General features: G+C 50.0%; 45 protein-coding genes, 1 pseudogene and 1 riboswitch (2 of these 47 only partly in view). Of the genes and pseudogenes, 13 read left to right on the top strand and 33 right to left on the bottom strand.

Annotated elements, in window-relative coordinates; all coding sequences use genetic code 11:
* The 5 genes from MKX50_RS04380 to MKX50_RS04360 all read right to left on the bottom strand — a co-directional run.
* A protein-coding gene (locus MKX50_RS04380) for an LPXTG cell wall anchor domain-containing protein (protein WP_339158508.1) crosses the window boundary here: on the bottom strand, window positions 1–924 show its 5' portion. The gene continues 378 nt to the left of window position 1, outside the view; the window shows 924 of its 1,302 coding nt (coding positions 1–924); the start codon lies at window positions 922–924; its stop codon lies beyond the left edge, outside the window.
* A gap of 268 nt (window positions 925–1,192) precedes the next feature.
* Window positions 1,193–1,639: a GtrA family protein gene (locus tag MKX50_RS04375; protein WP_213595073.1), complete on the bottom strand. Its 447-nt coding sequence runs from the start codon at window positions 1,637–1,639 to the stop codon at window positions 1,193–1,195.
* Complete coding sequence (locus MKX50_RS04370) at window positions 1,629–2,639, bottom strand: glycosyltransferase family 2 protein (protein WP_213595072.1); 1,011 nt, start codon at window positions 2,637–2,639, stop codon at window positions 1,629–1,631. Before MKX50_RS04370 ends, MKX50_RS04375 begins: the two co-directional genes overlap by 11 nt.
* A gap of 75 nt (window positions 2,640–2,714) precedes the next feature.
* Window positions 2,715–6,596 carry a phospholipid carrier-dependent glycosyltransferase gene (locus MKX50_RS04365; RefSeq protein WP_339158507.1) on the bottom strand — a complete coding sequence of 1,294 codons (3,882 nt, stop codon included), beginning with the start codon at window positions 6,594–6,596 and terminating at the stop codon, window positions 2,715–2,717.
* 182 nt (window positions 6,597–6,778) lie between these two features.
* Window positions 6,779–8,152 (bottom strand): NCS2 family permease, encoded by a 1,374-nt coding sequence (locus MKX50_RS04360; RefSeq protein WP_155611940.1) that lies wholly within the window; start codon window positions 8,150–8,152, stop codon window positions 6,779–6,781.
* A 206-nt stretch (window positions 8,153–8,358) separates the two neighbouring features.
* A riboswitch (purine riboswitch) is annotated at window positions 8,359–8,458 on the bottom strand.
* A gap of 333 nt (window positions 8,459–8,791) precedes the next feature.
* Here MKX50_RS04360 and MKX50_RS04355 point away from each other — a divergent pair.
* The 3 genes from MKX50_RS04355 to MKX50_RS04345 all read left to right on the top strand — a co-directional run bounded on the left by MKX50_RS04355 (window position 8,792) and on the right by MKX50_RS04345 (window position 11,258).
* Entirely contained in the window at window positions 8,792–9,388 is a 597-nt protein-coding gene (locus tag MKX50_RS04355; protein ID WP_213595069.1) for a TetR family transcriptional regulator, read from the top strand.
* Window positions 9,389–9,400: 12 nt separating this feature from the next.
* On the top strand, window positions 9,401–9,940 hold the full coding sequence (locus MKX50_RS04350) for a GNAT family protein (RefSeq protein ID WP_213595067.1): 540 nt from the start codon (window positions 9,401–9,403) through the stop codon (window positions 9,938–9,940).
* An 82-nt stretch (window positions 9,941–10,022) separates the two neighbouring features.
* Window positions 10,023–11,258, top strand: coding sequence for a hypothetical protein (locus MKX50_RS04345; RefSeq protein WP_339158506.1), 1,236 nt, complete (start codon window positions 10,023–10,025; stop codon window positions 11,256–11,258).
* Window positions 11,259–11,262: 4 nt separating this feature from the next.
* On the opposite strand, the gene MKX50_RS04340 is transcribed toward MKX50_RS04345, so the two are convergent.
* The 3 genes from MKX50_RS04340 to MKX50_RS04330 all read right to left on the bottom strand — a co-directional run bounded on the left by MKX50_RS04340 (window position 11,263) and on the right by MKX50_RS04330 (window position 12,778).
* Entirely contained in the window at window positions 11,263–11,526 is a 264-nt protein-coding gene (locus MKX50_RS04340) for a winged helix-turn-helix transcriptional regulator (protein ID WP_244996882.1), read from the bottom strand.
* A 2-nt stretch (window positions 11,527–11,528) separates the two neighbouring features.
* A complete protein-coding gene (gene ant(9), locus MKX50_RS04335; protein WP_213595063.1) occupies window positions 11,529–12,314 on the bottom strand; it encodes an aminoglycoside nucleotidyltransferase ANT(9) in 786 nt (261 codons plus the stop codon).
* 128 nt (window positions 12,315–12,442) lie between these two features.
* Window positions 12,443–12,778, bottom strand: coding sequence for a helix-turn-helix domain-containing protein (locus MKX50_RS04330; RefSeq protein WP_055106499.1), 336 nt, complete (start codon window positions 12,776–12,778; stop codon window positions 12,443–12,445).
* A 105-nt stretch (window positions 12,779–12,883) separates the two neighbouring features.
* On the opposite strand from MKX50_RS04330, the gene MKX50_RS04325 reads away from it, so the two are divergent.
* Window positions 12,884–13,798 carry an arginase family protein gene (locus MKX50_RS04325; protein WP_339158505.1) on the top strand — a complete coding sequence of 305 codons (915 nt, stop codon included), beginning with the start codon at window positions 12,884–12,886 and terminating at the stop codon, window positions 13,796–13,798.
* A gap of 243 nt (window positions 13,799–14,041) precedes the next feature.
* Here the strand turns inward: MKX50_RS04325 and guaA are convergent, their stop codons facing one another.
* The 6 genes from guaA to bcp form a co-directional block, all read right to left on the bottom strand.
* Window positions 14,042–15,580 (bottom strand): glutamine-hydrolyzing GMP synthase, encoded by a 1,539-nt coding sequence (gene guaA / locus MKX50_RS04320; protein ID WP_213595059.1) that lies wholly within the window; start codon window positions 15,578–15,580, stop codon window positions 14,042–14,044.
* Window positions 15,581–15,657: 77 nt separating this feature from the next.
* Window positions 15,658–17,991, bottom strand: coding sequence for a transglutaminase-like domain-containing protein (locus tag MKX50_RS04315; protein ID WP_339158504.1), 2,334 nt, complete (start codon window positions 17,989–17,991; stop codon window positions 15,658–15,660).
* On the bottom strand, window positions 17,978–19,264 hold the full coding sequence (locus tag MKX50_RS04310; RefSeq protein WP_339158503.1) for a DUF58 domain-containing protein: 1,287 nt from the start codon (window positions 19,262–19,264) through the stop codon (window positions 17,978–17,980). Before MKX50_RS04310 ends, MKX50_RS04315 begins: the two co-directional genes overlap by 14 nt.
* Window positions 19,261–20,229, bottom strand: a complete 969-nt coding sequence (locus tag MKX50_RS04305) for a MoxR family ATPase (protein WP_339158502.1) — start codon at window positions 20,227–20,229, stop codon at window positions 19,261–19,263. Before MKX50_RS04305 ends, MKX50_RS04310 begins: the two co-directional genes overlap by 4 nt.
* 94 nt (window positions 20,230–20,323) lie before the next feature.
* Complete coding sequence (locus tag MKX50_RS04300; protein WP_339158501.1) at window positions 20,324–21,658, bottom strand: polysaccharide deacetylase family protein; 1,335 nt, start codon at window positions 21,656–21,658, stop codon at window positions 20,324–20,326.
* Window positions 21,659–21,774: 116 nt separating this feature from the next.
* Complete coding sequence (bcp, locus tag MKX50_RS04295) at window positions 21,775–22,260, bottom strand: thioredoxin-dependent thiol peroxidase (protein ID WP_339158500.1); 486 nt, start codon at window positions 22,258–22,260, stop codon at window positions 21,775–21,777.
* Window positions 22,261–22,394: 134 nt separating this feature from the next.
* Between bcp and MKX50_RS04290 the strand changes: the two genes are divergently transcribed.
* A complete protein-coding gene (locus tag MKX50_RS04290; protein WP_213595047.1) occupies window positions 22,395–23,510 on the top strand; it encodes an LCP family protein in 1,116 nt (371 codons plus the stop codon).
* A 44-nt stretch (window positions 23,511–23,554) separates the two neighbouring features.
* Window positions 23,555–24,868, top strand: coding sequence for a glutamate-1-semialdehyde 2,1-aminomutase (locus tag MKX50_RS04285; RefSeq protein WP_213595045.1), 1,314 nt, complete (start codon window positions 23,555–23,557; stop codon window positions 24,866–24,868).
* An 82-nt stretch (window positions 24,869–24,950) separates the two neighbouring features.
* On the opposite strand, the gene MKX50_RS04280 is transcribed toward MKX50_RS04285, so the two are convergent.
* The 8 genes from MKX50_RS04280 to MKX50_RS04245 all read right to left on the bottom strand — a co-directional run bounded on the left by MKX50_RS04280 (window position 24,951) and on the right by MKX50_RS04245 (window position 32,190).
* Complete coding sequence (locus MKX50_RS04280) at window positions 24,951–26,237, bottom strand: stalk domain-containing protein (protein WP_339158499.1); 1,287 nt, start codon at window positions 26,235–26,237, stop codon at window positions 24,951–24,953.
* Window positions 26,238–26,366: 129 nt separating this feature from the next.
* Window positions 26,367–26,618 (bottom strand): hypothetical protein, encoded by a 252-nt coding sequence (locus MKX50_RS04275; RefSeq protein ID WP_155611929.1) that lies wholly within the window; start codon window positions 26,616–26,618, stop codon window positions 26,367–26,369.
* A 60-nt stretch (window positions 26,619–26,678) separates the two neighbouring features.
* Entirely contained in the window at window positions 26,679–27,533 is an 855-nt protein-coding gene (locus tag MKX50_RS04270; RefSeq protein WP_213595043.1) for an inositol monophosphatase family protein, read from the bottom strand.
* Window positions 27,534–27,737: 204 nt separating this feature from the next.
* A complete protein-coding gene (gene fabI / locus MKX50_RS04265) occupies window positions 27,738–28,508 on the bottom strand; it encodes an enoyl-ACP reductase FabI (RefSeq protein WP_213595041.1) in 771 nt (256 codons plus the stop codon).
* A 117-nt stretch (window positions 28,509–28,625) separates the two neighbouring features.
* Window positions 28,626–29,627, bottom strand: coding sequence for a UV DNA damage repair endonuclease UvsE (gene uvsE / locus MKX50_RS04260; RefSeq protein WP_339158498.1), 1,002 nt, complete (start codon window positions 29,625–29,627; stop codon window positions 28,626–28,628).
* Window positions 29,624–29,947 (bottom strand): hypothetical protein, encoded by a 324-nt coding sequence (locus tag MKX50_RS04255; RefSeq protein WP_055106514.1) that lies wholly within the window; start codon window positions 29,945–29,947, stop codon window positions 29,624–29,626. Before MKX50_RS04255 ends, uvsE begins: the two co-directional genes overlap by 4 nt.
* Before the next feature lie 60 nt (window positions 29,948–30,007).
* Window positions 30,008–31,105, bottom strand: a complete 1,098-nt coding sequence (locus MKX50_RS04250; protein WP_213595037.1) for a D-alanine--D-alanine ligase — start codon at window positions 31,103–31,105, stop codon at window positions 30,008–30,010.
* A 74-nt stretch (window positions 31,106–31,179) separates the two neighbouring features.
* Window positions 31,180–32,190 carry an amidase domain-containing protein gene (locus MKX50_RS04245; protein ID WP_213595035.1) on the bottom strand — a complete coding sequence of 337 codons (1,011 nt, stop codon included), beginning with the start codon at window positions 32,188–32,190 and terminating at the stop codon, window positions 31,180–31,182.
* 210 nt (window positions 32,191–32,400) lie between these two features.
* Between MKX50_RS04245 and acnA the strand changes: the two genes are divergently transcribed.
* The 3 genes from acnA (at window position 32,401) to MKX50_RS04230 (ending at window position 37,875) form a co-directional block, all read left to right on the top strand.
* The gene (acnA, locus tag MKX50_RS04240; RefSeq protein WP_213595033.1) at window positions 32,401–35,118 is read left to right on the top strand and encodes an aconitate hydratase AcnA; all 2,718 of its coding nucleotides are present in this window, start codon (window positions 32,401–32,403) and stop codon (window positions 35,116–35,118) included.
* A gap of 1,255 nt (window positions 35,119–36,373) precedes the next feature.
* Window positions 36,374–36,778 (top strand): GntR family transcriptional regulator, encoded by a 405-nt coding sequence (locus MKX50_RS04235; protein ID WP_339158497.1) that lies wholly within the window; start codon window positions 36,374–36,376, stop codon window positions 36,776–36,778.
* Window positions 36,778–37,875 (top strand): DUF5808 domain-containing protein, encoded by a 1,098-nt coding sequence (locus tag MKX50_RS04230; protein WP_213595030.1) that lies wholly within the window; start codon window positions 36,778–36,780, stop codon window positions 37,873–37,875. The genes MKX50_RS04235 and MKX50_RS04230 overlap by 1 nt, the downstream gene beginning before the upstream one ends.
* 252 nt (window positions 37,876–38,127) lie before the next feature.
* Here MKX50_RS04230 and MKX50_RS04225 read toward each other — a convergent pair whose 3' ends face one another.
* The gene (locus MKX50_RS04225; RefSeq protein ID WP_213595028.1) at window positions 38,128–38,874 is read right to left on the bottom strand and encodes an IclR family transcriptional regulator; all 747 of its coding nucleotides are present in this window, start codon (window positions 38,872–38,874) and stop codon (window positions 38,128–38,130) included.
* A 249-nt stretch (window positions 38,875–39,123) separates the two neighbouring features.
* Here MKX50_RS04225 and MKX50_RS04220 point away from each other — a divergent pair, with 249 nt between their 5' ends.
* Both MKX50_RS04220 and MKX50_RS04215 read left to right on the top strand, forming a co-directional pair.
* The gene (locus MKX50_RS04220; RefSeq protein WP_213595026.1) at window positions 39,124–40,128 is read left to right on the top strand and encodes an alpha/beta fold hydrolase; all 1,005 of its coding nucleotides are present in this window, start codon (window positions 39,124–39,126) and stop codon (window positions 40,126–40,128) included.
* Between the two features lie 96 nt (window positions 40,129–40,224).
* Window positions 40,225–41,478, top strand: a complete 1,254-nt coding sequence (locus tag MKX50_RS04215; protein WP_213595024.1) for a Fe-Mn family superoxide dismutase — start codon at window positions 40,225–40,227, stop codon at window positions 41,476–41,478.
* Window positions 41,479–41,552: 74 nt separating this feature from the next.
* Here the strand turns inward: MKX50_RS04215 and MKX50_RS04210 are convergent, their stop codons facing one another.
* The 4 genes from MKX50_RS04210 to MKX50_RS04195 all read right to left on the bottom strand — a co-directional run bounded on the left by MKX50_RS04210 (window position 41,553) and on the right by MKX50_RS04195 (window position 47,741).
* The gene (locus MKX50_RS04210) at window positions 41,553–44,042 is read right to left on the bottom strand and encodes an FtsX-like permease family protein (RefSeq protein ID WP_213595022.1); all 2,490 of its coding nucleotides are present in this window, start codon (window positions 44,040–44,042) and stop codon (window positions 41,553–41,555) included.
* A complete protein-coding gene (locus MKX50_RS04205) occupies window positions 44,039–44,800 on the bottom strand; it encodes an ABC transporter ATP-binding protein (protein WP_339158496.1) in 762 nt (253 codons plus the stop codon). Before MKX50_RS04205 ends, MKX50_RS04210 begins: the two co-directional genes overlap by 4 nt.
* A gap of 243 nt (window positions 44,801–45,043) precedes the next feature.
* Complete coding sequence (locus MKX50_RS04200) at window positions 45,044–46,111, bottom strand: bifunctional 3-deoxy-7-phosphoheptulonate synthase/chorismate mutase (protein WP_155611918.1); 1,068 nt, start codon at window positions 46,109–46,111, stop codon at window positions 45,044–45,046.
* A gap of 406 nt (window positions 46,112–46,517) precedes the next feature.
* A complete protein-coding gene (locus MKX50_RS04195; protein ID WP_339158495.1) occupies window positions 46,518–47,741 on the bottom strand; it encodes a DUF418 domain-containing protein in 1,224 nt (407 codons plus the stop codon).
* A 163-nt stretch (window positions 47,742–47,904) separates the two neighbouring features.
* Between MKX50_RS04195 and MKX50_RS04190 the strand changes: the two genes are divergently transcribed.
* Entirely contained in the window at window positions 47,905–48,600 is a 696-nt protein-coding gene (locus MKX50_RS04190; RefSeq protein WP_213595014.1) for a response regulator transcription factor, read from the top strand.
* The gene (locus MKX50_RS04185) at window positions 48,597–50,063 is read left to right on the top strand and encodes a HAMP domain-containing sensor histidine kinase (protein WP_213595012.1); all 1,467 of its coding nucleotides are present in this window, start codon (window positions 48,597–48,599) and stop codon (window positions 50,061–50,063) included. Before MKX50_RS04190 ends, MKX50_RS04185 begins: the two co-directional genes overlap by 4 nt.
* Window positions 50,064–50,185: 122 nt before the next feature.
* Here MKX50_RS04185 and folE read toward each other — a convergent pair whose 3' ends face one another.
* The 6 genes and pseudogenes from folE to lepB form a co-directional block, all read right to left on the bottom strand.
* On the bottom strand, window positions 50,186–50,779 hold the full coding sequence (gene folE, locus MKX50_RS04180; RefSeq protein WP_213595010.1) for a GTP cyclohydrolase I FolE: 594 nt from the start codon (window positions 50,777–50,779) through the stop codon (window positions 50,186–50,188).
* Between the two features lie 70 nt (window positions 50,780–50,849).
* A complete protein-coding gene (locus tag MKX50_RS04175) occupies window positions 50,850–51,083 on the bottom strand; it encodes a YneF family protein (RefSeq protein WP_213595008.1) in 234 nt (77 codons plus the stop codon).
* A gap of 116 nt (window positions 51,084–51,199) precedes the next feature.
* Window positions 51,200–52,234 carry an HD domain-containing phosphohydrolase gene (locus MKX50_RS04170; RefSeq protein WP_339158494.1) on the bottom strand — a complete coding sequence of 345 codons (1,035 nt, stop codon included), beginning with the start codon at window positions 52,232–52,234 and terminating at the stop codon, window positions 51,200–51,202.
* 23 nt (window positions 52,235–52,257) lie between these two features.
* Window positions 52,258–54,023, bottom strand: a pseudogene (gene queG / locus MKX50_RS04165) (tRNA epoxyqueuosine(34) reductase QueG).
* Between the two features lie 64 nt (window positions 54,024–54,087).
* Window positions 54,088–54,528, bottom strand: a complete 441-nt coding sequence (rnhA, locus tag MKX50_RS04160) for a ribonuclease HI (RefSeq protein WP_213595002.1) — start codon at window positions 54,526–54,528, stop codon at window positions 54,088–54,090.
* 25 nt (window positions 54,529–54,553) lie between these two features.
* On the bottom strand, window positions 54,554–54,586 hold the final stretch of the coding sequence (gene lepB, locus MKX50_RS04155) for a signal peptidase I (protein ID WP_213595000.1). It continues 630 nt past the right edge of the window; the window shows 33 of its 663 coding nt (coding positions 631–663); its start codon lies off the right edge, out of view; it ends in the stop codon at window positions 54,554–54,556.

The following is a 54,586-nucleotide window of genomic DNA, read 5'->3' as shown; positions in this document are numbered from 1 at the left end:
GTCGGTTCCGGCGTTGGTTCTGGTGTCGATGTTGGCGTCGGCGTCGGTTCCGGCGTTGGTTCTGGTGTCGATGTTGGCGTCGGCGTCGGTTCCGGCGTTGGTTCTGGTGTCGATGTTGGCGTCGGCGTCGGTTCCGGCGTTGGTTCTGGTGTCGATGTTGGTGTCGGCGTCGGTTCCGGCGTTGGTTCTGGTGTCGATGTTGGTGTCGGCGTCGGTTCCGGCGTTGGCTCTGGTGTCGGCGTTGGTGTCGGTGTCGGTGTCGGCGTTGGCGTTGGCGTTGGCGTCGGGGTCGGCGTTGGCGTCGGTGTTGGTGTTGGCGTTGGCGTCGGTGTTGGCGTTGGCGTTGGCGTCGGTGTTGGCGTCGGTGTCGGTGTTGGTGTTGGTGTTGGTGTTGGTGTTGGTGTTGGTGTTGGTGTTGGTGTTGGTGTTGGTGTTGGTGTTGGTGTTGGTGTTGGTGTTGGTGTTGGTGTTGGTGTTGGTGTTGGTGTTGGTGTTGGTGTTGGCGTCGGTGTCGGCGTTGGCGTCGGCGTCTTCGTTGGTGTTGGGGTCGGCGTTGGCTTCGGCGTCTTCGTTGGTGTCGGGGTCGGCGTTGGCTTCGGCGTCTTCGTTGGTGTCGGGGTCGGCGTTGGCTTCGGCGTCTTCGTTGGTGTCGGGGTCGGCGTTGGCTTCGGTGTCGGCGTTGGTGTCGGCGTCGGCGTTGGCTTCGGGGTCGGCGTCGGTGTCGGCGTCGGCTTCGGCGTCTTCGTTGGTGTCGGGGTCGGCGTTGGCTTCGGCGTCTTCGTTGGTGTCGGGGTCGGCGTTGGCTTCGGCGTCTTCGTTGGTGTCGGGGTCGGCGTTGGCTTCGGTGTCTTCGTTGGTGTCGGGGTCGGCGTTGGCTTCGGTGTCGGTGTTGGCTTCGGCGTTGGCGTCGGTGTTGGACACCATCCGTACGTTTCGGACTCGGATCCAATCAAATTTTCCTGCAGTCCGTCTACCGTTGCAAAAGCCGTGTTCGCCGCGCCCATCGTCAAACCTGCAGCAAGCGTAGCAGCAATTACTGTTCTGGCTTTGCTCCTCATTAGTCCCACTCCAATACGATAGTTAATTCACTTTTCCTCAATCCATCTTTATTGAACTTCTGCTGCACTTATGCCTGTCTTCTTCATCCAATCCAAAATTATATTCTAAAAAAACAGTCTCCGTTAGCGATATTTCATCCTTCCATTCTGTCGTGCCCATAAGTTTGTTTAGTAAATACCCATTTCCGGCTTCCCAAAAAATTCAAGCCTACAGTGACAGCCGTGACCAGCACTTTAGATGTAAGCGGGTGAAATCCGGCCAGTGAGGTTAATACAAAAAGCAGCATTAATGATAAAGCAAGAACCGCTGCGTTCAATGCCGCAAACCGAGCAAACTGTCCAATAACAAACATGCTCCGTCCACTCCAGCCGCTTTCCTGACCGGAGAACGTAATTTTTTTATTCAATATATAACTGTTCAGCGTTCCCACAGCGTATGATATGACCTGCGCCCCAAGACTGCCCATCCCGAAAAACAGCAGCATAGTAAAAATCGAAAAATCGATCGCCGTATTGATCAGCCCGACAGCATTGAACTTCAGAAACTGTATAGCGACACGTCCTCCTCCGTTATCCCGCATACTCCCCCACCTGCGCATTCACTCCCTCCGGCACATACGATGGCCGGGCAGGCGGATTTGCATCCTCTCGCTGAAAGCCTGTAGTCTCCCGCACGATATAAAGCGGCCTATCCTTAGACTCATCGTAAATCCGCCCGATGTACTCCCCCATCACCCCCAGCAGCATGAGCACAATACCGTTGAAGAACAGATTGATCGCTACGATCGAAGCCCACCCAGGGACCGTCCCCAGCTCAAACCATTTCTGAAACAATACGACGAACAGGTAGATGAAGCTGGAAAGCGACAGAATAACTCCAATATATGAAGCCATCTTTAACGGTTTATGCGAAAAAGAGGTGATGCCATCCAGAGCAAACGAAATCATTTTCCGCAAAGGATATTTCGTGACACCTGCAAAACGCTCATCGCGCACATACTCTACACTCGTTTGCCGAAAGCCCGCCCAGCCTACCAATCCGCGAACAAAGCGGTTTTTCTCCTTTAAGCTTTTCAGCACATCGCACACTTTCCGGTCGATTAGGCGAAAATCCCCGGTATCGAGCGGAATGTCTACCTTCGTCATTCTCCCAAGCAGCCGATAAAACAGCAGCGCGGTCGTTTTCTTGAATACACTCTCGCCTTTGCGCTTGATACGCTTGCCGTACACCACTTCGTAACCCTCTCTCCATTTGCTGAGCATTTCCAGAATAAGCTCGGGCGGATCCTGCAAATCGGCATCGATAATAACGACGCAGCGGCCAGAGGCATAGTCCATTCCAGCGCTGATCGCTACCTGATGGCCAAAATTCCTGGAGAATTGGATTAACTTCACATTCGGGTCTTTATGGCAAATTGCTTCCACCATTTGGGCAGTTCTGTCCCGGCTTCCGTCGTTTACAAAAATAATCTCATAACCTTCCTCTGCACAATCCATGACCTGCTTCAGGCGATGATACGTATGCTCAATCACTTCCTCTTCATTAAACATCGGTACGATAACGCTGCAGCCTATTTCCATAACTGCCCCTCCTTCACCTGATAACTTACATCCTGGCCATCTCTGCTTTCCAGCCAAAAGGCTCTCACCTGAGAACTAAAATATCCAGGTCGGGAACCATCTCAGTACATGCTCAACGTATCCCGAATTCACGGCCATCCCTGACAGAACGGGATAGAACATCGCAAACAGCAGCACCGCAGCGCATATAAACGCATATCTAACGTACTTGAAGCGGGCCCATTTTTGCTCGGCAATACTAGTGATATACACGATAGCCACAATCACAAACGGCACCATGGCGAAATAGTGGTAGAGGAATGTCTCCCGCGTAACAAGCATCCAAGGAATATATTGGGCCAGAAAAGAAATCCACATGACATACTTCCCGAATTCTCGCCGCTTCACGCTTAGCCATAGCGCCGCAGCCATAGCGACGATTCCAGTCCACCAAATCAGCGGGTTGCCTATCGTCACGATGCTGGACACCATTCCCTCAGCCAGACCGCCGGTTTCACCCTGGGCACTGTAGAACCAGACAGGCCTCTTCATGAATGGCCATTCCCACCAAGACGAAGCAAACGGATGACTCCCTACAAGTCTGCTGTGATAGTCGAACATATCCTTTTGCGCCTGAATCAAATTGTTTAAATTGAAACCGCCCTCTGTGGCAGCAAGGGCCGGAATATAGCTGAAGGTGTAGATCGCTGCAGGAATCGCCACAAAAAAGATACAGCAGCAACCTAAAGTAATCAGCGTCTTTCGCCAGAAGCCTTCTTGAATACGGTGATATAGCTCCTGCTGCTCCGATTCTTCATTCCCTTCACGGGCTTTAACCCTGCGTTTGACGGCAGCATATTCCTTATAGCGGCTTAGCAAAGACAGAAGCAGCAGCAACGCCAGCCCTGCGCCGCCATACAACACAATCCATTTAGTCGAAATCCCGATGCCGAAGAATAACCCCGTCCAGGCCAGAGGAACCAGCGTTTTACCCAGGGGCTGCTTATGAAAGCTCATGTGCAGATAACGATTCATGCTATAAAACATCAGCAGGATAAAAAACACGGCGTAAACGTCAATCGTTGCGATACGCGTCTGTGCAAAATGCATAAACTCAGCTGCAAGGAGCACCATAGACATGACTGCATATTTTCGCTGCCCGAAGAGCTGCAGGGCAAACCGGTAAATTAGCGGCAGCATCGCCGCTCCAAACAATGTTCCTGCGATACGCCAGCCTAACGGGCTGAATCCGAACAGCTGCATGCCCAGTCCGATCAGCAGCTTGCCGAGCGGCGGATGCGTCGTTTCATACGGAGGCAAATGATGCCAATATTCATATGCGGTTCTGGCATGATATATTTCATCGAAATAAGTGCTGTTAATAAAACCGGGGTAAATTACCGAGGTCGATGCCTCATCAAATAACAATGCGCTTCTGTCACTCCCCCTTGCCCCTTCCGTTTCATCATATATGCCAGCTATAGGGACAGGCTTGTCGTGCCCCGCTTCATAAAATGCCATTTCATGCAGCGAAATGCCGACATGCTCTACCGTAATCCGGGCGTACCTGGCTTCTATGCCGACCGCCTCGCTTTTCCAGGCGAAGACCGCGCCTATATCATCGGAGAGTTCAATCGTTTTTTCCCAGGATGCAGGATCATTCCCGAAGTCCAATTTGAACGCTCCCGTCGAAGCTCCGCCGAAGAAATGAACACGATCCACAGTCTTAGCCTCGCCGAAATCTACATAAAAGCTGACCGGCTTCGTCGGCCTCCATTCGGTAACCGGCGCCTTCGTCGATCCTAGTTGGTACAAGGCCAGCGCTGCGTACAGTAAAGTGACCAGGCCAACCCAGAGCCAATCCCTGCTTTGGAAACGGATTTTGTACAAGCTGCGCCGCTTCCCTTTGGAAGCTAGCTCTTCCAGCAGCAAAGCGTCGTTAGCTTCTCGTTCCTTCTCGGCCTGACGTTTGACCGGCTGGCGTTTTTTTTGCACATACATGCGATATCCCGTGATCAGCATACATATCAGGAGCACCGCGTTGGCGAGTGAGCAGAGCAGTACGATCCCATCATTGCCCGGACTCATGCCTTGGTTCAGATGCCCTAGAACATAAGCGACGTTGACATACTGCGTCAGACTGAATCCGAGGTACAGATAGAGCAGACGGCGATCCCGGGATTGGATGAAGCTGAACAAACATAACAGCAGCGCCGGAAACATATAACGCTCATGCATTTTTGTTCCCGCTACAAACACAATGACGATGAGCGCCAGGGCAATGAAGAAAGTCTTGGTCAAGTCCCGTCCGCGTCTGCGGAGGGAAATATAGATGGCATAAGCTACCGCTGCCAGGATGAACAGCAGCCCCCATGTCCGGAAAGGAAGCAGCATCCACCTCTGATCAAGAGGAGCCCAGTTATGGCCGAAAAGCGCATATAAATTGAATGCATTAACCGTGGCGTAGGGGTAGGAGGCTAGCGTTGTTTTGTATAAATCGATGAGAGCAGGCAGCCCTCCCTGATTCCAGAAAAAAGGAAGAGCCAGCAAGGCGAATACCGCAGCTCCAAGCAGAACACTGACGGAAATGCGTTTCAAGGAACGGTAGTACAGAAGGGCCAGCAGCCATACCGGTGTAAAAATAAACGTCTGCGGTTTAATAATGGCGGCAATTGCAAACCACACTGCCGATTTCTCCAAACGCCGCTCGCTTAGAGCCGTAAGAGAACTGATCAAGAATAAGGCATAGAACGCATCCGCTTGCCCCCAGCCCGCAGAATTGATGAGCACGGCCGGATTGAACAAATACACGGTCGCCAGAGCCCAGCCGAGCCTGCCCCCAAACTTGCGGCATCCCACGCGATACAGTAAATATCCTGCAGCCAAATCCGCCAGGATCGAAGGGAGCTTGAAGAGCAGCATCGCTCCTGCCGAACCATAACCTAATCCAAGCCATTTTTGCGTCAAGCCTAAGACGTACAAAACATAGATGTAGCCCGGCGGATAGTCAGCAAAAACCCCTTCGCTATAAAAACCTCCGAGGCCTTTATCTACCGCGTGATGGGCCCAGCCCATGAAAGTGTTCAGATCGGTCTCAAATCCGCGAACCGTATACCCGATCCAAATCCGAAGCAGCAGCCCGGCAATCATCACAAGCCACATCCAACCCTGGTAAGAACCGCTGCGATCCAGGGGATGACTCTCCGTGATCATGCGCCGATACAGCCAGGCAAACAAAATAGCGAACAGCGCTGACCACAGCATAATCGGCAATACCGGGACATGGGAGGTCGCCGCTGAGCTTGCTTCGCCATTTCCAAGTCCAGTCTCACCGTCAGGATGATCCGCCCCACCGCCGCCTATATTTCCGGATATATCTGTGCTCAGCGGTAAAGCGGTTATTCCGGCCGGCAGCGACTCCACCTTTTCGACGCGAATATCGTCAAACAGAGCTTTGCCTGTATTTAGCCTTCCATAACCGCCTAGGGCGGCGGCGATTTTCAGCTCCCTCTGCTCCGGGCCCGACTCCCCATAGAACTGGATTTGCTGCCACTCTCCAGAAGGCTCGATAACATGGGGATAAGCTCCTCCTACGCCAAGCGGAAAAATATTCGCGCCAATCTCCCCGCCTCCGATGCTAAGTACTTTGATCCAGGCGGAAATCAAATACTTAGAGCCGGGCTCCACCGTAACCTGCTGCACCCATTTGGCGTGATCCGGGTCCACATTTTCGATCCAAGCCGACCGATCTCCGCTGTGCGCGTCCCCCTGGATTACCCCGAATTGGCTGGCTCCTTCCTCTCTGGACCAACGATCCCTCTCCCAAGCTTCAGGAGCTTCCGAATCTCCCAGCTCAAATCCGGGATTCTGCACCAGGTTATGTTCCAATGCACGAACCGTTCCTGGCTCAAATTGCGTAAATAACGCAAAAATACCGATGGCCAGCAGCATCGCTGTCCGCTTCACAAAACTTGCCATGTCCAATTCCACCCCATACGAGTATTGATTGACATTTTATGCTTGTACCAATATACGTAGAGATTCAGAGATTATGCCTACAAATTCATAGATTCGAAATATAAAAAGACCGGCCGCATAAGCGGCCAGTCTTGGGAATATCAAAACCTACTATATGAAATTATTATTCAGGCTGCGCTAAATTACTCGGCGCCCAAGAAGATATAACGGCAAAGCACTAAAACAGCCAGCACCCACATTAACCAGTGAACTTTAACCTTCTTGTTCGTAAAGATATTGCTGCAAACACCAAGAAGCACGTAAGAGATAATACCTGCCGAAATCCCGTTGGCGATACCGCCAGTAAACGGCATAAGCACAATCGTCAGGAACGCAGGGAATGCATGAAGGAAATCATCCCACTCGATATTGCGGACTTGTCCCATCATCAGCACGCCTACGATGATCAGCGCTGGCGCTGTTGCTGCGGAAGGTACCACGCCTGCAAGAGGAGCGATGAACAATGCGAGCAAGAACAGAACGCCTGTTGTTACTGCAGTCAGTCCTGTACGTCCGCCTTCGGCAACACCAGCAGTACTCTCAACATAAGAAGTGATCGTGCTCGTACCGAGAACCGCACCAGCGCTAACGCCAGCCGCGTCAACCAGCATTGCTTTACCGATCTTCTTCTCGCCTTCTTCTTTATTCTTCATCAGCCCGGCACGCGTTGCCGTACCTACCAAAGTTCCAAACGTGTCGAACAATTCAACGAAGGTGAACACCAATACGATTTCAAACAATCCCAGCTTGAGCGCGCCCATAATATCGAGCTTGCCGACAGCCAGCTCATTTACGTTCGGGAACCAGCTTGCGCCGGACAGCCCGCTGACATCAGTTACGCCCATCGGGATACCGATCAACGTCGTTGCCACGATACCGATCAGCAATGCGCCTTTGACGCGAAGCGCCATAAGAATAGCGATTAGAATCAGGCCAATGAGTGTCAATTGTACACCGGAATCGTGTACGAAATCACCGAGACCCAGGTTGAAGAAGCTGCCTGGCACCTGCTGAGTAAAGTCTTCAACCGGTCCGTTCAAATTAATGCCGATCAGGTTGCTCATTTTGAAACCGATAATAGCTACGAAAAGACCGATACCGACTGTAATGGCAGACTTGATGCTTTCTGGCACTGCCACAAGGAGCATTTGACGAATTTTCGTCACCGTAAGGATCAGGAAGATAATACCTGAGATGAAGACAGCACCCAGAGCCGCTTGCCATGTAATTGCTCCGTTAGAGCTGAGAACGACGGTCATGAAGTACGCATTCAGACCCATACCTGGGGCAAGCGCAATGGGGATGTTAACGAACAGTCCCATAAGGATCGTAATCAGACCCGCACCAACCGCAGTAGCAAAGAATACACCGTCTGAAGGGATACCCGCACCACCCGGGCCCAAGAACAGATTGTTCACGAACAGGATGTAAGCCATCGTCATGAACGTTGTAACACCTGCAATAATTTCCGTTCTTACATTTGTGCCGTGTTCCTTAAGTTTAAAGAACCGATCCATGGTTAATGATTCCTCCTTAGAATGAGTCGGGAACGACAAAAAGCCCGGAGTGACAATACATCCCCGGGTCCCGTGCTGAGCAGAAGATACCGTAGCCATGTCTGGACTGGAATGAGCAGCAGCAGTTAAATCGTCCGTCCGTTAACATTCTATAGCGTTAACTGGCAGGATCGCTAACCTCCCACAATCATCTCCATCGCAAACATGTTCCGATGTCTTCTTTTCGTAGCCAGATCATTACGGTGACCTCGTAGAGACTTCCGGGCCAATTCCCGGAATTATACGAAAAGCATCTATTTGAATTTGTCGAATTTTCCCGTACAAGTCTTGTTTCAAAGACTTATTACATGACTTATTCTAGGCTTGAAGACTCAGCTTGTCAACAGAAAAAGCGAATATTTTTAAAACCAATCATGGAAATTGTTCGTGATTTGTTAAAACTAATTCGACAGGATTCTCTGAAAATTGACAAAATTCGCTTTCTCAAGCAACAAGAGCACTAAAAACCGTCCAGGGCTGAACGCCCCGAACGGCTTTTTTATCGTGCACCAGATTATTAAGTAAAGTATTGACAAATTGAATTCACAGCTCTACATTAAATAGACATCAGTGTCTATTTTGCGTAGAGGAGGGTCCTCCATGCCACAGGTAAGTAAAAAATATTTAGAAACTCGAAAAAATAATATAGCTAAAGCTGCTGTAAATGTCTTTTCTACCAAAGGATATTCTAACACTTCCATGAAAGATATTATGAATGAGGCTAAAGTATCGAGAGGTGGATTATATGCACATTTTGAAAATATTGATTCTGTTTTTATAGCTGCATTAAAATATGATGATTCTTTACAAGCCAGCCGGTTATTAACGCCTGATTTACAAGCACCTTTACTGCCTCAATTAAACGACTGGATTTCTGAGATCATTCTTTCCATTCAAAATAAAGAAATTAATTTAGTTCGTGCCAAGTCAGAGTTTTTTCTTTCTCATCATATTGAAGAAGTACCATATCTACGAGAAAGGCATGAAAGGCTTTCACAAAATATTCAACAATTTATTACTATCGGGATGGAGAAAGGTGAATTTCGAAAGCAAATTGATATAAATTCTTTTTGTGAATTGCTTATTTCTATGATCGATGGAGTTATGCTACATCAACATAATCAATACTCTTCTAGCAATAACCTTACAGATATACTCAATTTAATGCATAAAATGATTGAAAATATTTTAACTTAAGGAGTGGTATGAATGTTTGAAAATAAAATGATTAAATTACGGAAATTATCCGCTAATGATTACACTACTTATCATGATTGGCGCAACGATATGGAAGTCATGGAAACTACCAGCCTCAACTTTGACATATACACGTTAGAAGAAACTGAACAATTTATATCAGCAATTGCTGCTCAATCTACTGCTAAAGGTTATCTAATTGAATATAAAGAAACTGAACAAACTGTCGGTATTGTTTCCCTAATTAATATAGATTATAAAAATCGTTCTGCTGAATGTGTAATTGATATCGGTGTAAAAGATGTGTGGGGAAAAGGTATTGGAACAGCCGCTATTTCTTTAATACTTGAATATGCATTTAATGAATTAAATTTAAATCGTCTATATTTACAAGTGTTTTCTTTTAATGAAAGAGCAATCAAACTCTATGAAAAAATGGGATTTATACATGAGGGGAAATTTCGGCAAGCACTCTATCGTAAGGGAAAATGGCATGACATTGTCATTATGGGTATTTTGAAAGATGAGTATGACCAACATTTTGTGAAATGAAAACGGCCGCGTAACTTATTTAAAGCGACAATGCTGCCGATATTACAAATATATCATTAATTGGATTATGGGGGGTTATGAGATGCACGCGATCAACCGGAAACTCATCGCAGCGCTGCTTGCACTTTTTACGCTGCTAGGTTGCTTTGCAAATACGGCCACGGCAGCAGATGCAAAGAAAATATCTTTAGACGTCATAAGCGACTATACGAGCCTGATTCCCGGACAAAGTGTCATGGTTGGGGTAAAAATCTCCACGAAGGAGCTTCCAGATAACATGGGACTGCGAGCGGCAAAAATCATTTTAAGCTATGACGAAAGTATTTTTACGACGGATGGTAACATCCGTTTTGACGAAACCCTTGGAAAGGATATATGGAGAGGTGACACCATTTTCATTCCTTCTAGCTATAATGATTATAATATCGAGACTCCATATCCTATGGATATCGATCCTACGGATGGCAGGAAAGAAGTGGCCATATCCATATCCGCTAATAACGGTAAACTTATTCGTTCTACCTCTGACGAAGCCTTTGTATCCTTTTTTCTTACCGTAAAGGAAGGCGTCTCAAGTCAAAATACCTCCATCGAAATCCAATCTGCCCAATTGGAGGATCATACAGGAAAAGCAATTCAGAACTTTGCGGCAACATCCACGGATATTCTCGTTGGTATTCCAAAAAGCATTGACATCGTTAGAGGCACTCTCCCACCGACTGCAGATCCATTTAAGGTTAGCGTAGATATCGGCATAGAATTGAATGCCCTGGCTAAATTCGATAACGGCGACACGGCCTATGTTACCGAAATGGTGACGTGGCAATCTTCGGACACTCAGATACTTAAAGTTCATTCCCCCGGGAGTATTCGGACAGTTGGGCTGGGAACAGCTGCGGTAACCGTTACGCTTGGTTCCATAACCGGGAAGCATGACATTACTGTTCTTTCTCCAACGGATCCTGAATTGAACGTCCAGGAAGAAGCCTATGTCATCGTAACATACATACCCCCTTCTCAAAGGGAAACACTCTACCAGGAGATTCCAATCACGGTCAATGGCAAGGTTGCAAAATCAGGGCGAATGATTGAAGGAAGCGTCTACGTGCCATTACGGGCTATCAGTGATTTACTCGGGGTTGAGGTTGGCTATGACAGCTCTAAGAAAGCCCCAACGATCAATGGCACTACGATTAAGGATTTCAAAATACTTTCGCGCTCATCCTACATCAAAGCCAGGGAGATTCCTTCTATCCTTGGCGCAAAGATTATTTGGGACGGCATAAATAAGAGTCTGTCGATAGAGTATAGTTCTTGAATCCTTAACAAAAGCAACTTGCAAAAGTCTTTAACGGCCCGAGTCCCGATATTACATAGGACTTGGGCCGTTTAAATTTTGCTTGCATGGTAACAACTGATCTGGCACATTCTTTTATCATCACATCTGTAATATAGTAACCCTTCCACCTCTCTCCCCAATCATGCATAGTATAGTACACCCGAAGGAATTCCTCTCCCTTGTCCGTCAGGGAATACTCGACAGTTACGGGTACTGTTGCAAACACTTGACGATGGACTGAGATCATGCTCAGCTACTAAGATAAGTCTCCACAGAATTTTTCATATGATTAACGAGTGCCATCACCTCGGAGTGCAGTCCTTCCCACTTATCAGCATACTCTCCCCGATAGGCTTTTCTAGCTAAGTCGAGTAAAGTCGCATGTTCTTTGGGCAACCGAGGTATAGCCCATTCTGCAGCCACATCTTTTGGAGAAATCTCACCAACAGCTACTGTCAGCCACATTCTGGCTAAAGTTAAAATTACGTTTCTTTCGTCACCCTTGACGCTCTCAATTAACCCAGGCAAGGATTCCCTAATCGCTCTTCGAATATCTGTCATTGGCACGGGGGCTAGTACATCTGAAGCATCCGGACCAAAAAGAGTAACGCTATCCTTTCTTACTTTTGCTAAAACAATAGCCAAGTCAGGGTCATTAGTTGGTTCCTGAATTTGTCCTTTCTCAAACTCATCCCTAAGCCACTCACCATAGATAAATTCGCCTTTTGGCGGATATCGCCAGGGTACAACATCTCCATAGTTGATAACCGTGACTTCAAGTGGTCTCACAGAATCTGTATTTCCTATCTTTCCAGATATAAGCATCAGTCTGTCCGTTAGTTTTCTTCGAGTTAATTCGGTTAAACTATGATTTACGACCACTAGGACATCTACATCACTGTCAATGTGCAAGCCACCAATTACGGCAGAACCAAATAGATATACCGCGACTACCTCACTGCCAAGCAGCTCCTCGACAATTTTTAATGCTTGAATCGCTTCCTTCGGTATTTTTCCGTTATTCAAATTGCACATCAACTACAGACTCCTCTCGTCATTAAAAATGTCATCGTGATCAGGATAATTGAGCCCTTCTTGATAAGAACTACCTACAATACGAATAACATCATTTTCAGAAGCAATATACATCATATCGCTACTTTTTACTGATTTTCTACTCCCCACTCACACAGACTTTCCAAGACAGGTAGGAGAGATTTAGCTTTTGGCGTTAAACTATAGACAACTTTGGGCGGGATTTGGGGGAATTCTTCACGATGAACCAATCCATCGGTCTCTAATTCTTTTAATTGAGCACTTAATGTTCGATACGTAATCGCACCTATCTGCCTTTTTAATTCATTAAATCGAATGGATTCATTTTCAGCTAGAAGATAGATAATAACCATCTTCCACTTGCCACCAATAATAGACATTGTATATCCAAAAGGGGTATCTTGAATGTTCTTCACTTTACCTTTATATTCAGCCATACTCATATAATCACTATCCTTTCTGGTAGTATCTATCCAAAAAGTGCGTACTTTTCTTAGATTTACTTTGCATTGTAAACTAACATTATTCCAAATAAAGGAGAGAGCATAATGACTAAAAAGACTATACGACTGCTTATGCCCCAATGGCAAGGAGGAAATAACCCACATTATTCATTTGGAGCTGAGTTACTTGCTTGGCTTGCCCCAAAAAATAATCAGCCTCTTATTGAAGTCCCGGTCCAAGCTTTTGACGGGGATTCGCTTGAAAAGGAGGATGGCATGAATGGAAGAACACAACTATTTGAGCAATTGACAGCCGCACACCATCTCCTAGAAGCTCACAAGCCGGATCGGGTTGTGATGTTAGGTGGAGACTGTCTTGTGGAACAGGCACCCTTCGCCTATTTAAACGAACGTTACGGAGGAAATCTAGGGGTCATATGGATTGATGCTCATAGTGATCTTGTTAGATTTGTGGGATATGACAATGGACATACACTTCCACTTGGAAATCTACTAGGCGAGGGCGACAAGCAATTTTCAAGTTTAGTAAAAACTCCACTGAAACCAGCGAATGTATTTATCGCTGGTCTAGCAACTCCATCTCAGGAGGAAGAAAAGCGAATTGTAGAAGAAATTGAAAAAGCAGATGTTTATCCAGAGGAACCCGAGGATGAACTGATTAATAGACTAGGTATTAGAACAGCTAATGCAGATGAGCTTGCTAAAAGTACGGATTCAATAAAAAACTGGATTAAGGAAAATGATATCAAGCATCTAGCCATTCATCTTGATTTAGATGTATTGGATCCATCATCCTTTCGTTCCTTATTGTTCGCTAATCCTGATGAAGATTATAACTTCTCAGCAGCTGGCTCCCTGCAACGTACACAACTGATTCGTATAATGAAGGAGCTTTCCGAAGCAACAGAAGTAGTGGGCTTAGGCATTACAGAGCACATGCCATGGGATGCTATCAATTTAAAGAAGATGCTTGAGGAATTTCCAATTCTGAATGATTGATAATCTAAGTCATTAAAGCAACCTTTCCTTTGCCGATATTGCCATGGCGGATCAGCATAAATTACTTTGGGCGGAGAAAATCCTAATAAGTCGATTTAGTTATAACTAATCTGCAACAGAAGCCTATAAACAATGATCTAAAAATATCTTAGAAAACAAAAAAGAGATATTGCTTTTATGCAATATCCCTTTTTACGTCTTTTCCTTTGGCGGAACGTTTTCACTTCAAATGCTCTTAGTGAATTATTCCCACTCAATCGTCGCCGGCGGCTTCGATGTAATGTCGTATACGATGCGGTTGACGTTATCCACTTCGTTGACGATCCGCACCGAAATTTTCTCCAGCACATCCCACGGAATACGCGCCCAGTCGGCGGTCATGCCGTCGATGGAAGTTACCGCGCGGATACCTACGGTGTAGGAGTATGTCCGGGCATCGCCCATAACGCCAACACTCTTCATGTTCGGAAGCGCCGTGAAATATTGCCAAATTTCGCGGTCAAGACCTGCTTTGGCGATCTCTTCGCGCAGAATGTAGTCGGAATCGCGAACAATTTTCAGCTTGTCCTCTGTGACTTCGCCCAACACGCGAATAGCCAGACCCGGTCCAGGGAACGGCTGTCTCCATACGATTTCCGATGGCAGGCCGCATTCCTCGCCGACTTTGCGAACCTCGTCCTTGAACAATGCCTTTAAAGGCTCAACGAGCTCAAACTTCATGTCCTCCGGCAGTCCGCCGACGTTATGGTGAGACTTGATCGTCTGGGCCGTCGCCGTGCCGCTCTCCACGATATCGGTGTAAAGCGTACCTTGCGCTAAAAATGCGAAATCATCAAACTGCTTGGATTCTTCCTCGAACACGTAAATAAACTCGTTGCCGATGATTTTCCGTTTTTGCTCAGGATCATCGACGCCTGCCAGCTTGGACAGGAAGCGTTCGCGCGCATCGATCTTGACAACCTTCATGTCGAATTTGCCGACAAACGTCTCCATTACGCTCTCGGCCTCGCCTTTGCGCAGCAATCCGTGATCGATGAACATACAGGTCAACTGATCGCCCACCGCTTTGTGGATAAGCATGGCGACTACGGAGGAATCAACGCCGCCGCTCAGCGCACAGAGTACCTTCTTGTCGCCGACCTGCGTCCGGATATCCTGGATCGCATCCTCGATGAATGTCTCCATGCTCCAGTTGCCTTCACATCCGCACACTTCATACAGGAAGTTGCGGATCATTTCGTTGCCATGCACGGAGTGGCGTACCTCCGGATGGAACTGGACGCCGTACAACCGGCGCTCTTTGTTCGCGAAGCCAGCGATCGGAGCGTGCTCCGTCGATGCATCGACGACGAAGCCTTTCGGCAGTTCCACGACATGGTCGCCATGGCTCATCCATACCGTTTGCTTCGACTCCAGGCCTTTCGTGAGTGCCGAATGTTCGGCGAAATTCACGTCTGCCTTCCCGTATTCGCGCTTAGCCGCACGTTCTACCTTTCCGCCGAGCTGATGCGCCATCAATTGCATTCCGTAACAAATCCCGAAAATCGGCACACCGATGTCATATACAGCAGGGTCGATTTGCGGTGCATTTTCTGCATACACACTGGAAGGACCGCCAGAGAAGACGATGCCCTTAGGGGCCATTTCCCGCAGCCGCTCTGCCGAAGTATTGTATGGCAACAATTCGCTGTATACACCCAAATCGCGAATTCTTCTTGCTATCAGCTGATTGTACTGCCCTCCAAAATCAAGAACGACAATCAATTCATTTGGCTTATTCATTACCGAGCCTCCCTCAATTCATGAACCTAATTATACGAAACGACAAAAGTAGTCGTCAAGAAAGTTCGGAAGACATCTTATCCACGGCGCAAAGCCAAATTTCGGCATAACTCCAGAAAATTTCGGCTATTCATCCGATCAGGCCTTAATCCTCCATAATAGAGTGTCTCCCATTCCCGGACAAACTCCTCCAATTTGCCTAGATTAGCTGTTTCCTGAGCAGCTAGAGAATCCACATATTCTCTAGCGGTCATGCCTTCCGGTTTATTTCCATACATGCGGTAAATCTGCCGCCAGACCCGGTCGGCGATATGCAGCAGCAGCTTCTGGTCAGGAAAACGGCTGCGCGGCCGGGCAATGATCCGCTGAAGCGTTAATAAATCGCGCCAGACCGTACTGTTTCTCCCCATCCATATGATCAACCAAATCATAGGCCACACGCCAAGCAATCCGGCAGTCCAAATCAACGGCGCTTTTACCAGCGATTCCCTTAAGGTGAGCATTCCATGATCCAGCATAGATTTTATCGCTGCAGGCAGGACCGATACATTGTTCGCAAATTCCCGAATCCATGCAGGCAGAAACTGACCGCTTATCCGGGGCGAAGCCGACAAGATGGAATCGTAGCCCGGTGTCGGGTCGAACGGAACCCAGCCTTGCTCAGGAAAATACACCTCCACCCACGCATGGGCATCCGCATACGATATCGTGTACAAGTCAGGCTCTTCCTTGCTTCGCTCTCCAGGCGTGAAGCCTTTGACCCAGCGGGCTGGAATGTCACCGCTGCGCAGCAGCACGACCATAGCTGTAGAGAAATGGTCGCAATAACCCTGGCGGTCGACAAACAGGAACCGGTCGACAAAATCTTCATCCGCTGGCGGGATCGCCGAATTCAAATTGTAGGAGTAATGCTGCTTCAAATATTTAGCTACGGCCATCGCCGCATCATAGCGATTGCCGGTGTCCTGCACGAGCGATTTACCCAGCTCGCGAACCCGCTCCGGCAAGCTATCCGGCAGCTGCAAATACCGCTCGCCAATCGATGCCGGTTCTCCATCTTCCAGCTGCCTGAGATACCCTCCGGCGGTCGGCTGCCGAATGACCGTCAGCTCGTAGCCCTGGATCCCCTCCATTGCAGAAGTCTGCTGAGCTTGTCCAGCTCTGTCCAAATATATGGCTCCGGCAGCTTGGTCAAACCTGGCGGCAAATGGGACGCTCCTGCCCTCCTCGGCAAACACGTGATCGACTTGGACAGGAATGCCTCCGCTCAGCAGCGGCAGCTGTCCTGTAACCGGCTTCTGAAACGTAATCGTTTGCCTGATCTTGCTGCCGCCCGCGAAATCATCTTCCTGTGGCAGCAAGCTAGATCCCTCCCCGCTAGCAAGCAATTGCACTTCCTCTTCCGTCGCTGGTTGCAGCCAGCCGCGGCCGGTGTACACGCTTTTACTCTCCCCCCGCCAATAAGCAGAAACCGGAGATTTCGCCGTAAAGTACGTATCCCACCGGAGCTGGAGCGGCGCGCCGAGCTCACCGTCATCCCGCCCGTAGCCCGATACGCTCGAGGTCGTCACGCTTGCTTCGGCCAAGCCCTCCTTTTGATACCAGCCCTGAAGGCTTTTGATCAATGCCTGCAAAGGCTGCTGCTGAACCGGCTGGGCCGGCAGCAGAAGACTCATTGCCGCGGCGCAGCCAACAAGTCCCGTAACCGTCAGGGGAGCGATGATTTTGTAAGCATGCTCCTTGTGTGATTTTCTATTCTTAAATAAAGGTATCTGCTTGATATATCCCTGTTCCCTCATCTGCATGGCAAACGCATAGCACTGGATCGCAAGGCCAATTCCCGCTGCCCGCGCCAGGTTATAAAATATCGGGGCATCGAAGATCAGCTCAATTGTCAGCAAATAAACGATGACGACCGCCAGGAACAGCAAAATCGTCTGCCTGCCGATGGCCAGCATCTGGACAGATACGACCAGCAAGCTCCACCCGATCAGCAAGAGCAGCATTCGCGATTCCGGGCTCGCTTCGTTCAGCCGCCCCATTTGAAATATCGCAGCGATATCCTGAGCCGCAACGATTCCATACCAGCTAATCCACGACATGCCCTCCTGCAACCCGAACAAATAGAACAATGTCCCGCCAATAAGCATCAAGTACAACATCGCCTGCACCCATGTGGCCAGCCGCAGAGAACCGGCCAGTAGAAGAGCTGCCGTCAGGTAAAGAAAGACGGTAACAACCCTTCTCTCATGCTCAACCACAATGGCGTAAAGAGGGTACAAGCACTCCGCAAAAAGGGCGTACAGCAGCAGTGAAACCGCTATTCTGTGCAGCCACGGCTGGAAGGCTTCCTGCTTGCCGGAACGAATGGGATACTCACGAGCCTGCTGCTGCAAGCTAGGCAATGCCATGATCTCTTCCTCCCCTGCCCGGCTTCATCTGTACGGAGGCCGAGTCGTATAGAAGCGGAACCATCCGGATTCCATGCGAGCTCAATTGAGCAGACCAATTTCCCGCAGACTTCTCCCAATTCTCAGCACCGCCGTTCCCTATGCCAGCCTCTTCTACATCCGAGCCGTGTACAGCTGCATCACCGGATTCGCCAGAGCACCATACATCCAGCACCGCTCCAGCGTCGGCCATTTGCAGCAGTCTGGCGACAAGCGAAGGAGTTAAGCAGCCTGTGATTATCGTGATCCGCTGCCCAGGTACAACCAAGTGATTCCATGATTCGGCTCCATTCAATGAAAGGGCGAACCGCTCGCTGGCAAGCTGAACCTGCGCTAACACCTCAAGCCCTTCATACAATCCTTCTCTTCCAATGAGCTGCAGCGTATTGTTTCCCAGCCCCGGGCGAAAATAATACGCGTCCGTCCCCTCGCTCTGCCGATGCAGCCATGCCGCCGCTGCAGATACGGCTATCTCAAAAATTTCTCCCCGTTCCGGAACGAAATAAGATGCCGGTTCCGTATCCAGAATCAGACAGGCTGGCCATGCGTAAACTTCCTCTGGAGCACGGGTAATCAGCTCGCCGCGGCGAGCGCTTATTTTCCAGTGGATCGATTTCACCGGATCGCCCGGCTCGTAGGCCCTTAAGCGGCTGCCCCATAGCGGGGCATATTTCAGCGACGTATCAGCACGTCCGCCTTCTCCGTCGTTTCTTCCCAGTATCTCGTCCCATGCCGCTATATAAAGCGGAAGCGGCTGAACAAGCAGTTTATCCCTTCCCTGCAGGCGGCGGACCCGTTTGAACCAGCCGAACACGTCGCCCCATGCGACCGTCGTGCTTCCTTCGGTATACAGCCCGCGGGCCACTCCGCTCAAACGGTATGTGCCACTGTAGTTACGTTTAAACCCTGAAAACAGCAGCCTACCTCTTTCTTGCTCAAGTCCCGCCAAATCATCTTCGACCTGAACCCAGAGCGGAGGGATTCCGCCTTCCAGGCTAATCTGGAGTGTCACCTCGATTTCTTCCCCTTCGTAGGGGGCCGAAGGCGCCCAAGTGCGGCGGACAGTAACTCTTGTTGGCCCGCACAACTGGCTAGCGGCACCTACAGCTCCAATAAGCAGCGCCAGCAGGAGAAGAAATAACGAAGCTCCTCCTCCTTTCCAGGCATAAAGCGCCCCTAGAACTCCTATGACTGGTACGCCTGCCATCCATGCTCCAACACCGCTGCCCATCATGACGACGCACCCCGCTGCTGCTGAAATACGGGCACCTTCCCCTGGGACAATAAATCCTCCACGATGTCTTCTCCGTGCAGCCCCGCCAGTTTCGCCTCGGGCTTCAGCATAAGCCGGTGGGCCAACACCGCCGCCGCTACCGCCTTGGCGTCATCAGGAATTACATAAGACCGCCCTTTATAATAGGCCATCGCTTGCGCGGCCCCCATCCAGGCCAGTGTGCCGCGAGGACTGATTCCGAGCGCAAGCTGGGGATGGCGGCGGGAGGCATGGGCAATTCCCACTAAATATTGCTTGATCCGCTCATCGACAAGCACCTTTCTGACCTGGCGCTGTATCTGCGCCATCTCCTCAAGCAGCAGCACGGGGCGGATATCCTCAACAGGAGTTCCCTCCTGCATCCGGCCAAGCATCTCCACCTCCTGCTCAGGCTGCGGATAGCCTAGGGAAATACGCATTAAAAACCGGTCAAGCTGGGCTTCCGGCAAACGGTAAGTCCCTTCGTAATCCAATGGGTTCTGTGTCGCCAGCAGCAAAAAAGGCTTCGGCAGCAGATGGGTAACCCCGTCTACCGTCACTTTGCGCTCTTCCATCGCCTCCAGTAAGGCCGACTGGGTGCGCGGAGCCGCGCGGTTAATTTCATCAGCCAGCACGATATGCGCCATGATCGGTCCTGGCCGGAACTCGAATTGTCCGGTTTGGGCTCGGTACACCGACACCCCGGTTACGTCGGAGGGCATCAGATCCGAGGTAAACTGAATTCTGCCGAACGTACCGCCCAGACAAGCCGCAAGCGTGCGCACCAGCAGCGTCTTGCCAACCCCGGGAACATCCTCGAGCAGAATATGTCCGCCCTGCAGCATGCAGACGACGGCTAGCTCAATTTCCTTTCTTTTTCCTATTATTATACTGTCTACCCGGTTGACCAGCTTCCCTAGCAAATCCGCTGAATAATGATCTATCATAACCTGGCTACCTCCATTTTCGGCCGCTATTCTACCAACCATTGTCGCCAGAAACTACCTAAAATAGACGTATGTAAGAGAAACAGCCCTTCCATCAGGACGCCCGTACCCGCCGCTCCTCTGTATTGGCCGTAACCGACATAATGTCATGCCCGGTTACCTCCAGCAGCGTACGCAGCGGCAGCCATAGGAGCCCGTTTCTCCATTCCAGGCTTGCTGTATATCTCTTTTCGCTTTCCCCTGGGGCTTCAACGACGATGGTGCCATCCGCCGAGCTGACAATGATTCTTGTATCTCCCCAGGTTGCAACCGCGCTTTTCTCCAGCCCGTTCCAGCTGACCTCGGCCCCGAGCCGTTCCATGACTGCCCGCAGCGGTACTCTGAATTGTCCATCCCGGAGTTCGTATTCGCCAGCCGCAAGCTTCGTCTCCAAACCTCCTGCCTCAACATAAAGCGGCTCGCCAGGACCGAATAGTTCGGCGTTAGGAACGATATGGGCCTGGACCCAATCGCTTGAAGGCTGCGGTCGCTTGCTGTTCTTCATTTTAGGAGATACGGCAAACTGAATAGGCGGAACCTCGGGAGTTATCGCGCGGAATTCATACCCGAGCGACTTATAGTAGTCAATGATTTTGGGCAAAGCTTTCACAGTCTCCTCATGTCCGGCACCGTCATGCATTAACAATGTGACGGAGTCTCCTGGCTTGGGGGGAGTTGCATTTTGTATGATTTCCGAGGCGGGAACCCCTTTACGCTTGGAGTCGCCGCTGTCCAGATTCCAGTCGAATACTTTATAGCCGCCTTGCTCCAGCAGCTGAAAATAAGCTGCATCAAAATGCCCGTACGTTCCGCCGGGCGCTCTGACTAGCGGGGGGCGCTTTCCCGTAATATTGCGGAGCACTTCCTCCGTCTCCTTAATCTGGGACCAGAAAACACCGAAGCTGGCATACAATTCATCATATTTATGATTGTAAGTATGGTTGCCGATCGCGTGTCCAGCCTCATTGATCCGGTTAATGATCTCCGGGAACCGCTTGGCTTGCTCGCCAAGCACGAAAAATGTGGCCGGCACGTCGGCTTTTTTCAATATGGCTAATACGTCATCCGTCCATTTGCTAGGGCCGTCATCAAAGGTAAGATATATTACTTTGCTTGCTTCTTTTGGTTTGGATTGGGGCTGGGAAGCGGGTATTACAGAAGATTGTTTCGAAGAGGATATTCTGGCAAAAGAAGCCGCCGAAGCAGCGGGTCTGACCGCGCCAGCGGGCACCTTGAAGACGGCCGCCGCATCCTCAGGGGATTGGGCGGCTGCTTCAGGCATGATGCTCTGGCTCTCGGATTGGGGAATGAAGGATACGATAAGAACAATAGCAACTACTAAGCTAATCAAGCGAAACACTGGGAATCCGGCCAGCCATTGTGTATTCATATAAAATCTACCTCCGCGATTATATCAATTCATTGGGTTTCTGGTAGATTATATGAATGCCCTGCTCAATTTAGACTACGGCAAAATATCTTATTTTGCTATGTTAGTCCGCTATGTTACTTCGCTCTCTGGTCATCCCGCAGAGCTTCCAGCACCTTCTCCACATGTCCGGCTACCCGGATGCCGCGCCACTCCTTCTGCAGTCTGCCCTCCTCATCGATCAGGAAGGTCGAGCGCACAATTCCTTCATATTCCCTGCCGTACAATTTCTTCAGCTGCCATACGCCGAACATCCGGCTAACGCGGTGATCCTCATCCGCGAGCAGCGGAAAGTTCAGGCCATGCTTCGCCTTGAATTTATCATGCGACTTCACGGAATCCCCGCTAATACCGAGAACAACGGCCCCCTGCTCCAGCAGCGCTTCGCTTTGGTCGCGGAAATCGCAGGCCTGCCGCGTGCACGCCGGAGTCATATCTCTCGGATAAAAATATAGAACGACCTTGCGGCCGCGAAATTCGCTTAACGCAATCTCCTCTCCCCCATCCGCGGGAAGACGGAAATTGGGAACCAGCTCTCCTACTTGAACTTGTACATCAACCATGCAGCATGAACTCCTTTCTGACTTCACAAATACGAAAATTGATTGTACCTACAAAAGAAATTATAATGGATGGGTATGCAATACATCCAATTTATGACGGTTCTCATCGTTATCCACCGAAAGGAACGAACAATATGACGAAACGCACGAAACGGGCGATCATCTGGTCCATCACTGGAATTCTGGTCGCCATCGCGGCTGTTGCGGCTTACTATTTTATCGCCATTTATAATCAAGTTGATAAATTCCAGAAGAAAGGCGAGGACTCGCCCTTCTACAACGTACAGCCGGTCGAGACCAAGAAGGAAGCCGAGCCGCCGAAATGGGAGGGCACCGAGCAGGTTAATATTCTGCTGATGGGTGTAGACGCCCGCGGACTGAAGAAGGGAGAGGTCCCCCGGTCCGACACGATGCTGGTCGCCTCCATCGATCCCGTGAAGAAGAAAGCCTACCTGTTCTCTATTATGCGTGATACCTATATTAAAATACCAGGCTACGGGTCGGACCGCATTAACGCCGCCATTACCCATGGGCCAAACAAAGCGATGGAGACGGTCTCTGAGCTGCTCGGCATACCGATTCAATATTACGTCTATACGGACTTCCAAGGCTTTATCGAGCTCGTGGATGCCATCGGGGGCGTGGACTTCTACGTAGAGAAGGATATGCGCTACACAAGTAAGGCCGACAACCATGAATATGATATCGATTTGAAAAAAGGCCAGCAGCACCTTGACGGCAATTCAGCCCTGCAGTACGTCCGATTCCGCCATGACGCTCTTTCCGACTATTCGCGTACAGAGCGCCAGCGCAATTTCCTCAAAGCGGTAGCCGAGAAAATGATATCGACGACCTCGATTATGAAGCTTCCGTCAATTCTGGAGAAAGTGAATCCGTATATCGATACGAACCTGACGGTCAACGATATGTGGAAGCTGGCCACCGTTGCCTATGACAGTAAAATGGCGGGCAGCGAGCAAATTCCTCCGATGAAGCTGGTCGTAGAGAAAAACGTGGGCGGCTCCGAAGTGATTGGCATTCGAAGCGAGGATCAATTAAAGCAATTCGTTCAGGATGTATTTAACGCGCCGGACGAACCTGAACAGGACACAGACAGCGATAACAGCCCGGCAGGAGCGGCGGATACAGACAAGAGTACGAGTACTGGCGCAGGCGCCGGAACTGGAACCAGCAGAAGCACGGGCGCAGGTTCCGGATCTCCCCCTGCTGCGGAAACCTTCCGGAATTGATTCATTGATCCGCCAAACACCTACTTGAAAGGAAGATGTACCTCATGAACCGGATTCAATCCGAACGTTTATACGAAGAAGCTCTCCAGCATATTGTCGGCGGCGTCAACAGCCCCTCCCGCTCTTTCAAAGCGGTTGGGGGCGGGGCGCCCGTTTTTATGAATAAAGCGGCTGGCTCCCATTTCTGGGACGTAGACGGCAACCGCTATGTCGATTATCTCGGAGCATACGGCCCGATCATTACCGGCCATGCTCACCCGCATGTGACCCGCGCCATTCAGGAAGCGGCGGCTAACGGCACCTTGTACGGTACGCCAACCGAGCTGGAGATTACCCTAGCTAAAATGTTAAAGAGCGCAATTCCTTCCATGGACAAGGTGCGCTTTGTCAATTCCGGGACAGAGGCCGTCATGACGACCATCCGCGTAGCGCGTGCCTATACCAAGCGCAATAAAATCATCAAATTTGCCGGCTGCTATCATGGCCATTCCGACCTCGTGCTGGTAGCCGCAGGCTCCGGCCCTTCCACGCTCGGCATTCCCGACAGCGCCGGCATCCCGACCAGCATCGCCCATGAGGTGATTACCGTGCCGTTTAACGATGCTGGAGCGCTCCAGGCCGCCCTGAACAAATGGGGCGACGACGTAGCTGCGGTGATGGTCGAGCCGATCGTCGGCAATTTCGGCATGGTCATGCCGAAGGAAGGCTTCCTCGAGGATCTCTGCAGACTTGCCCGGCAGTATGGCGCGCTCGTCATCTATGACGAGGTCATTACCGCCTTCCGCCTCCACTACGGCTCAGCCCAGACGTTTAACGGGCTGGCCAATCATGAGGCGATCCAGCCGGATTTGACCGCGCTCGGCAAAATCATCGGCGGCGGCCTGCCGATCGGCGCGTACGGCGGCAGCAAGGAAGTCATGGAGCAGGTCGCTCCGCTCGGCCCGGCATACCAGGCCGGAACGATGGCCGGCAACCCGGCTTCCATCTCGGCGGGAATCGCCTGCCTGGAAGTATTGCGGGAAGAAGGCGTCTATCCGGAGATGGAACGGCTGGCCGTCAAGCTGACAAACGGGCTGGCGGATTCGGCGAGCCGTTACGGCATTCCGCTGACGATTAATCGGATTGCCGCAGCATTCTCGACGCATTTCTGCGACCATCCGGTTACCAACTATGAGGAAGCGCAGGATACGGACAGCGACCTGTTCGCCGCCTTCTTCCGGGCTATGCTGAATCGGGGCGTCAACCTCGCGCCTTCCAAATACGAGGCCTGGTTCCTGACGACGGCCCATACAGACGAGGATATCGATTTTACGCTGGAAGCGGCAGAAGCTTCCTTCCGTGAGATCAGCGGCAAATAAAAATTGCAAACACAAGGAAGGGCGTCCCACGCGAACATGCGGGGCGCCCTTCTCTTTATTGATGATAGCCGAAGCCATAAGATTATAAATTGATAAATACCGTCTTACTCTTCTCGGAATACTGTACATCGAGCCCCAGGCCTTGGGCAAGCACAGCTAAAGGAACGTAAGTTTTGGCTTCCTGGCCGATTTTATACAGAAAAGCCGGGTTATGCGTAGCGACCAGCTCGCCATTCGCAATCACTTGGCTCGCACCGATCGGGATGACAACCGTCCGCCCGCCGTACGTCACTGTAGCCGTGCTGCTGCGGCTGTCCCATCTCGCGGAAGCTCCGATTGCCTCCGTAATATCCTTAAGCGCCAGAAAGGTCTGATTATGAAGGAGCACCGGAGCATATGGTGTTTGCAGCTTCTCACCCTTCACCACGATATGAAGCGGTACGCCCTCCTTCAATTTCCCGTTCTCCCGGTAGCTTCCCCATGCCTCTTCGGCTACGGCTTTGGCAATCGCTTCATACCCTGCCTGGCTAGGATGAATATCTCCACCCGGCAAAATATGCGTCAGCGCAATTTCCCGCCCCTTGAATGCCTGCGCCACATGCGCCGCCTTCACAAGCTTGCCTTGGCTGGCATATTCGCCGGCAATTCCTTCAACCGCCGCTGTAAACGTATCTGCGGCGTTTTCCAAATCGGTATACGCCGAGCCGGCGATCCTTTTAGGTACAGGCTGGTATTGATCCATCAGGATAATTTGGGCCCGAGGATTGATTGCTGTCAAATCATCGAGAATCTCCCGTACGTTGAGCGTGTATGCAGCCAGAAGCTCCCGCCCCTTGGCTTCGATTTCAGCCGGGCTGTAGTGCGCAATATCCGTTAGCAGACTATACAGGTCATTGCCGCCGATCGTAATGGTGATCAGATCCGCTTGCTCCAGCGCCGCCCGGGTATCGGCGATTCCCGCGGCAAAGGCGGCAATGCGCGGATCGGGCAAGCCGCGCTGAATTGCTTCAGGCCGTATCGCCTCGCCGCTTTGAATTGCGGATATATAATTTTTAAGACCGCTGCTGGTCAGGCCTAGAATCCCATAATTATGAACCTTCGTCCGGCCATAATACAGTCCCTGCTCCCTAAGCCGTTCCACATAGCCGTAAGGGACGCTCTTTTCATCCATGCCTGGTTCATAACCTGCACTGATCGAGTCGCCCAGCGCAACGATATGATAGGCCTTCTCCTCCATCTGAACCGCTATAGCCCGCTCAAGGGCCTGATCTCCAGTCAAGGAACGCGATTCTGCAGTCAGGAAGGTTACCGGAAAACAAAGCAGGGCCGCAAGCATAAGCAGACTGGCTGCCGAACATCGTATCCCCATTTTTCTAACAAACAATGACTCTCCACTCCTCATCATGCGCAGCCTGGCAAGTATAAGGCCGATCAGTCTATCCTATCAATCAGACGCTTCGGCGATAGTATGTGATTCTGTGAAAATAAAAGCCCCGAATTATTCAGGGCTTTTGATGTCACGCGCAGTCTTCTTCAAATACTCATCATACCGGCCATCGATTTCCTTAGCCATGCTGCGGTATTTCAGCGTTTCCTCCACAATCGGGTCAAGCTCTGTTTGTATGCGGATTTCGTACTTATGAGGCAGGCTCTTACGCGTCTCCTCCTGCCGTTCCTCCTCCGTACGCTCCTCGGCATCGCCCAGCAATTCGCTAAGCTCTTTCTCCAATTTCTCGCGATCTTCGCTCATCCTGATACACTCCTTCATCCTAAAATGATTTAAGGAATTACAGAATAGAAAAAAATCCTCTTACTGCATGCCTGTTGCACCAGCGTCCTTCAGGGATTGCAGCAGCTCGCCGTGAATTTTGCCGTTCGTCGCCACCAGGTGACGCACGCCGAGATCATAAGGATTCCCTGTCGTGTCTGTTACGATTCCTCCGGATTCCTTCACAAGGAGGGCGCCCGCTGCAACATCCCAGGCATTCAGCCCTACCTCATAATACCCGCTCAAGCGGCCTGCTGCCACATAAGCAAGATGCAGCGCAGCGGAGCCTCCTGCTCGAATGCTGCGCGTCTGCAGAGCTAAGGCGTTAATCCCTTTCATATTCGTCGGAAGCGCAAACTGGCGATCCGGATTGAAGCCCACGGCCACAACGCTGCCGGACAGCTCCGCATCCTCTGACACCCTCGTAGGATTGCCATGCACGTAAGCGCCCTTGCCTTTCTCGGCCACGAATAGTTCGTCCCGCAGCGGGTCATAAATTACGCCAACGATAACTTCTCCGCGATGAGCCAACGCGATCGACACGCAGAAAAACGGAAAGCCGTGAACGAAATTCGTCGTGCCGTCCACCGGATCGACAATCCATAAATATTCCGAGGATCTCGCTTTGGCCAGAGCCGCTTCTGAAGCTGCAGCACCCGGCGGTACGCCTTCCTCGCCCAAAATATCATGATCCGGGAAATGAGTAAGGATCAGCTTACGAATCATCAGCTCCGCGCCTTTATCTACATCCGTCACCAAATCCTGTGGGGATAGCTTTGTATCTAGTTGTTTGTACATGCCAAGCCTGCTCTTAATCCATTCCCCCGCTTTGGATGCGGAGTTGATCGCCACAGCTGTCGGACTTTTACTGCCCACCACGTTGTCGATTGGTTCCAATAGATTTCACTCTACTTTCTATCTTAATCTTGTAAATCTCTTCTCGTTAAACTATACGTCTTGAACCCTCTAAAGTTGCATCCATCTACCCCGTCCCGGCCTGATTCGGGCGGCTTGACCCGCTTTCCCTTCCTTATGGAAAAAGCCCGCAACCAAAGCGCTGCATCTGCTTCGGAAACGAACTTTCCCCATCAATCATTTTACTTATGCACCAACGATATTATAACCGCCGTCGACAAATATAACTTCTCCCGTGATGCCGCGGGAAAGATGGCTCATCAGGAACATCGCCGTGTCGCCCACCTCCGCAGTTTCAGTCGTTCTGCGCAGCGGCGCCTTCTCCTCCACCTGCTTCAAGATCGAGTTGAAATCGCTGATGCCCTTGGCCGCGAGCGTACGGATCGGTCCTGCAGAGATTGCGTTCACGCGAATATTCTTCGGTCCGAGATCGTTTGCCAAATAACGAACGGATGCTTCCAATGCCGCCTTGGCAACACCCATCACGTTATAGTTGCGCATGACGCGCTCGGAGCCCATGTACGTCATCGTCATGATGCTGCCGCCTTCAGTCATCAGCGGAGCTAGGCGTTTTGATACAGCTACAAGCGAATATGCGCTGATGTCATGCGCCAGTGCGAAGCCTTCGCGGGACGTATCCGCGAATTCGCCGGCGAGGTCTTCCGCCTTAGCAAAGGCTATGCTGTGCACAACGCCATGCAGTACGCCGAGTTCGCTCTTCAATGTTTCCGCCAGGCGTTCGATTTCTTCATCGACCGTCACGTTGCATGGAAGAATGAGCGAATTGGGAATCGTCTCGGCCAGCTTGCGTACCCGGCCTTCCACCCGCTCGCTCTCGTATGTAAATGCCAAACGCGCTCCTTGAGCGGCCAAGCTCTGAGCAATAGCCCAGGCAATACTGCGGTCGTTAGCAACACCCATTACGATAATGTTTTTTCCTGCGAGTAAATCTCCCATATTAGAACATACCTCCAACTGAACACTGTATTTTAGTGCAGATTTTGTTTGTTTATTTTAACTTATTTTTGTTCAACTTACCTTATTTTGCTGTCCTTTTCAAGCCAAAGCATGCCTTTAAGGCTGAATTCGTACGCTGGCCTCGCTCAGCAACTGCACGCCATCCCCTTCATATTGGCGCAAATCCTCCATGAGCGCGAACAGGGCTCCGTCCTTCAGCTTCGCTTCCAGCATGACATCGACCCGCTTGGTCGCAGGCGCGATGGCCCGAAGAAAATCCAGCAGCGGCTGAGCGAGAACGTGATCGGCATGACCTCTGGGGTCGCTCGCGCTTTTCGGGCTTGAGGCGTGGATTTTAGGCGGCAGCGGATCTGAACTCGGTGAATCCGCCTGGGCATGCGGCGATTGCCATGTGCGCTGTATACGGGGCCATAAATCCACGGGCTGCTCTCCTTCATTATTCACCCATTGATGATGAATATCGAGCACCATCGGAATGCCTAGCGTCTCGCACAGTTCCAGCGTCTCGAGGGCGTTGAACGTCTTGTCGTCATTCTCGAACGTCAGACGGTTCTTGATGCTGTCCGGCAGCGCAGTGACATTTTCCCGGAACCGCTCGGCAGCCGACAGCTTGTCTCCGTAGGCGCCGCCGACATGGATATTATTCTTCGCCCGTCCATCCAGCCCCATAGCCTCAAGCATCGCAACATGGTGGCGTAGATCGCGCTGCGAGCTGTGCAGCACCTCAGGACGCGGCGTGCTTAGTACCGTGAAATGATCCGGATGGAACGAGACGCGCATGCCGTGTTGTTTGACAAAATCCCCTACCTCCCGGAATTGGTCTTTTAGAGCCGCATAAGGATTCCAGTCAGACAGGGCGTCATGTGTCGCCAAGGGCAGCAGCTTGGACGAGAAGCGATATACTTTGATATCGTTCGCTTCGTTATGCCGAAGGAGCCGCAGCGTGTTGTGCAGATTGTCCGCCCCGATCGACGCCAGACGGCGCACCGCCGCCTCCCGGTCGCTTAGACTGCTGAACGTCTTGTAAGTCATCGTCTTGGATGGAGATGCATTCTTCACGACCGTCGACATAGCTACGTAACCGAAGCGGACAATCAAGCGTTCTCCACATCCCCGAAGAACATTTCATGCGCAAGCGCCGTCTGCACGGCCGCTTCCTGCTCTGTCAACTGACGCACCAGCTGGAGCTCGACGGATGTAACTTCTTCCCCGTTAAAATTGATCTCGGATACGCAGGCCGTAATTTTCACGATGGCCACGGCTTTATTGTCCGGCGAATAAGCAATCACCTTCTGACCCGTCGGATAGACGCGCAGGCCTTCCTTCAGCATTTTTCCGCGCCCGTATTCCAGCAGTTCGTACAGCTCCTGCTCTTTTTTGAATTTGCATACTGAGTTGAATTCGGTTTGAAAGCCCATCATCGATCTTCCTTTCCATCTTCATTCCCATTAATCCTAGCGAATCATGAGTTGATTGAATTACTGCAGACCGTTCTCAAAATTCAGATTCTGTCTGGCCTCATAGCGTTCTAAGGCGAGCTCAATCAGCCGATCGAGCAGCGCCTCATAAGAAACCCCCGTTTCACGCCACAGCAGCGGATACATGCTGTACGGCGTGAATCCCGGCATCGTGTTCACTTCGTTAATCCAGACGGTTTGATCCGACTTCTTCACGAAGAAGTCCGCCCGGCACAGTCCGTTTCCTGATATCGCCTTAAATGCCCGCACCGCCAAATCGCGAATTTCTTCCGCAAGCTCCGTATCAAGCTCGGCCGGAATTAGCATTTGCGATTTGCCATCCAAATATTTGGCTTGATAGTCATAGTATTCACTGGAAGAGACGATCTCCCCCGGAACGGATGCCAGCGGCTCGTCGTTGCCAAGCACGCCGACCTCGATCTCGCGTGCGTCCACGAATTCCTCTACGATAACTTTCATATCGAATCGCAGCGCGGTAGCGACGGACGCCAGCAACTCCTCGCGCGATCTTGCCTTGGATATGCCGACGCTGGAGCCTAAATTGGCCGGTTTTACGAAGCAGGGATAACCCAGCTTCTCTTCAATTCCCTGAACGATGGCATGGCTGCCCCGGCTCCATTCGGATGCCGTGAAGTAGCAGTACTCGCACTGCGCCAGCCCCGCTTCGGCGAACAGTTTCTTCATGGCGACTTTGTCCATCCCGGCTGCCGAGGCCAGCACGCCCGCGCCGACATACGGCAGATCTGCCATTTCGAACAAGCCCTGAATCGTGCCATCTTCGCCGTACGTGCCATGCAGCAGCGGAAATGCGACGTCAATCGACCCTGTACCGGCTGAAAGCTTCTCGAACAGCATATTGATCGCCGCGGACGTATTTTGCGCTCCGCTCTCCAGCTTCAGTTCTTCCAAAGCGGCAAACGGGCCGGAGAGCTTATTTCCAACCCGCCATTCCCCGCGCTTCGTAATATAGAAAGGCAGCAGCTCGTATTTGTCATAGTTAAACGCCTGTGAAACCGCGAGGGCCGTTTGCAGCGATACTTCGTGCTCTCCCGATTTACCGCCGTAAATAAGTCCAACGGTGAGTTTGTCTTGTCCCATGAGTAACCTCTTTCTTTGATCGTCGTAATAGTTATCGTGCAGAATGAATTTCCATATAGCCCAGCTTCAACTCATCAAAAATGATCCACAATCCGAAAAAAGCGATACACGGTATTCTCGCTCCAAGCGTATGAATTCCGGTAATCCCAATATCGGTGCTTGCTCGGAGTAGTATGGGCATTCACCAGCGGCATTCCGCCGGCATCGAATGCGGTCACGATCGTGCTATGCTGATAGCTTCCGTCACCGTCCCAATCATAGATGATGACGTCTCCCATTTGGAGCTGCTCCGGGTTATCTACGGCTTCGGCTCGAAGCCCAGAAGTGCTATGGGCCAATAGGCGCTCAAGAGCGTTAGCGACAGACCAGCTGTAGCTCCATGCCTCCCGGCCCTTGATATACCCTTTATACCACCAGCCCGATTCTCTTTTTCCAGTATAGTTTATTGGAGCCCCTCCTGCAAAGAGACACTGGGATATATAATTGGTACAATCCACTTCAAATTCGGCAAATTCGGGATTAAACCCATCCCACCAGCGATCGGCGTAAAGAACCGCATCCTCGCGCCGGTAAGGCGTGCTGCGCGAGGTTCGCGGACCGAGCACTTGCGCATTAAGGTAAGGACCCGGCAGCTTGCCTAAGGCTCCCGCTTCTCCGCTGCCTCTATCCAGGGGCAGCTTGAACGGAGCATGGCGCTCGTCTACAGGCTGTTCGATTCGCGTTATGATCCAGCCTCCGCCTTCCCGTTCCAGTGTCAGCCGCTGCCGGTCGATAACCTCCTCTTGATGGCGGGCTCCCCCTTTTTCATAATATGTCCTGCGGGCCATTTGGAGCTCAACCTCGATCTCGCCGGCCCGATTCTCGATTTCCCGCAGCAGCTTGGCGCGGGTTTCGCAGCGAAGCGGGGTTGCCCGCCGTTCCTTGTACCATTCCTGAAGCCGGCGTTTGCGTTCACCGCGGCGCATTAAATATTCCAAATCAGCCACAATGGCCTCGGCCTCAGCAGCCTTGGGGCGATAATCTACTTCGTCCTGATTATGCTGATTCACATATAGGGATAACGTTCTTCTCCATTCATCGCTCACTTTGAAATCCCCTCCTCATCATTCCCATTTATATGAAAGAACAGGATTGAGTATGTGCTGGAAAAATTACGCCGGGCAAGCGTGCAATACCGCAAAGAACAGGCCGTTTGCCAGCAAAAAGTACTTTACTCGCAACAAGGAGAACGCTATACTTAATGTAGTGATAATTTTGAAATAGCGTTTCATCTAGTGAAACAAGGAGGTACATTCATGTCAACGAAGGATTTTTTCTCTGTTTCCCGCACCTTGGAAGCCGGCGGGAAGAAATACCGTTACTTTGATCTGCAACTGTTGGAAGAGAAAGGACTAGGCCCTGTTTCCAAGCTGCCATTCTCCATTAAGGTACTTCTGGAAGCAGCCGTTCGGCAATTTGACGGCAGAGCCATCACTGAGGAGCATGTGAAGCAAATCGCCGGCTGGAGCCAAGGCCGCGATGAGAATAAAGAGATTCCGTTTATTCCAGCCCGCATCGTTCTTCAAGACTTCACGGGCGTTCCCGTCGTCGTTGACCTTGCTGCGATGCGCGACACCGTCAAGAAAGCTGGCGGTGATCCGAAGCAGATCAATCCGCTTGTCCCGGTTGATCTCGTTATTGACCACTCCGTCATGGTCGATGCCTTCGGTACGCCAGATGCGCTGGAATACAATATGAAAGTTGAATTCGAGCGCAATGAGGAGCGCTACCGCTTCCTGCGCTGGGCGCAAACCGCCTTCAATAACTTCCGCGCTGTTCCGCCGGCTACGGGTATCGTTCACCAAGTCAACCTGGAATATTTGGCATCTGTAGCCGCTACTAAAACCATTGACGGCGAAACTGTCGTATTCCCGGATTCCCTCGTTGGAACCGACTCCCATACGACGATGATTAACGGTCTTGGTGTAGTGGGCTGGGGTGTCGGCGGCATCGAGGCTGAAGCTGGCATGCTCGGGCAACCGCTCTATTTTGTTGCACCTGAGGTGATCGGCTTTAAGCTTGTCGGCAGCCTGACGGAAGGCGCTACGGCGACCGACCTCGCCCTTACTGTAACGCAAATGCTGCGTAAAAAAGGCGTTGTCGGCAAATTCGTCGAGTTCTACGGACCAGGTCTTGCCAACATCAGCCTTGCCGACCGTGCAACAGTTGCCAACATGGCGCCTGAGTACGGCGCAACAATCGGCTACTTCCCGGTAGACGACGAGACGCTGGCATATCTGCGCAGCACAGGCCGTTCCGAAGAGCAAATCGCACTTGTTGAGGCGTACTATAAAGCACAAGGCATGTTCCGCACGAGCAGCACCGTAGATCCTGAGTTTACCGATCTGATCGAGCTGGATCTTGCTTCTGTCGTACCTAGCCTTGCAGGACCTAAGCGTCCGCAGGATCGCATCGAGCTGACGGATATGAAGGAGAACTTCAACGACATCATCCGGACTCCGATCGATAAAGGCGGATACGGGCTCAGCGATGAGAAGATCAACCAGAAGGTAACGATCAAGCATCCTGACGGCAGCACAAGCGAGCTCGGAACAGGAGCGGTCGTTATCGCTGCAATCACGAGCTGTACGAATACTTCCAACCCAAGCGTGATGATCGGCGCAGGATTGCTGGCGAAGAAAGCAGTCGAGCGCGGCCTGAAGAAACCAGGCTACGTGAAGAGCAGCTTGACGCCAGGTTCCCTTGTCGTTTCAGAATATCTGGAGAAAGCCGGACTCATGGATTCCTTTGAAGCGCTCGGCTTCCACGTTGCTGGTTACGGCTGCGCAACTTGTATCGGCAACTCCGGTCCGCTTCCAGATGAGGTCAGCGCAGCAATCGCCGACAACGACCTTACCGTAGCTGCTGTTCTGTCGGGTAACCGGAACTTCGAGGGTCGCGTGCATGCTCAGGTTAAAGCCAACTACCTGGCTTCTCCGCCGCTTGTCGTCGCTTACGCGCTGGCTGGAACGGTAAATATCGATCTGCAGAACGATCCGATCGGCTACGACCAGAACGATCAACCGGTCTATCTGAAAGACATCTGGCCGACTTCCGCGGAGATCAAAGAAGCGATCGGTCTCTCCGTGAAGCCAGAAATGTTCCGCAGCAAATACGAGAACGTATTTACTCAGAACGAGCGCTGGAATGCGATTCCGGTTCCGGAAGGCGAATTGTATGAGTGGGACGAGAAGTCCACTTACATCCAGAACCCGCCGTTCTTCGAGAAAATCGGCGAAGGGCTTCAGGACATCGCCGACGTTCGCGGAGCACGCGTACTCGCCCTACTCGGGGATTCGGTTACTACCGACCATATCTCGCCAGCCGGCAACATTTCGCCAACAAGCCCGGCGGGCATCTACTTGAACGATCACGGCGTTGCCCGCAAGGACTTCAACTCCTACGGCTCCCGCCGCGGTAACCATGAAGTCATGATGCGCGGTACGTTTGCTAACATCCGCATCCGTAACCAGGTTGCTCCTGGCACGGAAGGCGGCGTAACGAAATACCTGCCTACGGATGAGCTGATGTCCATCTACGACGCTTCGATGAACTATCAAGCCAATGGACAGAACCTCGTCGTCATCGCCGGTAAAGAATACGGTACGGGAAGCTCCCGCGACTGGGCGGCCAAAGGAACTTATCTGCTTGGCGTTAAAGCGGTCATCGCCGAAAGCTTCGAGCGGATTCACCGCAGCAACCTGGTCGGCATGGGCGTTCTTCCGCTCCAGTTCCAAGAGGGACATGGCTGGAAGACGCTAGGCATTGACGGCACCGAGACGTTCGATATCCTCGGATTGAGCAATGACGTCAAGCCTGGCCAAGAGCTGACCGTTGTAGCAACCCGCCAAGACGGTACACAGTTCGAATTTACGGTCATCGCCCGCCTCGACAGCATGGTTGATGTCGACTACTACCATAACGGCGGCATTCTGCAAACCGTTCTGCGCCAGATGATCCAAGCTGGCAAGTAATTATATATAACCTGTTCATAAGGAATGTCCTGCCCGGTTTTCGGGTGGGACATTCTTTTTTTGGCGGCAAATTGGGGATCAGCGGTATCGGCTATAGGAAGTATATAGGAAATTGGGCATTTGTCTAAGGGGAGTACAGGTGCGGGTACGGGTGCGGGATAGACTCAAAACTGAATGTGGACTTAGCAGACCCCGTCCGGCTGACATAGACAGGCCGAAGGCCGTTTGGAGTCGGGAAAAGGACCGACTGGCTATACATGAAGGTTAAAGCCAATTCGAGGGGTTTGGGTTGGTTGGGTTGGTTGGGTTGGTTGGGTTGGGTTGGGTTGGTTGGGTTGGTTGGGTTGGTTGGGTTGGTTGGGTTGGTTGGTTCGTTTAGCTCAAGTTGGCTAGATTCGCTGGATTGACTCTGTTGGTTTGGTTGGTGCGGGTGGTTTGATTAGTTGGGTTTGTTAGGTCAGTTCGGTTGGTGCGGGTAGTGCGGTTGGTACGGGTAGTGCGGGTGGTTTGGTTAGTTATGTTCGGTTGGTTCGGTTGGGTTCTCCAGTGATTCAATTGGCTCGGTTTAGTTTGGTTAGTTTTGCTTGGCTTCAGTGGTTCAGTTGGCTCGGTGACTGTTGATAGGCTCGTAAGTTCGGTAGCATTGGTAAGGTCGGCAGATTCAGGGAAAAGCAGCACACGAACGGACCCTGAATCCTTTATTTGGCCAATATCGGTCTAAAATGAAGACTTACGGACTCAGGTGCACCTATTTGCCTAAAACGACCACTAATCAAGCCGTAGATTGCTAAATAGAGTCTTCTGTGTCCGTGACTTGGGGATTTACTCGAAATAAGGGCAAATAACGCCCTCTGTGTCCGTTAGGACTGCTCGGCACGTCGGTGATCCGATACGCTCGGTAATCTGATATGCTCGGTGATCGGGTACGAGATCAGGCACGTCAGTGATCGGTACGCTCAGCGATCCAGTACGCTTAATGATCCGGGCACCTGATCGGTTGACCAGCTTCTTAGGAATCAAGGCACCGAAAGCACAGGTAGCTGCGCGCGGCACATCAGTGATCCGGCATGCCGGGGATCCGTTATCATCGTCGCTAGTAGTACGACATTCGAGCAGTAGTGCAACTACAGTTTATGAGAACGCCAGAATATTAAAGAACCGTCCAGTCCGACCGTCTATTTTTCAATAACTATTGTGTATATTCGTTTTAACTGTTATATTATATGTATAACAGTTATCAGATGGAGGTGCCATTTTGATTATAGAGCTGGATATGCAGTCGGATGTTCCTATTTACACACAGCTGGTCAATCAGATTATCGAAGGGATTGCCAGCGGACGATTGAAGCTCGGAGAGCCGCTCCCCTCGGTTCGGAGCTTGGCCTCGGATATTGGCATCAATCTTCATACCGTAAACAAGGCGTACACCCTGCTGAAGCAGGACGGATACATTCAGGTGCATCGGCAGCGCGGGGTCGTCGTTGATCCGGATGGCATGCCTCCAGTCACAGAGGAATTCATGGCCAAGCAGCACAGCCAACTGAAGCCGATCGTCGCCGAAGCGATATGCCGGGGAATGGATAAACAGCAGTTAATGGATTTGGTAGAGCGAATCCATCAGGAAATCACCGAAACCGACAACGAAAAGGAGAATGCATAATGCCTATTTTATTTACGCTTATGCTTGTATTAATGTTTATTCCCATCGTAGCCTCTCTTGCTTTCATGCCCTATCTGACACGTGAGACGATAAGCTTCGGGATTTCGGTCAGCGAGGAAACCTTTCGCAGCGAACAGCTTCGCCGGATGCGCAAGCAATATGCGACAATCAGCCTAGTTATTTATATTCCGCTGCTTTTTGCCGGACTTTATGCTTCCATGCAAAGCAATACGACGCTTCAAGGAACCCTGCTCGGCGTTGTCATCAGTTTAATCGCAGTGATATCGATCGCGCTTAATATACTCTTTCATTTCAAAATGAAGAAAATCAAGGCTTCCCTCCCCGCAGCGGCTAAAGGAAAAACGGTGCTTGCCGTCGATACCTCCTTCCACCGCCAGAAGCTGGTTCTTTCGAATAAATGGTTCTTTATCCATGTAGGCCTGACATTGGCCAGCACGGCTGCTGCGCTCTTCAATTACGATCGATTCCCTGAGCAGATTGCCCTAAAATTCGATATGCAGGGCAACGTGATCAACAGTGCGGCCAAATCTTATACTACCGTGTTATTCCCTAACATCATGCAATTGTTAATCATCGCCATCTTTATCTTTGTGAATTGGAGTATTCTGCGGAGCAAGCAGCAGCTTAGCGCCGGAGATCCCGAGCGTTCGGTCCGGCAAAATGCGGTCTTCCGCCGCCGCTGGTCGATGTTCACCGTGTTGTCCGGCCTAGCTATGGTCAGCCTGTTCTCATTCATCCAGCTGAATATGATATACCAGCTTGAGAGCAGCATCATCTTGCTTGTCAGCCTGCTCATCCCAATCTTTGTCGTGTTGTTCGCTGTCGCTCTCTCCTTTACAACGGGACAGGGAGGCAGCCGGGTCGCACGCTCAGAGACCGGATCTCCGGTACAGCCGGTCAACGACGATGCTCAATGGAAGCTTGGCTTTATTTACTATAATCCGAACGACCCCTCGTTTTTCGTGGAAAAAAGATTCGGCATCGGCTGGACGCTCAACTTCGCCCACCCGATGGTCTGGCTCGTATTTCTAGGCATCATCATCGTCATCGCCCTTCCTGCCTTCCTTGGCCAGTAGGGTGGTACCGCGTGAAGCAGTAGATGATCGGCACAGGAGGCACAGGAGGCGCAAGCCGCTACAGACACGCTAGAATAACGTGAAACTATGATCCCGCTGTTTCAGACCACTGACTTCTCGTAAAACATCACAAAAAAGGGAGAGGCCCTAAGGCCTCTCCTTTCTTTCATACTATCTAGCGTTGACCCATTGCACCGGATAGCGGCAACAATTTCGACGCACGCATCAATAACATCCATGATCTACAGGATGTTAGGCATGAATCATCATGCCCATATCCCGCGCCGCTTCGATCAGCACGGGGCCAAATTCGATCAGCGTGTCCGGCGACAACCGACTGACCGGACCCGAGACGGATAAGGCTGCCGCCACCTTGCCGTTTCGATCGAAGATCGGCGCCGCCACCGCTGCAGCTCCGGGCTCCCGCTCCTCGTAGCTCGTCGCAAAACCAAGCTGGCGAATCTCCTGAAGCTGAGCCACGTATTGGCCTTTATCCACGGCTGCGGGCCAATCAGGGCTGTCCAGCACGGCTTGCAGCACCGATTCATCGGCGTAGGCGACCAACACCTTGCTGGACGCCCCGACGTACAGCGGCAGTCTCGCACCGACCGCAGCGACCCTGCGGATCGCTTGGTTGCTCTGAACAGCCTGGATTCTCAGCCGGTCCGTACCATCCCGCAAATACAGGCTGACCGTCTCTCCGAGCCGGTCGCGAAGCTGTTCCATTTGCGGAAGCAGTAGAACAGCCGGATCATCATTATGCGATAAATGCGCGGACAGCTCCCATATTTTTAGGCCAAGCCGATATTTTTCCGTAGCATTGTCCCGAATGACGAACCCCTTCTCCTCCAACGTTGTCATCAGCCGGTGAACCGTACTTTTATGCAGACCGATGCTGCTGGCGATTTCCGTTAAACTAAACTCATTCCCTTTCGTAAAGCACATTAATATATCAAGCGCCCGCTCTACCGCGCGCACGGTTAGTTTACGGTCTTCCACACGACCTCACCTCTCCATAAGTTTCACTACGTGAAACGTGGTTACATAAATTATATGTAATCCATTCCCGCTCGTCAATGCACCGAGTCATGCTTTAACAGGCTATTATTGACTTTACCGAACCTGTTGCCTTACGATTATTCTATATGATTCGTCCACATTCGACAGAAACTGCGAAGTCACTCTAGTCTTTGATCTCGGAGCCATACCGAGCATATATTGTATGAATACGACTAGGAGGGGAAGAACATGAGTCCATCAACCCGGAGTGATCTTCCCTTAAATACAGGGTTAAAGACGGACACTCCAACACCATCGATCGATGTACTGACTGCACGTCATGTCAGCCTCAAACATATTCTAGTGGCACTGTTATTATCCGCATTATTTTTTCTGCTGTTCTGTTTTATTGTGCTGCATGGCTATATTGCCTGGGTATTGTCCAACCCGAATGTGGCTCCGCTCTATTCCAATCCAAAGCTGTCCAAGAACCTGGCTTATGAGGATGTCCTCTTCCAGGCAGCCGACGGCAGCCGCATGATGCAGGGCTGGTACATTCCTGCAGAGAATTCCCGCAAAACTATCGTCTTCAGCCATGGATACGGTGCTAATCGTGAGGAGCCCTGGGTCCCCATGTATGATCTTGCGCATTATGCCAATCGGCTGAACTACAACGTCCTGATGTTTGATTACGGGTTTGCCTCCCAGAAGAGCAAAGAGGTCGCCACCGGCGGTAAAAAAGAAGCCGAGCAATTGCTTGGGGCCATCAACCTGGCCAAACAGCGAGGCGCTGATGAAATCGTCGTATGGGGATTTTCGATGGGCGCAGGTACGGCTCTGCAAGCCGCATTGACGAGCAAAGACATCGACGGGATGATTCTCGACAGTACCTTCCTGTTGGAGCCGGATACGATGTATCATAATATCCGTCAGCATATTGACCTGCCACGGCGTCCCTCGCTGGAAATCATCGGCATGCTGCTCCCGGTGCTCAACGGCACTAGCATGCGCCAGATTCCGTATACAGAGGTCAAATCAATGGATTACCCCTTCCCGACTCTGTTCATTCACGGAACCGAAGACGAGAAGGCGCCTTATCCAATAGCTGAAAAACTGGCCGAAAATCAAACCAACGAGGCATCTGAGGTATGGATTGTCGAAGGCTCCCATCATGAAATGATTTTTCGGGAGCACCCCAAAGATTATTTGCGCAAAGTGTCCTCATTCCTTAGCCGGATAGAATCCGCTAAGTAACTTAAACCGATCAGGCTCGCATAACCAACAAGCATAAGCCAGGCCTTCATTCACATAAACTGCTAATGGCGATTAAACGTGAAGGAGGCTAACCCGATGCTATTGGTTTACGGGCCTTATTTGCCTGTCCGCATCCTTGAGGAAATCCGCTTCTGGAAGCAGCAGGAAAGCGAGCATACGGATGTAATCAAAGCGATCGTTCCCGGACTGGAGCCGGGCTACGTCCAGTTATTGGATGATTGGAAAATCGTACTGGAGGAAACAACGCACGTGGCCAATCAATTGCTCAAGTACGCACTGTCCTCCCCAGAGGCCGCTTGCGATCCGAAATTGGTCCAGCAGACGGAACGTTTATTGGATACAGCGTTCCGGCAGTCCCGAGAATTCATAAGACAGCTTTATTACATTTTGGAATACAGCGCTGCGGTCAAATCCGTTCCGTTAGCAAAAACGGTGCTGCTCCACATTATCCGCGAATCCGAATACTTCCTGGGAGTGCTCGAGACACTAAATTCTCCTGGGGCTATAAAGCGGAACATGGAAGAGCTGCCCGCCATAACCGACCTGCAAGAGACTACCGCTTTACCATACCAGCCGTTTAGTATCGAAGAACCGTTCTCGAATGATTCGGCCGCTTCCTCATCAGACGAATTCGATTCCACAGTCCAGAACAGTGTATTCCTCAGCCCCGTCCCTGACCAATCCCGCAAATCCGGCGACGGTCCGGTGCCGATCGGCGGACATACTCTCCCTCCCCTGCCCTACGCCTACAACGCTTTAGAGCCGCATATCGATGAGAAAACCGTACGAATCCATCACGACATTCATCATAAGAGCTACGTCGATAATTTGAACAAGGCCGAGAAGAAGCTTCAAGAAGCCCGTAAGTCGGGCAACTTCGACCTAGTCAAGCACTGGGAACGGGAGCTGGCCTTTAACGGGGCAGGCCATTATCTCCATACCATTTACTGGGATACGATGAACCCTCAAGGAGGCGGTAAGCCCGAGGGCGACCTAGCCGAGCAAATCCGCAGGGATTTCGGCAGCTATGACGCCTTCAAAAATCAGTTCACCAATGCCGCCGATAAAGTAGAAGGCGGTGGCTGGGCCATTCTCGTTTGGAGTCCGCGTGCTCACCGGCTGGAAATTCTGATGGCCGAGAAGCATCAGAATTTATCACAATGGGATGTGGTTCCCCTGCTGCCGATTGACGTCTGGGAGCATTCCTATTACCTGAAGCACCAGAATGAGCGGGCCAAATACATCGCAAACTGGTGGCAGGTCGTCTACTGGCCGGAGGTCGCCGAACGCTTCGCAAAGGCGAGCAAGCTGAAGTGGCAGCCTTTTTAATGGATATTCAACAAACAAAATGGCTGCCTCTCGGAACGCTATCCGAAAAGCAGCCTGTTTTCTTCTTCTTAACTTTACCCTTCCTGGGTGATTTCATGCGGCAAGCTTCTGCGGCCAATATAAATAGAATACGGCCATAACACTAAAATGACTGCGCCTGTTACGGTAACTGCGAGTATTCCCATCGCCTGATAATTAATATAAATCCCCACTGGATCAATTAACATCAGACTATATGTTAATAGCACCCCAATTACCGCCCCTAGCAGCAAACCAATGGAAATATATAATATCACCTGGGTTAAAATAACCCTAATTATTCCGCTACGAGTTACGGATAAAGTCCGAAGAATCGCCAACTCTTTGCGCTTATTGTGGATATTATTAACCAAAGAATTTATAACGCCCATTAATACACTTGCCAGCATGACAACTAGTACAATAATGAATAAGGACCAGCGTTGGTAAAACATTTGTTTGGATTGTTCCATTGTCTGCTCATAATAATCAATCTGAATTCCAGGGAATTGCCCCTTTAATGTTTCTAATTGACCAATAACCTGCTCGACCGGCTGAGACACACTAATAAACATTCTATCTAAGACTGTAAATTCCCATAAGTAAGTCTCATTGCTCCAATCAATAAGCATGTCACCAAGAGAGCCTGGTAATTTCTTTACTATTCCTGCCACTGTAACTTGACCTGTTGGAATAATTTTTTGCATTGCATCAGAATACATTCCAAGCTCTAATATATCTCCTTCCCTAATGTCATATTGCGATGCAAATTTCTGGGTAATATAAACATTATCATTTGAATTACTATCATAGTTTGGTAATAGATCTTGCTTGATCATTTCTTTCAAATCTGCTAAAGAATATGTGAAAGATACGTAACTCCCATCATGCATCAATCTTATCGAGCTATAAGAACTTAGCGTACTAGCCTTTATAACGCCCTCAACCTTAATCGCAGCAGATTTTAGATCTGTATAGTTAATTAAGGAGGGATCATTAAACCGACTTGTAATAACAATATCTGTGGGATAATTTCCCCGTATATAGTTTGCTTCATTTCTCTGTATCGTTGACATTAGGGTTGATCCAACAACAGCAATCATCATTGTCAAACTCAAAATCAATATGACGAATGTATTTTTCCTCACTTGAGGAATTACATTCTTAACTGCAACGAAGGATACTTTACCAAATAAACGTTGAATCAAAGGCAGTAAACGAATCAATAGCGGTGACAGATAGAACGGAAACAATATAAAAACACCTAATATCAAGAATAATAATCCTAATAGGATAAGTAAAACCTGACTATCAGCAGAGGCAAGAACTTTACCAAAGAGCAGGAAAAATAACCCCGCAAAAATAATTATTCTTCCAAATATACGTCGCATATTCGAAAATGAAAAGTCAGCCTGCTCATTACTTTGCATCATTTTCAGCGGCAATATTCTACTACCACGATATGCCGGTATTAACATAAATAGTTCTAGTATAGCTATACTTATCACCAGAACAATAAGGGCTAAACTATTGTTAAAAATAAGAGCTTCAACTGAGATATTAAACAACTGCTCAAACCATATCTGTGAGTAATTAATTGCGATAAAAGCGGCTATATATCCTAATGTTCCCCCCAATAAATTAATAATTGAGCATTGAATAAAAATAATTTTAAATAGATCATGGGTTACTGCACCCATGGAACGCATAATCGCGAATTGCTGCTTATATTTGTATAAATATGTCTGAAAATTAGATATGATTAATAGTGCGGTAATGAATACTACTAATAAAGACAGTAAGGTGATGTATATCCGCAAGGATTGAAAATTAGCCTTAATATCCGGCTCCTCTTCAATAATATCTATTCTTAATGTTTGGTCGATTTGCCGAAGCCATCTAGCTATCTCATAAGAGTTCACCTTAGGCTGATTTTTAATCAAAACATAGGACGATTCATTTACAACACCTGTTTGAGCATACTTCAATTCCTTAAAGGTGCTCCTCGGTATAATAAGAATGTCTGATACGGGTCCCCAGCCTTTTATATCATCTAATATTTCTTTTACTATAAAATCTCTACTTTCGACTTTTAAGGACTGACCTACCGTAATATTTAGTGCTTCGGCAAGCCCAGCATTTATAATCGCTTCATTATCGGAAATAGACTCAGTAAAGTGGTATCTACTTTTAACAAGGTCATCAGATTCAGCTCCTACGGTGTATACATCGTCTTGAAGTAAATCAACCCGTAAGCGATCTATTAATACAGGAGATGATTGCTCTATTCCTGGAATTGATGTGATTTGATTCAATAGCTTTAAATCAATTTGTCTTCCTTGCTCTAGGTTAAAGCCGACCATTATATCCATATTTCCATATAATTTTTTTATTTCATCACGGTAAGATTGAGTGGCATTAGAAACAAATATTGTCATAACCAAAATAATGGATACCGCAATTGTTACACTAAAAACCGATGAAATAGAAACGAAACGATTTGTTTTAAAAAAACGGAATGCTATGCCATAAATAGACCTTATCATGATGCTCTCTCCATAATGCTTCTTAACTTATCCATGATGCAGTCCATGTCTGCTTCTTCAGTATTTTTGACGTATGTATCTACTATCTCGCCATCATGAAAAAACAATATCCGATCCCCGTAGGCGGCGACATTTGCATCATGCGTAACGAGAATAATACTTTGGTTCAACTGCCTTTTCATCTCTATCAATACATTTAAAATTTCTCTTGATGTATTAAAGTCTAAATTTCCAGTTGGCTCATCCGCAAGTATGATTGGCGGCCTCATTATAAGTGATCTGCCGATAGCAACCCGTTGCTGCTGTCCACCGGAAAGTTGCATAGGCCGTTGCTTTCTCCATGAAGTTAACCCAACTAAATCAAGCATTTCATTCACTTTTCTTTTTATTTCCGAACCGCCAGCTCCCTTAAGTATTAATGGCAAAGCTATATTTTCTTCAAGCGATAAATCTTTTAGTAAGTGAAATGATTGAAATATAAAACCTATATTTTCACTTCGGTACTGGGTAGCATACGGCTCCATAAACATTTTGTCTTGGAGAACGCCGTTTAAGGAAATTTTTCCCTGATCAGGACTATCGAGCGCACCAATGATTTGTAGAAGAGTACTTTTTCCAGAGCCGCTTGTCCCCATAACAACCAGAAGTTCACCTCTGTTTAAATCGAAAGTAATATCTTTTAGTGCTGATATGCGATTTTCAGCAGCAGTATACGTTTTACATAAATTATTAACTGACAATAATGTATTGTTATCCATACTTCACCTCATCAGAACTATGGTCCATACCATGTTGAACACCTTCTTGAAATCCGGAATATCCAACAATAACCTTTTTATCATTTGATTAACAGTTTGCATTATTTCTTCAAAAATGTAAATATTGCCACTAGCTTCGTAATGGAAAAAACCCGCCTCTACGTTTAGAGGCGGGTTGAACCTGCCTCTACGTTTAGAGGCGGGTTGAACCTGCGTTACCACTTCATCTTTATTGCACAATGTTTACAGCAAACCCGACTTCCTCACGCTTGCCAGGAAATCATGGAATTCCGGAATATTCAGCTGCTGCGCCGCATCAGAGAGCGCTGTTGCCGGATCAGGATGCACCTCAACCATGACACCGTCTGCGCCTGCAGCTAGAGCCGCTCTGGCACAAGGGGCCAGGATGTCTTTGCGCCCTGTGGAATGCGTCACATCCACGAGCACCGGAAGATGCGTTTCTTGCTTCAGAATCGGCACCGCCGAGATGTCCAAGGTGTTTCTCGTAGCCTTCTCGTACGTCCGTATGCCGCGTTCAATTAGCATGACCTGCGTATTACCGCGGGAAACGATGTATTCCGCAGCGTGTACGAATTCATCGATCGTAGCCGCGAGACCACGCTTCAGCAGCACTGGCGTCCGAACGTTGCCTGCCGCTTTTAGCAGCTCAAAGTTCTGCATGTTCCGCGCACCAATCTGAATGACGTCAATGTATTCGCACGCAAGCTCAATATGCGCTGGGTCCACGATTTCGCTAATCGTCTTCAGCCCGAACTCGGACGCCACGTCCTTCAGAATTTTCAGGCCATCGATGCCCAAGCCCTGAAAATCGTAGGGCGATGTTCTCGGTTTAAACGCACCGCCGCGCATGACCGTCATCCCCGCTTGCTTCAAGGCCGCTGCAACCTGGCGCACTTGTTCATAGCTTTCAACCGAGCACGGCCCTGCAATCATTACCGGTGTGCCGCCGCCAATCACCGTGCTGCCCAGCTGAACCAGCGTATCTTCCTGCTTCTTCTTCCGGCTGACGAGCAGATGCTTCTTATGATCGACCTGCTGCAGCTTTAACGATGCCTGAAAAATCTGTTTAAATAAATGACGTACCGTTTCATTATCGAAAGGACCTTCGTTATGCTCCACCAGAGCATCCAGCATTTTTTTCTCGCGTACCGGATCAAAAGCAGGAACGCCCTGTTTTTGCTTCTCCTGACCGATCTCCTGGGCGATCCGCGCCCGCTCCGACAACAGTTCCAGCAGCTGCAGATTCACGGAATCCAGCTCTGATCTTAATTGTTCCAAACGTTGACTCATTTACATTCTCCTCTCCCCATTTTCCAGTGTATAAAACAAAAAGACCCCCGCCCGGAAAGGGACGAGGAGTCGTGGTACCACCCTTATTAGATATGCCGAAATAAGCAGGCACATCTCACTTGAACCTCTTAACGCAAGGGTTACGGGTAAACCTACTCTCTGCACGAAGCATGCAGATTATCAGCCTACCAGCTCCGGAATGAACTTCAGCGGAGAACCTTCGCCCGGGCGCTCTCAGTCGGTGGCAGCCCTTTCCTGTCAGGAACGTTCTTTCACTTACTCTTTCCATCATCGCTTGTTTGAACATATTGTGTTGATGAATTTAGAAGCATTGTATTACACCCCGGAACAAAATTGCAAGGCTTTTATTTAAAGCTTAGGTGCTTTGATGCAGTGAAGATTTAATTCATGGTGCTTCATGAACAGAAGCAGCCTTCCCTTTCTCGCCTCGATTCAGCGGATTTCCCCAATAAGTGAACAGGCGCCAAACATATTCGAGAGGTCCGATCGGAAGCCAATTGAACCAGACCCGGCTAAATACCGCTTGCAGAGCAAAAATGCCGACAGCAATTAACATTTGCAAGACTGGCTCGATCTTTCCATACCATCCCAGACCGTAGCTGTAAAAGATCAATCCGCAAAGGACCGATTGAAGCAGATAGTTTGTGAAGGCCATTTTCCCAGGGTAGGAAAACCAATGGAGTACCTTTTTCCAGAGTTTGTGTTGATATAAAAGTGCAAATGTTCCGATATAGGCCAGAGCTAAGAGCGGCGCCCCTACGAACAATGCTGCCGCCTCGCCCCAGAACGGAAGCCCTTTCTTCGTCAGTGATATAACGAGCTGAAGCACAAGACCTACGCTTCCGCCAATGAGAACCAGTCGGAGTATTCCCTTCCGGTTCTCCTGAATCTTATGCAAGAATCGGCGTTTGCAGAAGTAGGCGCCCATCAAGAACATGCCTAGTATTTGCGGGTAAAAGAGCAGCATATTAAAGATGGAGCCAATAAAATCATTCACCCGCTGAATGGTCATCTGGGCAACGGTCCCCTCGCCGTATATGGCCGCATCCCGTTCTTGGTAATAGACTCCTATCTGACGGGCATCCGCTTGGCTCATCGGCTCAAGCGCTTGGCCTGCAGTGCTGCTCAACAGACTGGCGCCCGTCACGAGGACGGGAACGATCAACAGCAGGATCAGAGACCAAATCAGCATCGTTCTCGGCTTGCAGCGCTGAAACAGCATAAGGAGAAAGCCCATCAGCGCATAGTGTGTCAGAATGTCTCCATACCAGATGAAGATTCCATGGAGCAAACCGAACAATAATAAAGCCGTTAATCTCCGGAAATAAATGCGGTTGAAGCTTCTTCCTTTGGCCTGACTGCTCTCCTGCAGCAATACCATGCCAAAACCAAACAAGAAAGAAAAAATGAGTACAAATTTGCCGTTAATGACAATCCCCCGCAGCAGCATTGCCAGCTCATTATACCAGCCAGACCATAAATCAACCCCATATGAGATCGTCTGAAGCGACGTTGTGAAAAAGGTGACGTTGACCAGAATGATTCCTAAAAGTGCAAATCCCCTTAAGCTGTCTATCAGCTCTATTCTTGATTGTGATTTCATTGCCATCCTCGTGCCTCCTTATCATGATGCCTTCAGGTTAAGATACAATCATAAAGAAAGGATAAAGATCTACAAATTGGACTAATTCGACTTTCTTTATTTATTCTTTAGAATTGACGTGTACAATAACAAGATGGACCTTTTTATAGCTAGTTTCTGGAGGGTGTAAATGAATATGGCAAACGAAACGATCCTATTGGTAGATGATGAAGAAGAAATCATTGCTTTTATACAAGATGCGCTGGAGCTTGAAGGCTATCGCGTACTTACGGCCGGTAACGGGCGGGATGCCTTAATCCAGAGCCAACAGCAGCCCTCGCTGATCATTCTCGATGTGATGATGCCTGAGATGAACGGCATTGAAGTATGCGAGCAGCTTAGGGAAACGACGCAATGTCCCATTGTGTTTCTGAGCGCCTGTCAGAGTGAAGTGGACCGTATTCGGGGGCTGGCCGCGGGCGGGGATGATTATCTGCTCAAGCCCTTCAGCCTCGCAGAATTAAAGGCCAGAATCCATGCCCATCTGCGGAGAGAACAGAGAATCCATATGCAAAAAGAACAAGGCGTCCTTCGGTTTCCATCTCTGACGATCGATTGCAAGGGACATACCGTGAACTGTAATGGACATAACATCGCCCTTACGAATAAGGAGTATCAGATCGTAGAATTGTTAGCCATGCATCAGGGGCAGGTTTTTTCTCGAGAACAAATCTATGAGAAGTTATGGGGTTTTGACGCAGAGGGTGACGATTCCACAATCACGGAGCATATCAAGAAAATCCGGGCCAAGCTGGCTGCCCATGCACAAGACCGTACCTATATTCAAACCGTCTGGGGCATCGGCTACAAGTGGGATCCCAAATGACCAAGCAACGCTCCATAAAAAATACGTTTGCCCGACACTTCGTCTCCATTCTAGCCTGCAGCTTGCTGGCTACATTTATCACCTGGGGAATTCTCGTGCTGCTGCTTGGCTACTTGTTCAATCATGACAATTTGTTCCCGGCGAATCATTACGAAGCGCAAATCCCCGTCATTTCAGAGTACGCGAAAACCCAAGGCGATTCCATCATGAGCACGCAGGGACAAGCGGGGCTGGAAAAGGTAATCCCCTCACAGGGCATAAACTACCTAGTTGTGTCGCCTGCGGGTGAAATCTTATACGGGGATCTTCAAATAACAGAATCACTTAACCGGCAGAAGCTCCTGGCACGCTTGAACCAGACGCACAGCAGCCTCGATCAATTCGTTAAATATATACCGGTGATGTCCCGGAACGGAGAATTCATAGGCGCTCTTCTGCTGGGATATCACCTGAAAGTGACGGCAGCCAATCCAGCGCTTAACCCCATCGTAACCTTTGGATTCCTGACTTTTTTCCTATCGCCATTTCTATATATCATCTTGTTCACCTTCATATTCGGTAGGCGGTTCAGCCGGATGATCAACGCTCCATTACAGCAGCTTCTGCAAGGAGCCGAGATGATTAAAGCGCAAAATTTACGCTTTTCCATGACCGGGACTTCACCCATAACGGAAGTAAACCGTTTGACGAATGCTTTTGAAGACATGCGGCAGGAGCTGGAGCATTCCATTGAGCGGGAATGGAGAATGGAAAAAGAAAGAAGTACCATGTTTGCAGCGCTCGCTCACGATTTGCGTACGCCGCTTACGATTATTCAAGGGCATGTCGAGGGGATGGAACAAATGGAGGGAGAAGCTTATGCGGACAAAAGAGCACAATATCTGCAGGTTATCCGGCGCAACACCATCCGCGCTTCAAAACTCCTGCAGGATATGAACACCATTGCGGAGCTTGAGAAGATGTCGTTTCGGCTCCAGCCGCTTCCAGTGGACATTGAAGAATTTGCGGACCATAAAACCGTGGAATATGCCGCCTTATGCAAGGATAAGAATATAACTTTCGATACTGAGATTAACGATTACCGAACGGTCAACAATCCTGTCATCTTCGATCCGTATCGCATCATTCAGGTCCTCGATAACCTCGTGTCGAACAGCATCCGGTATACGCCTGAAGCCGGACGGATTCAATGGCGCATCGAAATTACCGGGCAGCAGGTGATGATGTCTATCACGGATAATGGAGCAGGGTTTGCACAGCCGCAGGATCTGCAACAGGCATTCAAGCAGTTTTATCAGGGGAATCACTCATCCTCCAGGCAAAAAGGACACTCGGGGCTTGGTTTATATATCGCCAAGCTGCTGATTCAGCATCATGGAGGACAGATTTGCGCCGAGAACAATCCAGCTTGCGGGGCGACGGTACGCTTTACCCTCCCGCTTCAAGACACATATCCAAACTAAATAAAGAAGGCATCCTTAGAGGATAACGAAATGCGTTGAATTAACAAATTTAAAAGGAAACAAAAAAACACGCCATGAAGGCGTGTTTTGTTTTTAGGGTTTTGAGCTAGAGCAACCGTTCACTATTCCTTAATCAGCGACAAAAACTCTGCTCTAGAAGCTGCATCAGAACGGAACGTTCCCCGTACGGCCGAGGTCACCGTCTTGCTTCCCGGCTTCTTAATGCCGCGGGCACACATGCAGAGATGCTCGCCTTCCACGACGACCATCACACCTTGCGGCTTAAGAACCTCGTCCATAATGTCGGCGATTTGCGACGTAATGCGCTCCTGTACCTGCAGTCTGCGGGTGACCGCCTCCACCAAACGGGCCAGTTTGCTAAGTCCGGCGATTCTGCCGCTCGGGATATAGCCGATATGCACCTTGCCGAAGAAAGGGGCCGTGTGGTGCTCGCATTGACTGTAGTACACGATATCCTTTACGATTACGAGTTCTTCATGGTTCTCCTCGAACGTAACTCCAAGCACATCGCGAGGATCCACTTCGTAACCGCCGTATATTTCTTCGTACATCCGGGCTACCCGTGCCGGTGTATCGATAAGGCCTTCCCGCTCAACATCTTCACCAATCAGCTTCAATATTTCGCGGACATGGTGTTCAATTTTCTCCCGGTTGGCTCCAACCTGAGTATTTACATAATCTTTGACGCCTGCCACTCGCGCCTCCTCCTTCCTGTTCTCCCTATCCAGGGAGCAGAGTGTGTCTGTCGTAAAAATAGACTACCTATTATTTCTTCTTCCGGCGGCCTTGCGGCTGCGTCATGCCCTGCTTCTTCATCATTTGCTGAGCGCGCTGCATTTGCTGCCCGTTCAAATTGTAGCCCATTTGCTTCGCCATCTTCTGAAGCATTTGCGGATCATTCTGCATCTTCATCAATTGTTGGCGCAAATAGAATACGCCAATGAAGAAACCGCCGACCAAGCCGACGATAAGTGTAATAATAGGAATTACGTAATTCATGGTTCAGCCACCCCTGTATTGTGATCAAATGTTTCATTCTTGTTGTGGTATGCTTTCAGTACCTCAAGATATAATATCATTTCCGCAACATACCTAGCAAATGAATCTTTAAAAATTTAAGCCAATACCGCTTCGATAAAAGTCGTCGTCTCTACGGCAAGGTCAACTTCCTTGACCTCGATATCTTCTCCTGAGCCGAAAATGACGCGAACAACCGGACGTCCGGGCAATCCCCGATGCTGCCGCACTACGACGCCAGTCTCCTTTGTCGATAGGCGCACGGAAGTTCCGTTCGGATAAACCGAGACGATTCTTGTAAATTCGACAAGCACCTCATGATCCAGCTCCTTCTCGGAGAAGGCCATCAATTGTTCGCACGCTTCATGAGGAAGCATAGGGCGGCCATTGCTGCCGCCACCGCCAATCAGATTATCATACCGGTTTGCCACAGCTACAATTTTAGCAAAAAGATGAATGTCATCGCTTTCCAGCCCGCGCGGCAGACCGCTGCCGTCCAAGCATTCGTGATGCTGAAGAGCGGTGTGCGCGATCAGCAGACTGAACTCGCGCTTATTTTTCAACACCTCGAAGCCTCTCCAGGTATGGTGATCTTCCATCCCACTCCCGAATGCCCCTTCCGCCAATGGATTCGCTTTACCGATATCATGCAGCAAAGCTCCGATCGCCAGATCCTTAAGCTGGGAGTAATTCAGCCCCATATTAAGCCCGATCATTGAGGACAGCAGGCATACGTTCACCGCGTGAATGTAATCGTTATTATCCGCAGTGCGAATATCCGTCAACTGAAGCAGCACGCCCCGGTGATTCAAAATATCCTCCAGCAGTGTGTCCACGCTGACGCTGACTTTTCTCGTACTCCAGTCCTTGCCGGACCTTACCGCCTCCAGCGTATGGCTCATTTCCTTGAAGACCGCGCCTTTCGTCGATTCGCTGAGCACTTCTTCCGCCTCAATGTCCTCGAAATTCGGATCTTTAATGTAGATCATGGTTACTCCGATGCGCTTCAGCGTCGTAATCATGTAGACCGTAAGCTGGATTCCAGCCGACAGTAGCACCGTCCCGTTGGAAGAATATACAGTCTTGCCAAGGTACTGCCCCGGTTCGATATCCTCAACACTCATGAATCTCATGAATTAATCCCCCTTAGCGATCGTTATTCGCCTGATGTCGTCAATGCACAATCATGATGCTGGCGCTCTAAAGAGAGCAGGCTTTCTTTGATGGATAATCCCCCTCCGTAACCGACAAGCGCTCCGCCTGAGCCGATAACGCGATGACAAGGAACAACGATAGGCAGCGGATTTTTATTATTTGCGCCGCCAACAGCCCGAACAGCCTTGGGCTGGCCGATCTGCTCGGCAATCGACTTATAAGAGACGGCTGCGCCATACGGAATATCCAGCAGGGCTTTCCATACTTTTTGCTGGAATTCTGTGCCTCGCATGTCCAATGCAAGGCCGAAGCTATGCCGTTTCCCGGCGAAGTATTCGCCAAGCTGGGCTATGGCCGGAGCCAGCGGCTCCTCGACATTCACATACTCAGCACCCGAATAGTAGCGGTTTGCCCATGTTCCGAGAAAATCCGCCCGGTCCGCGTACGAGCCAAATTCAATATGGCATAGTCCCTGGTCGCTACCGCAAAGGGTAAGCATGCCGATGGGCGAGTCCATCTCCGCATAGTACAAGCGGACCTTTTTCACTTCATCCGAATTCACTCCATCCCATCCTCCCGTTTTACTTCGTTCTCCTGCAGCACTTCCAATGCTTTCTGCAGGTATGCTAGCACCTCTTCGTCCTTTTCGGCAGTTACGGCCTGGGTAATTGCTTGAAGCGCTTCCTCTCCGCCGATCCGGCTCAAAGCCCAAGCTGCCGTTCCTCTCAATACCGGCCTGGAATCATTTCGCATGATATCTATTAATTTCGGCACGGCGGCCTGATCTTTGAAGTTACCCAGCGCGATCACCGCGTTCCGCTGGATCGGCTTCTTCCCTCTCCAGGCGGCAGCGCTGGAGCCAAAGCGTTCCTTGAACTCCCGGTTGCTCAGATCAAGGATTGGGAGAAGCAGCGGCTTCACCGTTTCCGGATCAGGCTGCAGCTCTGGCCGATGATTCCACGACTTGCCCTTGTTCTTCGGACATACCATCTGACAGGTATCGCAGCCATACAGACGGTTGCCGATCTTCCTCATGAACTCGTCTTCAAGGAAGCCCTTCGTTTGGGTCAGAAAAGAGATGCACCGCTGCGCATTCAGCTCGCCGGGTCCCACCAGGGCGCCCGTCGGACAGGAGTCGATGCACTTCGTGCATTCGCCGCAGTCCTCGGTTACAGGAGTATCCGGCTCAAACGGAATATTCGTAATCAGCTCGCCGAGGTAAATCCAAGAGCCCCATTTCGGCGAAATGACCATACAATTCTTCGCCTTAAAGCCGATACCGGCCCGCTCGGCCACGGCACGGTCCACCAGTGCTCCCGTATCTACCATGCTTTCGATACGGGCTCCTTCTACCCTCTCCTTGATGAACTCCTCCAGCCGGGCCATTGCCTCACGCAGCACGGTGTGATAATCCTGGCCCCAAGCTGATCTGGCCAGAATCCCCCGGCGAAGGCCTGGCTCCGACTTCGGTGGATTGTTGAGCTTGGAAGGATAGGCTACCGCAATAGAAATCAAGGAAGCCGGCCGTTCCAGCGACAACTCAGGGTATATCCTTTTATGGATGTCAGGTTCCTCAAACCCGGATTCATAACCTTTAGCCCGGCGATCGAGAAGCACATTTTTTAATGATAGGAACGGATCGGCCGAGGCGAATCCGATATCATCGATTCCCATGGAATATGCGGCGTCCTTAATCTCCTGCTTCAGCTTGGCCCAGCCCTGTGAACTGTTCTGCTTCCCTTCAGCAATAGGTCGCGCTTCCGTCATCTCCGATCCCTCCTTAGATGTAATAGCCAAGTACTCCGCATTCCCGCGTTCTGTCCCGCCTCATTTACCGGGACATTCGCTTGATCGCTTCCCTCGCCAAGAAGTCACAGTGGTTATTCAGCTCATTATCGCTGTGTCCCTTGACCTTGATATATTCAACCTGATGAATCTGCATCAGGCGCCATAATTCCTGCCACAGCTCCTGGTTCTCGACCGGCTGGTTTTTGCTGTTCTTCCAGCCATTTCTCAGCCAGTTGCGAATCCATCCCTGCTTAAAGCAATTGACGACATAGGCAGAATCGCTGTATACCTTCACAAGGCACGGCTCCTTCAGCTGCTCCAATGCCGAAATGACCGCTTGGATTTCCATGCGGTTATTCGTCGTCATCGGCTCGCCGCCAGATAGCTCCTTACGATGGCCGTTATACATCAATATGGCTCCCCAGCCCCCGGGGCCTGGATTTCCGGAGCAGGCTCCATCGGTATAAATCGTAATCTCCTTCACGGGATATCCTCCAACCTACTGTATTTTACAAACCTCTTATTTTAGTCACCGGCCAGAA

The sequence above is a fragment of the Paenibacillus sp. FSL W8-0186 genome, assembly GCF_037969765.1.
GTDB classification, from domain to species: Bacteria; Bacillota; Bacilli; order Paenibacillales; family Paenibacillaceae; genus Fontibacillus; species Fontibacillus woosongensis.
Note: the sequence above shows the minus strand (reverse complement) of the source record. Positions and strands in the feature narration are given on the sequence as shown.

Bases quoted from the DNA above. Each gene is read 5' to 3' on its own strand.
- MKX50_RS04370 (WP_213595072.1), bottom strand. From the start codon at position 2,639: ATGGAAATAGGCTGCAGCGTTATCGTACCGATGTTTAATGAAGAGGAA.
- MKX50_RS04220 (WP_213595026.1), top strand. From the start codon at position 39,124: ATGAGTCCATCAACCCGGAGTGATCTTCCCTTAAATACAGGGTTAAAG.
- MKX50_RS04310 (WP_339158503.1), bottom strand. From the start codon at position 19,264: ATGATGGGCAGCGGTGTTGGAGCATGGATGGCAGGCGTACCAGTCATA.
- MKX50_RS04255 (WP_055106514.1), bottom strand. From the start codon at position 29,947: ATGGGCTTTCAAACCGAATTCAACTCAGTATGCAAATTCAAAAAAGAG.
- MKX50_RS04355 (WP_213595069.1), top strand. From the start codon at position 8,792: ATGCCACAGGTAAGTAAAAAATATTTAGAAACTCGAAAAAATAATATA.
- MKX50_RS04325 (WP_339158505.1), top strand. From the start codon at position 12,884: ATGACTAAAAAGACTATACGACTGCTTATGCCCCAATGGCAAGGAGGA.
- MKX50_RS04290 (WP_213595047.1), top strand. From the start codon at position 22,395: ATGACGAAACGCACGAAACGGGCGATCATCTGGTCCATCACTGGAATT.
- MKX50_RS04350 (WP_213595067.1), top strand. From the start codon at position 9,401: ATGTTTGAAAATAAAATGATTAAATTACGGAAATTATCCGCTAATGAT.
- acnA (WP_213595033.1), top strand. From the start codon at position 32,401: ATGTCAACGAAGGATTTTTTCTCTGTTTCCCGCACCTTGGAAGCCGGC.
- MKX50_RS04275 (WP_155611929.1), bottom strand. From the start codon at position 26,618: ATGAGCGAAGATCGCGAGAAATTGGAGAAAGAGCTTAGCGAATTGCTG.
- bcp (WP_339158500.1), bottom strand. From the start codon at position 22,260: ATGGTTGATGTACAAGTTCAAGTAGGAGAGCTGGTTCCCAATTTCCGT.
- MKX50_RS04375 (WP_213595073.1), bottom strand. From the start codon at position 1,639: ATGCGGGATAACGGAGGAGGACGTGTCGCTATACAGTTTCTGAAGTTC.
- fabI (WP_213595041.1), bottom strand. From the start codon at position 28,508: ATGGGAGATTTACTCGCAGGAAAAAACATTATCGTAATGGGTGTTGCT.
- MKX50_RS04280 (WP_339158499.1), bottom strand. From the start codon at position 26,237: ATGGGGATACGATGTTCGGCAGCCAGTCTGCTTATGCTTGCGGCCCTG.
- MKX50_RS04250 (WP_213595037.1), bottom strand. From the start codon at position 31,105: ATGGGACAAGACAAACTCACCGTTGGACTTATTTACGGCGGTAAATCG.
- MKX50_RS04305 (WP_339158502.1), bottom strand. From the start codon at position 20,229: ATGATAGATCATTATTCAGCGGATTTGCTAGGGAAGCTGGTCAACCGG.
- MKX50_RS04170 (WP_339158494.1), bottom strand. From the start codon at position 52,234: ATGAGATTCATGAGTGTTGAGGATATCGAACCGGGGCAGTACCTTGGC.
- MKX50_RS04340 (WP_244996882.1), bottom strand. From the start codon at position 11,526: ATGATCTCAGTCCATCGTCAAGTGTTTGCAACAGTACCCGTAACTGTC.
- MKX50_RS04330 (WP_055106499.1), bottom strand. From the start codon at position 12,778: ATGAGTATGGCTGAATATAAAGGTAAAGTGAAGAACATTCAAGATACC.
- MKX50_RS04285 (WP_213595045.1), top strand. From the start codon at position 23,555: ATGAACCGGATTCAATCCGAACGTTTATACGAAGAAGCTCTCCAGCAT.
- MKX50_RS04315 (WP_339158504.1), bottom strand. From the start codon at position 17,991: ATGGCATTGCCTAGCTTGCAGCAGCAGGCTCGTGAGTATCCCATTCGT.
- MKX50_RS04365 (WP_339158507.1), bottom strand. From the start codon at position 6,596: ATGGCAAGTTTTGTGAAGCGGACAGCGATGCTGCTGGCCATCGGTATT.
- MKX50_RS04215 (WP_213595024.1), top strand. From the start codon at position 40,225: ATGCTATTGGTTTACGGGCCTTATTTGCCTGTCCGCATCCTTGAGGAA.
- MKX50_RS04230 (WP_213595030.1), top strand. From the start codon at position 36,778: ATGCCTATTTTATTTACGCTTATGCTTGTATTAATGTTTATTCCCATC.
- MKX50_RS04345 (WP_339158506.1), top strand. From the start codon at position 10,023: ATGCACGCGATCAACCGGAAACTCATCGCAGCGCTGCTTGCACTTTTT.
- MKX50_RS04185 (WP_213595012.1), top strand. From the start codon at position 48,597: ATGACCAAGCAACGCTCCATAAAAAATACGTTTGCCCGACACTTCGTC.
- MKX50_RS04175 (WP_213595008.1), bottom strand. From the start codon at position 51,083: ATGAATTACGTAATTCCTATTATTACACTTATCGTCGGCTTGGTCGGC.
- MKX50_RS04190 (WP_213595014.1), top strand. From the start codon at position 47,905: ATGAATATGGCAAACGAAACGATCCTATTGGTAGATGATGAAGAAGAA.
- MKX50_RS04360 (WP_155611940.1), bottom strand. From the start codon at position 8,152: ATGGATCGGTTCTTTAAACTTAAGGAACACGGCACAAATGTAAGAACG.
- MKX50_RS04205 (WP_339158496.1), bottom strand. From the start codon at position 44,800: ATGGATAACAATACATTATTGTCAGTTAATAATTTATGTAAAACGTAT.
- MKX50_RS04300 (WP_339158501.1), bottom strand. From the start codon at position 21,658: ATGAATACACAATGGCTGGCCGGATTCCCAGTGTTTCGCTTGATTAGC.
- MKX50_RS04195 (WP_339158495.1), bottom strand. From the start codon at position 47,741: ATGGCAATGAAATCACAATCAAGAATAGAGCTGATAGACAGCTTAAGG.
- MKX50_RS04210 (WP_213595022.1), bottom strand. From the start codon at position 44,042: ATGATAAGGTCTATTTATGGCATAGCATTCCGTTTTTTTAAAACAAAT.
- guaA (WP_213595059.1), bottom strand. From the start codon at position 15,580: ATGAATAAGCCAAATGAATTGATTGTCGTTCTTGATTTTGGAGGGCAG.
- MKX50_RS04200 (WP_155611918.1), bottom strand. From the start codon at position 46,111: ATGAGTCAACGTTTGGAACAATTAAGATCAGAGCTGGATTCCGTGAAT.